This window comes from Haloarcula sp. KBTZ06, from assembly GCF_048595605.1.
Lineage (GTDB): Archaea > Halobacteriota > Halobacteria > Halobacteriales > Haloarculaceae > Haloarcula > Haloarcula hispanica.
Map to the genome: position 1 here is coordinate 220,146 of NZ_CP184337.1, position 54,144 is coordinate 274,289.

Annotated in this window: 64 protein-coding genes (2 of these 64 running past the window's edge); 34 read left to right on the top strand and 30 right to left on the bottom strand. The window is 63.0% G+C overall.

The window, feature by feature from the left end; genetic code table 11:
* Window positions 1–299 carry the 5' end (the start) of a twin-arginine translocation signal domain-containing protein gene (locus ACNO8S_RS01150; RefSeq protein ID WP_050037473.1) on the bottom strand. Its footprint begins 1,024 nt before the window's first position, so the window shows 299 of its 1,323 coding nt (coding positions 1–299); it begins with the start codon at window positions 297–299; its stop codon lies beyond the left edge, outside the window.
* A gap of 213 nt (window positions 300–512) precedes the next feature.
* On the opposite strand from ACNO8S_RS01150, the gene ACNO8S_RS01155 reads away from it, so the two are divergent.
* A complete protein-coding gene (locus ACNO8S_RS01155; protein WP_420182355.1) occupies window positions 513–1,721 on the top strand; it encodes a glycosyltransferase family 4 protein in 1,209 nt (402 codons plus the stop codon).
* Here the strand turns inward: ACNO8S_RS01155 and ACNO8S_RS01160 are convergent.
* The 7 genes from ACNO8S_RS01160 to ACNO8S_RS01190 all read right to left on the bottom strand — a co-directional run bounded on the left by ACNO8S_RS01160 (window position 1,696) and on the right by ACNO8S_RS01190 (window position 9,245).
* Window positions 1,696–3,114, bottom strand: a complete 1,419-nt coding sequence (locus ACNO8S_RS01160) for an oligosaccharide flippase family protein (protein ID WP_023843105.1) — start codon at window positions 3,112–3,114, stop codon at window positions 1,696–1,698. The genes ACNO8S_RS01155 and ACNO8S_RS01160 overlap by 26 nt on opposite strands.
* Window positions 3,115–3,242: 128 nt before the next feature.
* On the bottom strand, window positions 3,243–4,298 hold the full coding sequence (locus ACNO8S_RS01165) for a DUF354 domain-containing protein (RefSeq protein WP_014039365.1): 1,056 nt from the start codon (window positions 4,296–4,298) through the stop codon (window positions 3,243–3,245).
* 151 nt (window positions 4,299–4,449) lie between these two features.
* Window positions 4,450–5,430, bottom strand: coding sequence for a DUF1616 domain-containing protein (locus tag ACNO8S_RS01170; RefSeq protein WP_225308064.1), 981 nt, complete (start codon window positions 5,428–5,430; stop codon window positions 4,450–4,452).
* Between the two features lie 6 nt (window positions 5,431–5,436).
* Window positions 5,437–7,173 (bottom strand): hypothetical protein, encoded by a 1,737-nt coding sequence (locus tag ACNO8S_RS01175; protein ID WP_228841583.1) that lies wholly within the window; start codon window positions 7,171–7,173, stop codon window positions 5,437–5,439.
* 546 nt (window positions 7,174–7,719) lie between these two features.
* Window positions 7,720–8,166 carry a hypothetical protein gene (locus ACNO8S_RS01180; protein WP_420182356.1) on the bottom strand — a complete coding sequence of 149 codons (447 nt, stop codon included), beginning with the start codon at window positions 8,164–8,166 and terminating at the stop codon, window positions 7,720–7,722.
* 63 nt (window positions 8,167–8,229) lie between these two features.
* Window positions 8,230–8,520, bottom strand: a complete 291-nt coding sequence (locus ACNO8S_RS01185) for a DUF424 domain-containing protein (RefSeq protein WP_151144593.1) — start codon at window positions 8,518–8,520, stop codon at window positions 8,230–8,232.
* Window positions 8,517–9,245, bottom strand: coding sequence for a tetratricopeptide repeat protein (locus ACNO8S_RS01190; RefSeq protein ID WP_014039369.1), 729 nt, complete (start codon window positions 9,243–9,245; stop codon window positions 8,517–8,519). The genes ACNO8S_RS01185 and ACNO8S_RS01190 overlap by 4 nt, the downstream gene beginning before the upstream one ends.
* Window positions 9,246–9,329: 84 nt before the next feature.
* Between ACNO8S_RS01190 and ACNO8S_RS01195 the strand changes: the two genes are divergently transcribed.
* From ACNO8S_RS01195 to ACNO8S_RS01205, 3 genes are all read left to right on the top strand, one after another.
* Window positions 9,330–9,728 (top strand): hypothetical protein, encoded by a 399-nt coding sequence (locus ACNO8S_RS01195; RefSeq protein WP_023843107.1) that lies wholly within the window; start codon window positions 9,330–9,332, stop codon window positions 9,726–9,728.
* A gap of 43 nt (window positions 9,729–9,771) precedes the next feature.
* A complete protein-coding gene (thpR, locus tag ACNO8S_RS01200) occupies window positions 9,772–10,335 on the top strand; it encodes an RNA 2',3'-cyclic phosphodiesterase (RefSeq protein WP_151144590.1) in 564 nt (187 codons plus the stop codon).
* A gap of 257 nt (window positions 10,336–10,592) precedes the next feature.
* Window positions 10,593–11,405, top strand: coding sequence for a ZIP family metal transporter (locus ACNO8S_RS01205; protein WP_014039371.1), 813 nt, complete (start codon window positions 10,593–10,595; stop codon window positions 11,403–11,405).
* Here ACNO8S_RS01205 and ACNO8S_RS01210 read toward each other — a convergent pair.
* Window positions 11,402–11,854: a hypothetical protein gene (locus ACNO8S_RS01210; RefSeq protein WP_129756201.1), complete on the bottom strand. Its 453-nt coding sequence runs from the start codon at window positions 11,852–11,854 to the stop codon at window positions 11,402–11,404. The genes ACNO8S_RS01205 and ACNO8S_RS01210 overlap by 4 nt on opposite strands.
* A gap of 186 nt (window positions 11,855–12,040) precedes the next feature.
* Between ACNO8S_RS01210 and ACNO8S_RS01215 the strand changes: the two genes are divergently transcribed.
* Genes ACNO8S_RS01215 through ACNO8S_RS01225 form a run of 3 tightly spaced genes read left to right on the top strand, consistent with a single transcriptional unit; the run spans window position 12,041 to window position 13,139 of the window.
* Complete coding sequence (locus tag ACNO8S_RS01215; protein WP_004518346.1) at window positions 12,041–12,193, top strand: 50S ribosomal protein L39e; 153 nt, start codon at window positions 12,041–12,043, stop codon at window positions 12,191–12,193.
* Window positions 12,193–12,471 (top strand): 50S ribosomal protein L31e, encoded by a 279-nt coding sequence (locus ACNO8S_RS01220; RefSeq protein ID WP_004518347.1) that lies wholly within the window; start codon window positions 12,193–12,195, stop codon window positions 12,469–12,471. The genes ACNO8S_RS01215 and ACNO8S_RS01220 overlap by 1 nt, the downstream gene beginning before the upstream one ends.
* A 2-nt stretch (window positions 12,472–12,473) precedes the next feature.
* A complete protein-coding gene (locus ACNO8S_RS01225; RefSeq protein ID WP_064287345.1) occupies window positions 12,474–13,139 on the top strand; it encodes a translation initiation factor IF-6 in 666 nt (221 codons plus the stop codon).
* A gap of 24 nt (window positions 13,140–13,163) precedes the next feature.
* Here ACNO8S_RS01225 and ACNO8S_RS01230 read toward each other — a convergent pair whose 3' ends face one another.
* Complete coding sequence (locus tag ACNO8S_RS01230; RefSeq protein ID WP_023843110.1) at window positions 13,164–13,328, bottom strand: hypothetical protein; 165 nt, start codon at window positions 13,326–13,328, stop codon at window positions 13,164–13,166.
* Window positions 13,329–13,424: 96 nt separating this feature from the next.
* On the opposite strand from ACNO8S_RS01230, the gene ACNO8S_RS01235 reads away from it, so the two are divergent.
* The 6 genes from ACNO8S_RS01235 (at window position 13,425) to ACNO8S_RS01260 (ending at window position 17,076) form a co-directional block, all read left to right on the top strand.
* Complete coding sequence (locus tag ACNO8S_RS01235) at window positions 13,425–13,562, top strand: hypothetical protein (RefSeq protein ID WP_014039374.1); 138 nt, start codon at window positions 13,425–13,427, stop codon at window positions 13,560–13,562.
* A gap of 122 nt (window positions 13,563–13,684) precedes the next feature.
* On the top strand, window positions 13,685–13,858 hold the full coding sequence (gene rpl18a, locus ACNO8S_RS01240; RefSeq protein WP_004594032.1) for a 50S ribosomal protein L18Ae: 174 nt from the start codon (window positions 13,685–13,687) through the stop codon (window positions 13,856–13,858).
* Window positions 13,855–14,316, top strand: coding sequence for a prefoldin subunit alpha (pfdA, locus tag ACNO8S_RS01245; RefSeq protein ID WP_014039375.1), 462 nt, complete (start codon window positions 13,855–13,857; stop codon window positions 14,314–14,316). Before rpl18a ends, pfdA begins: the two co-directional genes overlap by 4 nt.
* 7 nt (window positions 14,317–14,323) lie before the next feature.
* A complete protein-coding gene (gene ftsY, locus ACNO8S_RS01250) occupies window positions 14,324–15,610 on the top strand; it encodes a signal recognition particle-docking protein FtsY (RefSeq protein WP_050007681.1) in 1,287 nt (428 codons plus the stop codon).
* A 309-nt stretch (window positions 15,611–15,919) separates the two neighbouring features.
* Window positions 15,920–16,159: a hypothetical protein gene (locus ACNO8S_RS01255; RefSeq protein WP_079980820.1), complete on the top strand. Its 240-nt coding sequence runs from the start codon at window positions 15,920–15,922 to the stop codon at window positions 16,157–16,159.
* 350 nt (window positions 16,160–16,509) lie between these two features.
* Window positions 16,510–17,076, top strand: coding sequence for a cell wall anchor protein (locus tag ACNO8S_RS01260; RefSeq protein WP_420182357.1), 567 nt, complete (start codon window positions 16,510–16,512; stop codon window positions 17,074–17,076).
* A gap of 44 nt (window positions 17,077–17,120) precedes the next feature.
* Here ACNO8S_RS01260 and ACNO8S_RS01265 read toward each other — a convergent pair whose 3' ends face one another.
* Genes ACNO8S_RS01265 through ACNO8S_RS01275 form a run of 3 tightly spaced genes read right to left on the bottom strand, consistent with a single transcriptional unit; the run spans window position 17,121 to window position 19,159 of the window.
* A complete protein-coding gene (locus ACNO8S_RS01265) occupies window positions 17,121–17,771 on the bottom strand; it encodes a bifunctional 4-hydroxy-2-oxoglutarate aldolase/2-dehydro-3-deoxy-phosphogluconate aldolase (RefSeq protein WP_420182358.1) in 651 nt (216 codons plus the stop codon).
* Window positions 17,772–17,827: 56 nt separating this feature from the next.
* Entirely contained in the window at window positions 17,828–18,202 is a 375-nt protein-coding gene (locus ACNO8S_RS01270; RefSeq protein ID WP_420182359.1) for a cupin domain-containing protein, read from the bottom strand.
* A 48-nt stretch (window positions 18,203–18,250) separates the two neighbouring features.
* Window positions 18,251–19,159, bottom strand: coding sequence for an AEC family transporter (locus ACNO8S_RS01275; RefSeq protein ID WP_420182360.1), 909 nt, complete (start codon window positions 19,157–19,159; stop codon window positions 18,251–18,253).
* 262 nt (window positions 19,160–19,421) lie between these two features.
* Here ACNO8S_RS01275 and ACNO8S_RS01280 point away from each other — a divergent pair, with 262 nt between their 5' ends.
* Window positions 19,422–20,834: a signal recognition particle protein Srp54 gene (locus tag ACNO8S_RS01280; RefSeq protein ID WP_014039382.1), complete on the top strand. Its 1,413-nt coding sequence runs from the start codon at window positions 19,422–19,424 to the stop codon at window positions 20,832–20,834.
* Between the two features lie 109 nt (window positions 20,835–20,943).
* On the top strand, window positions 20,944–21,342 hold the full coding sequence (locus tag ACNO8S_RS01285; RefSeq protein WP_014039383.1) for a universal stress protein: 399 nt from the start codon (window positions 20,944–20,946) through the stop codon (window positions 21,340–21,342).
* A gap of 8 nt (window positions 21,343–21,350) precedes the next feature.
* Here ACNO8S_RS01285 and ACNO8S_RS01290 read toward each other — a convergent pair whose 3' ends face one another.
* The 6 genes from ACNO8S_RS01290 to ACNO8S_RS01315 all read right to left on the bottom strand — a co-directional run bounded on the left by ACNO8S_RS01290 (window position 21,351) and on the right by ACNO8S_RS01315 (window position 27,080).
* Window positions 21,351–22,034 (bottom strand): thioredoxin family protein, encoded by a 684-nt coding sequence (locus ACNO8S_RS01290; protein WP_050037480.1) that lies wholly within the window; start codon window positions 22,032–22,034, stop codon window positions 21,351–21,353.
* Complete coding sequence (locus ACNO8S_RS01295) at window positions 22,035–22,778, bottom strand: ABC transporter ATP-binding protein (RefSeq protein ID WP_014039385.1); 744 nt, start codon at window positions 22,776–22,778, stop codon at window positions 22,035–22,037. It lies immediately after the preceding gene.
* Window positions 22,775–23,533 carry an ABC transporter ATP-binding protein gene (locus ACNO8S_RS01300; RefSeq protein WP_014039386.1) on the bottom strand — a complete coding sequence of 253 codons (759 nt, stop codon included), beginning with the start codon at window positions 23,531–23,533 and terminating at the stop codon, window positions 22,775–22,777. The genes ACNO8S_RS01295 and ACNO8S_RS01300 overlap by 4 nt, the downstream gene beginning before the upstream one ends.
* A complete protein-coding gene (locus tag ACNO8S_RS01305) occupies window positions 23,530–24,621 on the bottom strand; it encodes a branched-chain amino acid ABC transporter permease (RefSeq protein WP_064287357.1) in 1,092 nt (363 codons plus the stop codon). Before ACNO8S_RS01305 ends, ACNO8S_RS01300 begins: the two co-directional genes overlap by 4 nt.
* Window positions 24,618–25,556, bottom strand: a complete 939-nt coding sequence (locus tag ACNO8S_RS01310; RefSeq protein WP_014039388.1) for a branched-chain amino acid ABC transporter permease — start codon at window positions 25,554–25,556, stop codon at window positions 24,618–24,620. The genes ACNO8S_RS01305 and ACNO8S_RS01310 overlap by 4 nt, the downstream gene beginning before the upstream one ends.
* 132 nt (window positions 25,557–25,688) lie before the next feature.
* Window positions 25,689–27,080, bottom strand: a complete 1,392-nt coding sequence (locus ACNO8S_RS01315; RefSeq protein ID WP_014039389.1) for a substrate-binding protein — start codon at window positions 27,078–27,080, stop codon at window positions 25,689–25,691.
* Between the two features lie 131 nt (window positions 27,081–27,211).
* Between ACNO8S_RS01315 and ACNO8S_RS01320 the strand changes: the two genes are divergently transcribed.
* The 4 genes from ACNO8S_RS01320 (at window position 27,212) to ACNO8S_RS01335 (ending at window position 30,409) form a co-directional block, all read left to right on the top strand.
* The gene (locus ACNO8S_RS01320; RefSeq protein WP_420182361.1) at window positions 27,212–28,060 is read left to right on the top strand and encodes a DUF7537 family lipoprotein; all 849 of its coding nucleotides are present in this window, start codon (window positions 27,212–27,214) and stop codon (window positions 28,058–28,060) included.
* Between the two features lie 55 nt (window positions 28,061–28,115).
* On the top strand, window positions 28,116–28,694 hold the full coding sequence (locus tag ACNO8S_RS01325; RefSeq protein ID WP_014039391.1) for a magnesium transporter: 579 nt from the start codon (window positions 28,116–28,118) through the stop codon (window positions 28,692–28,694).
* Window positions 28,695–29,261, top strand: coding sequence for a magnesium transporter (locus tag ACNO8S_RS01330; protein WP_014039392.1), 567 nt, complete (start codon window positions 28,695–28,697; stop codon window positions 29,259–29,261).
* A gap of 101 nt (window positions 29,262–29,362) precedes the next feature.
* Entirely contained in the window at window positions 29,363–30,409 is a 1,047-nt protein-coding gene (locus ACNO8S_RS01335) for a hypothetical protein (protein WP_064287358.1), read from the top strand.
* 21 nt (window positions 30,410–30,430) lie between these two features.
* Here the strand turns inward: ACNO8S_RS01335 and ACNO8S_RS01340 are convergent, their stop codons facing one another.
* On the bottom strand, window positions 30,431–31,165 hold the full coding sequence (locus ACNO8S_RS01340; protein WP_014039394.1) for a GNAT family N-acetyltransferase: 735 nt from the start codon (window positions 31,163–31,165) through the stop codon (window positions 30,431–30,433).
* 123 nt (window positions 31,166–31,288) lie between these two features.
* A complete protein-coding gene (locus tag ACNO8S_RS01345) occupies window positions 31,289–32,182 on the bottom strand; it encodes a CBS domain-containing protein (protein ID WP_014039395.1) in 894 nt (297 codons plus the stop codon).
* A gap of 87 nt (window positions 32,183–32,269) precedes the next feature.
* Here ACNO8S_RS01345 and ACNO8S_RS01350 point away from each other — a divergent pair, with 87 nt between their 5' ends.
* The 3 genes from ACNO8S_RS01350 (at window position 32,270) to ACNO8S_RS01360 (ending at window position 34,920) form a co-directional block, all read left to right on the top strand.
* Complete coding sequence (locus ACNO8S_RS01350; RefSeq protein ID WP_044952137.1) at window positions 32,270–33,226, top strand: lamin tail domain-containing protein; 957 nt, start codon at window positions 32,270–32,272, stop codon at window positions 33,224–33,226.
* A gap of 51 nt (window positions 33,227–33,277) precedes the next feature.
* On the top strand, window positions 33,278–34,333 hold the full coding sequence (locus ACNO8S_RS01355) for a molybdopterin-dependent oxidoreductase (RefSeq protein WP_146418001.1): 1,056 nt from the start codon (window positions 33,278–33,280) through the stop codon (window positions 34,331–34,333).
* A 242-nt stretch (window positions 34,334–34,575) separates the two neighbouring features.
* Entirely contained in the window at window positions 34,576–34,920 is a 345-nt protein-coding gene (locus ACNO8S_RS01360) for a hypothetical protein (RefSeq protein WP_014039398.1), read from the top strand.
* 57 nt (window positions 34,921–34,977) lie between these two features.
* Here the strand turns inward: ACNO8S_RS01360 and ACNO8S_RS01365 are convergent, their stop codons facing one another.
* From ACNO8S_RS01365 to ACNO8S_RS01395, 7 genes are all read right to left on the bottom strand, one after another.
* The gene (locus ACNO8S_RS01365) at window positions 34,978–35,601 is read right to left on the bottom strand and encodes an HAD family hydrolase (RefSeq protein ID WP_420182362.1); all 624 of its coding nucleotides are present in this window, start codon (window positions 35,599–35,601) and stop codon (window positions 34,978–34,980) included.
* Window positions 35,598–36,020, bottom strand: coding sequence for an RNA-binding domain-containing protein (locus ACNO8S_RS01370; protein ID WP_014039400.1), 423 nt, complete (start codon window positions 36,018–36,020; stop codon window positions 35,598–35,600). Before ACNO8S_RS01370 ends, ACNO8S_RS01365 begins: the two co-directional genes overlap by 4 nt.
* Complete coding sequence (locus ACNO8S_RS01375; RefSeq protein WP_050037486.1) at window positions 36,017–36,580, bottom strand: AAA family ATPase; 564 nt, start codon at window positions 36,578–36,580, stop codon at window positions 36,017–36,019. The genes ACNO8S_RS01370 and ACNO8S_RS01375 overlap by 4 nt, the downstream gene beginning before the upstream one ends.
* A 51-nt stretch (window positions 36,581–36,631) precedes the next feature.
* Window positions 36,632–37,474 (bottom strand): polyprenyl synthetase family protein, encoded by an 843-nt coding sequence (locus tag ACNO8S_RS01380; RefSeq protein WP_004594002.1) that lies wholly within the window; start codon window positions 37,472–37,474, stop codon window positions 36,632–36,634.
* A 61-nt stretch (window positions 37,475–37,535) separates the two neighbouring features.
* Window positions 37,536–38,486, bottom strand: coding sequence for an electron transfer flavoprotein subunit alpha/FixB family protein (locus ACNO8S_RS01385; RefSeq protein ID WP_420182363.1), 951 nt, complete (start codon window positions 38,484–38,486; stop codon window positions 37,536–37,538).
* Window positions 38,486–39,277, bottom strand: coding sequence for an electron transfer flavoprotein subunit beta/FixA family protein (locus tag ACNO8S_RS01390; protein WP_008311121.1), 792 nt, complete (start codon window positions 39,275–39,277; stop codon window positions 38,486–38,488). The genes ACNO8S_RS01385 and ACNO8S_RS01390 overlap by 1 nt, the downstream gene beginning before the upstream one ends.
* Window positions 39,278–39,362: 85 nt before the next feature.
* Window positions 39,363–40,460: a helix-turn-helix transcriptional regulator gene (locus ACNO8S_RS01395; protein ID WP_014039403.1), complete on the bottom strand. Its 1,098-nt coding sequence runs from the start codon at window positions 40,458–40,460 to the stop codon at window positions 39,363–39,365.
* A gap of 154 nt (window positions 40,461–40,614) precedes the next feature.
* On the opposite strand from ACNO8S_RS01395, the gene ACNO8S_RS01400 reads away from it, so the two are divergent.
* Complete coding sequence (locus tag ACNO8S_RS01400; protein WP_023843112.1) at window positions 40,615–41,847, top strand: DUF7096 domain-containing protein; 1,233 nt, start codon at window positions 40,615–40,617, stop codon at window positions 41,845–41,847.
* A 185-nt stretch (window positions 41,848–42,032) separates the two neighbouring features.
* On the opposite strand, the gene ACNO8S_RS01405 is transcribed toward ACNO8S_RS01400, so the two are convergent.
* Window positions 42,033–42,653, bottom strand: a complete 621-nt coding sequence (locus ACNO8S_RS01405) for a methyltransferase domain-containing protein (protein ID WP_008311118.1) — start codon at window positions 42,651–42,653, stop codon at window positions 42,033–42,035.
* A 115-nt stretch (window positions 42,654–42,768) separates the two neighbouring features.
* On the opposite strand from ACNO8S_RS01405, the gene ahaH reads away from it, so the two are divergent.
* The 11 genes from ahaH to ACNO8S_RS01460 all read left to right on the top strand — a co-directional run bounded on the left by ahaH (window position 42,769) and on the right by ACNO8S_RS01460 (window position 53,099).
* Entirely contained in the window at window positions 42,769–43,101 is a 333-nt protein-coding gene (gene ahaH, locus ACNO8S_RS01410) for an ATP synthase archaeal subunit H (protein WP_129755962.1), read from the top strand.
* A complete protein-coding gene (locus ACNO8S_RS01415; protein ID WP_050037489.1) occupies window positions 43,088–45,340 on the top strand; it encodes a V-type ATP synthase subunit I in 2,253 nt (750 codons plus the stop codon). The genes ahaH and ACNO8S_RS01415 overlap by 14 nt, the downstream gene beginning before the upstream one ends.
* A gap of 218 nt (window positions 45,341–45,558) precedes the next feature.
* Window positions 45,559–45,822 carry a F0F1 ATP synthase subunit C gene (locus tag ACNO8S_RS01420; protein ID WP_008311113.1) on the top strand — a complete coding sequence of 88 codons (264 nt, stop codon included), beginning with the start codon at window positions 45,559–45,561 and terminating at the stop codon, window positions 45,820–45,822.
* 22 nt (window positions 45,823–45,844) lie between these two features.
* A complete protein-coding gene (locus ACNO8S_RS01425) occupies window positions 45,845–46,429 on the top strand; it encodes a V-type ATP synthase subunit E (RefSeq protein ID WP_008311110.1) in 585 nt (194 codons plus the stop codon).
* Entirely contained in the window at window positions 46,426–47,499 is a 1,074-nt protein-coding gene (locus ACNO8S_RS01430; protein ID WP_014039407.1) for a V-type ATP synthase subunit C, read from the top strand. Before ACNO8S_RS01425 ends, ACNO8S_RS01430 begins: the two co-directional genes overlap by 4 nt.
* Window positions 47,496–47,819, top strand: a complete 324-nt coding sequence (locus ACNO8S_RS01435; protein WP_014039408.1) for a V-type ATP synthase subunit F — start codon at window positions 47,496–47,498, stop codon at window positions 47,817–47,819. Before ACNO8S_RS01430 ends, ACNO8S_RS01435 begins: the two co-directional genes overlap by 4 nt.
* 2 nt (window positions 47,820–47,821) lie before the next feature.
* Window positions 47,822–49,582, top strand: coding sequence for an ATP synthase subunit A (locus ACNO8S_RS01440; protein WP_050037491.1), 1,761 nt, complete (start codon window positions 47,822–47,824; stop codon window positions 49,580–49,582).
* A 2-nt stretch (window positions 49,583–49,584) separates the two neighbouring features.
* Window positions 49,585–51,003 (top strand): ATP synthase subunit B, encoded by a 1,419-nt coding sequence (locus tag ACNO8S_RS01445; RefSeq protein ID WP_014039410.1) that lies wholly within the window; start codon window positions 49,585–49,587, stop codon window positions 51,001–51,003.
* Window positions 51,004–51,096: 93 nt separating this feature from the next.
* Window positions 51,097–51,849 (top strand): bacteriorhodopsin, encoded by a 753-nt coding sequence (locus ACNO8S_RS01450; protein ID WP_023843114.1) that lies wholly within the window; start codon window positions 51,097–51,099, stop codon window positions 51,847–51,849.
* Window positions 51,850–51,957: 108 nt separating this feature from the next.
* Window positions 51,958–52,650 (top strand): V-type ATP synthase subunit D, encoded by a 693-nt coding sequence (locus tag ACNO8S_RS01455; protein ID WP_004593983.1) that lies wholly within the window; start codon window positions 51,958–51,960, stop codon window positions 52,648–52,650.
* Window positions 52,651–52,706: 56 nt separating this feature from the next.
* Entirely contained in the window at window positions 52,707–53,099 is a 393-nt protein-coding gene (locus ACNO8S_RS01460) for a DUF6276 family protein (RefSeq protein WP_420182364.1), read from the top strand.
* Window positions 53,100–53,126: 27 nt separating this feature from the next.
* On the opposite strand, the gene prf1 is transcribed toward ACNO8S_RS01460, so the two are convergent.
* On the bottom strand, window positions 53,127–54,144 hold the 3' portion of the coding sequence (gene prf1 / locus ACNO8S_RS01465; RefSeq protein ID WP_050037492.1) for a peptide chain release factor aRF-1. Its footprint extends 239 nt past the window's final position; only the last 1,018 of its 1,257 coding nucleotides appear in the window; its start codon lies beyond the right edge, outside the window; it ends in the stop codon at window positions 53,127–53,129.

Consider the following 54,144-nt stretch of genomic DNA (forward strand, 5'->3'; position numbering starts at 1 on the left):
AAGACCTGCGCCTCGGGCTTCGCTCGTAGACCCAAGTTACGAACAGGGCCGACGTCGAGGGAGCCAAGACGGTACCTTCCCGCGGGGAACTCGATGAGTGTATCATCATCGATGTACCCCTCGAGGACGTTGTCGATCCGTTCCGACCCATCGGGGTCTGCACCCGCTGCAATGGCGTTGACGACAGTGTCGAATCGCGACTGGGTCGTGACAGTCCCGGGGTAGCTAATACCGACTGTCAAGGCCGTAGCGGCGATCCCCTTAATAAATCTCCGCCGCGTCCGCTGACCTCCATTCATTGCTGCCTGTAGCCGTCTGAGGTATTATATAATACACCCCTTACCATCGATAGGTCGGGTGGCTCTCGCTGCCTTCCCGTGCGGTCTCCGGGTTGTGTGCGCATAACTCCCCTTTACTTATGACCGTAACCGTAGACTTTCGGTGCAAATGATAGCAGGAACAATCACACGAGGCACTCGACCCGTACCGGTGGGTCTGTAACCCCTGAGCCGATGGCACAGCGTCGCTCTCTCCTATTGATTCATCACCGCGATGTTAGGTCACCGTTCAGCGCGACTGTCCCACACTACATCTCGACAAAGCTTGCAGCTACACACACTGTTCATGTCATCTGTAGCGCCGACAAAGACCACGATGCAGGCGGTACTGGTAACACGTCAGTCGTTTACCATCCGATCCGAACCGGCAATACCCGCCTCTTTTCGACGATAGCGTTCTTCATCATCGCCACACTGTACGCGACCGTACTCGGGGCTCGGCATCGGTTCGATGCCACCTATGGCTTCCAGAGAACCCTCGTTCAGGCATGGGTTGGCGCTATTGCTGGTGACTCGCGCTTTGTCGCTGGTCTTCAGGTGGTTCCGGTCCGACAGAAGCGTGACTTTGTCATGTCTAGACAGGCAGATATGTCGCCCGCGGAGCGCCTCTCCGTCATGATCTGGGCAGGGTACGCCGCCGCAGTCAAAGTGGCTTTGCAGCGGTGTGATCAGGTCACCTGTTTGACTGAGGGGATCCGTCAAGTCACCGAACAGGAGTACGGGCTGGACCTCTCGTCGGCGACAGTCATCGGAATGGGCGTTGATACTGAGACGTTCGAGCCCGCTGACGGACGACAGACTGGTGACTCCTTCTCTAGACCACTGACCGTGACATACGTTGGATCGCTCGGCGCAGCCAGGGGGCTCCCACACGTTATTGAAGCGCTCGCAGAGTGTGGCGAGACGTTTGAGTTCCATATCGCGGGTGATGGCCAATCCGGTTACATCGATGCAATGCAGGCAAAGGCTGCGAAGTTGGGAGTGGCTGACCAGATCGTCTGGTACGGACGAGTGCCCCACAGTGACGTCCCAGGGCTGTTGACCCGGACTGACGTGGCCATTTCTCCGCTAGAGGATATCGAGTCGTATCGAATCAGTTACCCGGCGAAACTGCTCGAATACATGGCAGCCGGCGCAGTCGTCATGGCAACAGATATTCCGCCACACCAGCGCCTGATTACGGACGGAGACAATGGGCTCCTGTACGATGGAACAGCAACGGGGCTTTGCTCGGCGATCGAGCAGTGTCTCGATGACCCGGCTCTTGCCGGTCAAATCGAGCGCACGGCCAGAGAAACTGCTGAGGCGCATGACTGGGACACTGTTGTCGACAAACACGCCGTAGCGCTGTTCCCAACTACGCCCAACCAAGCGACCCCATAGCCTGCCGCAACTGGATTCGGATACCGGAGTTAGCCAACAACAGCCCGGCGTAACTCAACACGCCGACTCCGAGGCCAACGCTGAGACGAAGCCAGCCGGGATCGAAGGGACGAATCACCAGCGCAACCGTACCAGCCATCAGTGTCGCCGCGATAGCGCTCCAAACGATTCGTTTACGGGGGAGTGGAATGCGGACGAACTGCCGCACGTAATAGATTGACACCACGGCGGCCGCCGCCGCGCTCAGAGTCGTTGCGACCGCTGCTCCACGGATACCGAAAGACGGAATGAGCGCGAGATTAAGAACAACGTTCGCACTGATAGCGACGACACTGCCCCGGTAGCCCAGTTGCGGCGCATCCATTGCGTACAGTGCCGGACCGATAACAAGCTGTACTGACCGGAGGATCTTCTCTAGCATAAACACAACCAGCACAGGATAGCCCGCGGCAGCCGCGCTTCCGAAGATAGTAGTCAAAAGATCGGGGCCAAGGACGACTGCACCGGCGAACGCTGGAATAGTCGCGTACAGCGACAGCTGAACCCAGGTTCGGAAGGCGTCTTCAATGCGTTCAAACCGGTCCCGGTCGTGCCATCTTGAGATCTGTGGGAACAACGATGTGCGGATAGCGTTGGTCAACAGCAGCGCGACAGCGGCAACCCGCCAGGCGATTTCGTACACACCGACCAGTGATACCGGGACGAACAGACGGAGGATCGCCACGTCGATCCACTCGTAGACGATTCCGCTGACACTCCCGACGAACAGGTACCGCCCGAATCCAACGAGTGCGTGCGCCCGGTCCAGTCGAGGCCAGCCCACTCTGATATCGAGCCGTGCCATGGCTCCGAGCGCGGCCGCGAGGTCGCCCAGCACGAACCCGAGAACGAGGCCACTTGCACCCATTCCATTTACCACGAAAACGGCACCCGTTCCAACCCAGGTCAGCTTCCCGAATACTTTCACCGCTGCGTTACGCTCAACCTGGAATTCCCCCGCGAGCAGGCGCAGCGAAAGCTCTCGGACCTGTCTGATGACGAGGCCGGTGACCAGAATGGGTACAACGCCCGGAATGCCGATATACTGCTCAACATAGGAGGCAAATGCCACTAGACCGGCCAGCCACGGCAGCACCAGCAGTGTCTTGACGACGAGTGCCGTCCCGAGAACCTCGCCCATCGGGGCAGCAGCCGAAAGCTGTTTTTCAACCGCCTTCGAGATGCCCAGATCAGCGGGGATATTGAGCATCCCAATGACTGCCTGAAAAAGAAAGAACGACCCGATAGCCCCAGTGCCCATGGCTCGAGTGAACCCGGCAACCGCTGCAAACTCGATGATCGCGAGTGCGATATTTCCGGAGAATAACTTCAGGACGGCCGTTCTAACTTCCATATAGCAACACCAGTACCTCGTGGACTGCGCTGGTATCCATTTGTTAGCAGGGGATTATCTAGCTATAGCAAGGCGTACCGCGATTGAAACCGATGCATACCGACGGGATAGACGGTGCCTGTATCGGTTCAATCGTTACCACCAGTTCGGATAAGCTCGACCATGTGCTCCGTTACGTCACGCTGCTGTGCCAGGAGCCGCTTACGTTCGCGCTCCCAGCGCTCCGCGTCGTCGTCAGACAGCAGAGAGTCGGCCCGGTCGATGGCCGCTGTCCCATCTGTATACGAGTACAACAGCTCCCGCTCCTCCAGTTCGAGGAAATTGTGCATATCGTTGTCTCCGACGACGGAATTTATTCGGATAGCTGGTGTCCCCAGCAGGGCAGCCTCAGTTGGCATCGTCTGTGAATCACCGATATAGAGGTCGGCAAAGTAGAGGAGGTCATGGACCAGATGCGGCGGGACAGCGAGCTGATGCCGGTCGTACTCTGTCGGCAAGTCCCCCTCACAGGTAATATACACCTCGCCCCGATCACATAGCTGCTCAACGAGCTGTGACCTGGCGTCCGTGTCGAGTCCCTTTTCACCGATATCGTGGTACGCATCCCAGCCCGCCAGTCTGACCACGGTGTAGGTCGCATCTGGGTTGACACCGTGGGCTCGTAGACGCTCTGGGTCCGGCTTGAACCGGTCGGGGTGGAGGTACGCTAGCTCCTGGAACCCGACCGTGTGTGACTGTCCAAAGGGAACGTGAAAGTCCATCCCCGGTGGCGAACAGATATCGTCGACGAATGGGAGCGTGAGTCCGTGATACAGCAGCCGAACCGTCCGCGGGCGAAGGACTGTGTCCATGTACACAAGGTTCCGACAGCCAAGCGCAGTGGCGACGTGGACCGCTGGCGGGGCCAACCGCGCGACGATTACGGAGGGATCAAACTCACGGGCCAAGTTGTAGAGCCGCCGCTCTCGCTTCGCAAGCTCGGCTGTCAGCTCCACTAGCCCGTCGCTTTCGGTGGTAAGTGTGACGTAGTCCAGTCCCTCGGCCGAGAGCAGGTCAACCGTCATCTCCTTCTCGCGAGCAGCCACGAGCGTCTCGAAGCCCTCTGCTTCGAGCTCCCGGGCGGCATATTTGAAAAGATGGACCTGTGCGGGATGATTGACGCTGAACAGGACTCGTTCACTCATCGGCTGTCTCTCGTCGACGTTGCAGTTTCAGAACTGGGTCCCTCGTGGGCCAGTATCCATCGGTGCATAAGATCTAGTATTCCTGCAAGCGATGGCCAGTAATTTATACTCGAATTAGCTGTCGAGAGTCCGAGGCTATACGCGGATGGGGTCATGGTAATCGTACCTCGACAGGGACAGACACCACTCTGAGTGCATTGTCCCGCGTGGGTGTTTCCGGGGCTTGTCCCTCATACAGGAGCACGACGACGGTGCCGTTGCCCGACGGTCCATCGAGTTGCACGCTCACGTCGTCCGTTACCGGGATCGACGGTCGAGCGGTAACAGACGTCCGCTGCCTGACTGACCAGGAACCGGAGCCGTTCCCCGACTGGCGCTCAAATCCGACAACGTACGTGTACTCTTGGGACGTATCGCCGTGGTGTTCGATTTGGACTGTGTAGTTACCCGTATCACCCGGGAAATAGACGCCCTGGTAGCCTTCGATGGTCACATTTCCTGCAGCGTTCTCAGTTCCGATTGCGAGTTCGGCGTTCGCCGTTGCTCCGTTTCCATCGAGAACCACTACGCCAGCGACGGTGACCAGTACCACTGCAACGACGGCGGCCAAAACCGGTAACACGTCGATACGTGACTCGATGCCGAGCACTTCGCGTCCAATCCCGCCGTCCACCGGCGGCTCCCAGCCTGTAACAGTCCGCCGGCCCACAGCGACGGCACAGCACCCAACTGTCACGGTAGCGGCGACAGCACAGATCAGTGAGAGGCGAATCCGAGTCACCATCGAGAGGCCGTACAACACCATCGGGAGTCCCGATGCGCTTGCGACAACTGCGAGTGTCACACGTTCGACCGGGACAAGCCCGTTTAGTCGGTTACGAGGTCGCGTAGGCGGGGCTCGGCTATCGCTTGTGACTGATTCGACAGTCAAGCTCGGGAAGATCGCAGTGACCAGAGCATATCCCGGCGCGAACAGCAACACTGGCAGGGCAACGGGGATCCGTGCCGTCGGTCCCAGCCATCCCGGAGACTGCAACACCGAAGCCACCACGGTCGTATAGCTGGCGACGAGTAGCAAATCGGCGTACGGCCCCGTCCGGTGTAGCAGCCGGTTACACAGTGAGTGAATCATCGGTAGCTACCCTGACACCTCGAAAGTACGGCAGTACTGGACCGCCCCATTGTTATAAACTACGGCCGAATCGGACGGACAGACGAGTTCCCTGTCAAGCTGTACTTTTTTGAACCGACCGTTAGCAGTGATGATTGGCGACCCAGTGGACTGATAGCGCCGGTACACCCGGTCTCTGCTCTCAAAGCCACCGCTATCGGTGTCGTACTCTAACGGCCGCGACGACTGGTTTTGCCAGAGTGGAAACACCATCCGGTAAGGGTGATCGGTCACGACTGTACTCCGATCCTGTGGCCGGAGCGCTGAGATCGATTCCACCGCGGCCAGCTCAGATTCCGTGTGTGAGTACCGCGGGTATGCTTCCTCAAAGGCAGGGTTCTCGAGCGTCGCCTTACGTGAGACGAAGACTGACCCGGGGAACACAAGCGCGAGAATCAGCATACAGGCGACGACAGTACGGGTCCCAAACTGTTGTGTGACGTATCGCAGGCCAAATACGCCAACGATTGCCATCAGGACATAGAGGAACGCGAACCATCGATCCGGAATGAAGACGTTGATGCCAAACAATGGGAGCCCCAGTGTGAATACAAGCATAATCCCCGCGCCGACAACAAATATCGCGGAGAGTTGGGTGAGGCGGTGTCGCTGAAGCAACACCAGTAGTCCCAGCACTAGCAGACACAGCAGGATCGAGAACCCCATTGCGTCAACGAGAGTCACTGCAGTGGGGACATCTTGCACGATTGAGGCGGGCAGTTTTTCACTGGCGGCGTTACTGCTGCGCAGGTTGAGGAAGCCGGCACCTGAGAGGTCGCTGCTGAGCAGTACAATCATCCGGCCGATGAATGACTGGTCTCCATAGGGCGTAACCGACCAGAACCCCATTGCCAGTACCGTCGTCGTACCGAACAGTCCAATCGTGTTTACCGTTGGAATCTCCGAGGGGACGCGGTCCGCGACGCCACTGAGATAGTCCGTATGGTCTGTGACGAACTTGGCGACGACACCGGCACCAAGCAGTGTAAGCACGATGAACGTCGACACCTGATGGACCAGCACGACCGACAGACAGCAGTACAGCGTAAGCGCATACAGTGGGCGTCGGGTGTCGGTGTAGAACAGCTTCGTTAGTCCGAACAGGACGGCGGCGAAATAAACGAGCCCAAGACTGTTCGGGATAACGTCGATACTCCAGCGCAACATATAATCGCTCATCGTGAACAACGCTGCAGCGAGAAGCGAGCCCCGTACTGCCAGCATATACCGGGCTGTACTGTATACTAGTAGTGGCGTCATCGGAATGACGAGTGCGACGCTCGCAAACATGGCTGTCCGGAGACTGGATCCGAACAGCGCCGCACCGCTGACGACGAGTATGTGATACACCGGCGCCACCGAGTACTTCGACTCGGAGATAGCAGCGGTTGTTCCGGCGGACTGTATGTCCGCGATGAACTGGGTTACGTGAACCCATGTGTCGACGCCAATGAATCCTGGAGTGGTCAGCAGGGCGGTGTACTGGATCACGAGCAGGAGCCCGAGCAGTTCTGCGAGCACGACCCGGGGGCGCAATGCCGATGTCTCAGCGAAAACGATCTGCGCAATGATTGCCGTGCCAATGACGCCGCTCACGAGATGGAACTGAATCGTCCGGCCGTTCTGGAGAGCCCCAAGCAACGCCAGGGATCCAATTCCAACGATGACAGCCGTCTCTACGACCCGTACCGCGTTCTTTCCCACGAACGCTGTCGTGTGCGTGCGTGCTTCGTCGGTTCGTAGCCACCCCGCCAGATATGTCAGGCCAGCAACCCCACCACATAACGGGACTATGAGAACAAATATCTCTGTTGTGAACAGCACCAGTGGCGCGAGCAGTACTGTGGCAACTATTCCGACACAGGCGATAACAACGTCTCTCGGAACGGACTTGCGACTGATTTTCGGGACCGACGGCAGATTCATGTTTGGCCGTCAGCTGTCCTCCACCAGATCATGGTCCCCCCTTGCGTGATACGATACTTTGTTAACCAGATCTTTCGGCGTAACCAGCCTGAAAACGGCTACTTTCCGCGAATGAATGTGTAATAATACCACGGCACACAGGCGTGGTGAGCAAAGTCCGCAATCTCTCGCTAGTCAGACATTTCGGGATATGTTGTGTACCGCCTAAGAGGTGCTCTACTCTCTAAAAAACCGGTAATGAGGCGTTATTAGACTGATGAGGCTTCTTTCGGGGCACCCTGTACACTGGCTGTCGTCCGCTATCGATAGCGGGAACATATGGACCTACTCGGAGTCAGACTCAGCAGCCATCATGTGCTGTTCCCGGTAGGTATCAAGCAGGTAGTTGTCCCAGACGAGGTCTCCGAGGACGTGGGCGTACAGGACGAGGGCGGTAAACAGCGACAGCGGCTCGGAGACGAGACAGAGGCCGACCACGACCACGCCGCCGACGAGGTGATGGCTGAGGAGCCGCTGGAGCGGCCAGAGGTCCTGTGGGCCGAATATTTCGTCCTGGTCGAGCACCACTATCTCGGGGTTCCGGAGACAACGGCGGAGGGCGGCCCAGTCGCCGGTCTCCAGTCTGGCCACGGCGAAGTGGTCGAAGTCGATGGCGACGCCGACGACGACCGCGTAGCCGACGGCGGCCCACCAGGGGAGGGGGAGCGGCAGGACAGCAACGCCGACGGCCCCGACGGCCGCGGAGACGATGGCGTGGTCTCGGGAATACATACGTGTCCCTCTCGATGGGGGAGCGCAAAGACTGTCGGGGTCAGGCTTGCGGGAGCGCCCCAGCTACATCCAGAGCAGTTGCGCGTGGCGTGTCTCGCCGAGGTCGAGGACGTTCTCCTCGTCGACGAAGCCGTGTTCGACGGCGACGGTGACGGCGTCGTCGCCGACGATGTTGGCGACCGAACAGCGTGCGAGACTGTCGACGATTTCGTCTTCGGTAGCCGTTTCGCCGCCGTAGAACTCCTCGTTGACCGTGAGCGATACGGGGCCGTTCTCGAACGTTTCGCCCATGATGTCAGGGTCACAGACGGAGACGAGCAACCCCTCGTCGGTGTCGCGTTCGTTGAGTATCATTCAAGCAACTGCTGTTCGGCCTCCTCGCGCATCTCGTCGACCTCCTCGGCCAGTTCCTCGGCGCGGTCGAACTCGCCGACCTCTTCGAGGGCGCGGGCCTTTTCTTCGAGCACGTCGGCGTTGCGGAAGCCGAGGCGGACCGCGTTATCGAACGCGTCGATGGCCTCGTCGGCCAGGCCGCGTTCCAGCAGGAAGAAGCCGCGGTTGTACCAGCCCTCGCCGAAGCGCGGGTCGATTTCGACGGCGCGCTCGGCGTGTTCGAGTGCCTGCTCGGAGCGGCCGGACTTCCAGAGCGCGTACGCGAGGTTCGTCTCCGCTGTGGCGGCGTGGTCGGACTCCTCGTCGAAGTTGAGTGCTTCCTTGTACGCGCCGATGGCGGCATCCCACTCTTCGAGTTCCGCGTGGGCTGCGCCCTTGTTCGTCCAGGCCTCCTGTTTGAGCCGGTCGTCGTCCGTGTACTGGGCGACGCGCTCGAACGTCTCGGCGGCCTGTTCGTGGCGGTTGATGTGCATGTACTCCAGGCCGACATCGAGCAGTTGCTCTGGGTCGACGGCGTCAGAGGAGACGTTCCGCTGGTCCAGCAGGTCGGTGACGACACGCGAGTCGACGGGGTCGACCTTGTCCGGGTCCACCTCAAACTCCGGCGGTTCGAGATCGAACCCTTCGTAGGGGTCGTCGAACCCCTGGCCCTCGGAGAAGGCGTGGTCGTCGTCGTGGTCTGTCATGCCTCCTGATTGACGGCCAATCCGGTTAAGGGCTACGTCCACGGCTCGTGAAGATTTAGGTGTCCTGCGGTCGGATTCCCGGATATGCGGGACCCACTGGCAGTAGACGCGTTGCTCGTCTTCTTCGGGGGTGTGTTCGCAGTCGTTAGCTGGGCTGCTCTCACCTCAAACCAGACCTCGCTGTCGCTGTCCGCCGCTGGAGCGGGCGTTGCAGGAACGGTCGTTCTGGCGGTTCTCGTCGGACGCTACTACGCGCAGCTACCGGCGTTCGGGCGCTGGGTATCCAGTCCGGCAGAGACGCCCCGGGCACGAGCGCGTGTAGCCCTCCTGATTGTGGCGGCCATTCTCGTCCGGCTATCTCTCGGTCTCCTTCCCGACACCGCCATCCCCGCTCTCTTCGGCGTCGCGGTCGCAATGGTCGCTCTGGGACTCGGACATAGTCTCTGGCGGTGGCATACAGCCCCAGATCACAGCAGTCACTGACCCCGTCGTAGCTTTCTTGCGGACACGACCGGAACCGCTAGCTATGGCCAACCGCCTGTTCGTCAGCGTCGATCTGGACGGGCTCGAAGACGCTATCGAGAGCGTACAGGAACGCTTCGACGGCGTCTCTGGGCTTCGGCTGACCGACCCCGCACAGGCCCACATCACGCTGAAGTTCCTCGGCGACACCGACCCGGACCGCGTTGACGACATCGTCACTGCTCTCGAAGGGGCGGTCGAAGACAGCGGCGTCGAGCCGTTCGAAGCCGAGTTCGGCGGTCTCGGCGTGTTCCCGGCGCTGTCCTACATCAGTGTCGTCTGGGTCGGTGTCCGCGACGGACAGGGTGGCGCGGAACTGACCGCGTTGCACGAAGCCGTCGAGGCCCGGACCGTCGCGATGGGGTTCGACCCGGAGGACCACGAGTTCACGGCGCACGCAACCATCGCCAGGATGGACCACGCCGGCGGCAAAGAGACGGTACAGGACACCGTCAAGAACGAGGACCCGGATGTCGGTCGCCTGCGTGTCGAGGAAATCCGGCTGAAAGAGAGTGAGCTGGGACCTGACGGCCCGACGTACCGGACCGTCGAGTCAGTGTCATTATGAGTGTGTGCCGTCTCGGCCAGCGGGGTTGCTGTCGGTGCGTGTTCTACACGGACACTGTTGGCGTGCATTTGTTGTCATATATCTGTTAGAATGCGTGTTGTGGCGTCGGGACTATCGTAGCACTGGCCTATAACCGAGTGAGGGGCGTCAATTAGCCGCTTGAGAACCTATTTACAGCGTGCCAGCAGACTGTTTAGGCCGACCAAAACAATCAGGTTAGTGACAATTTTTATCGGTCCGAGCGGCGTAGGACCGATATGGTCGCCGTTGAGAACGTTGCTTTCGTGTTCGTTGCGGGGTTGCTTACGGCGCTTGCCACCGGCCTCGGTGCGATCCCGTTCTTTCTCGTTGATGAGTTCTCCGACAGATGGAACGTCCTGCTGTGGGGGCTGGCCTCGGGAATCATGGTCGCCGCATCGCTCTTCGGACTCGTCCGGGAGGGGCTGGCATACGGGTCGCCGCTGCTGATGATTCCCGGCATTCTCGCTGGCGTCCTGCTCGTCGTCGTTGCCCACGAACTTCTGGATGACTTCGACCAGTCACCCGAGCAGTTCGAGCGGGCCGACTTCAAGAAGCTTCTGCTGATTCTGGGCATTCTGACTGTCCATAGCTTCCCAGAGGGCGTCGCCGTCGGCGTCTCCTTCGCGGAACTCGGGCTGGAGTCGGCCACGCCCGAATCCGCTGTGGGTATCCTCGGCGTCTCTGTCCCGCTGCTGGCTGTGTTCATGACTGTCGCCATCTCCATCCACAACGTCCCTGAGGGGACTGCTATCGCCATCCCGCTCCGTTCGCTGGGTGTCAGCGAGTGGAAGATGGTCTGGTGGGCGGTGTTCTCCTCGCTGCCACAGCCGGTCGGGGCCGTTATCGCGTACTACTTCGTCACGCTGGCGAAGGCATTTCTCCCGTTCGGCTTCGGCTTCGCCGCTGGGGCGATGGTGTATCTCGTGCTCACGGAGTTCGTCCCCGAAGCGCTGGAGTACGGCGACGGCTTGCCGGGTGGCGGTAAACGCGAACTAACTGCCGGCGTCGCCGTCGGGGTGCTGGCGATGGTACCGCTGGCGTTCGTTTAGAAGGGCAGTTTGCTTCGGATGACGGTGAGGTCGACGAAGGCCTTCAACGGATCGTCGTAGTCATCGACGCGTGTTTCCATCCGGTAGTTCGAGTGGTCGACGGCGAAGAAGTACGGCCCGGGTTCGTCCAGTGACTCCCGTGCGCCGCCGTCGTCCGTGGACGCCTGATAAATATCCGACCCCGCCGGCTGGACCGCTGTCTGGCTGAACTTGGGGTTCCCCGGCGGTGTCTCGTCGGGCTCCCGACCCTTGATGAACGTGTCGTACTGCTCGAACTGCTCGCGGTCAGTAAAAAAGTACACGTTGAACGGGATGTCCGCTTTGACGATATACCGTAGCTCACCGCCGGGGTCAGACACGTCAGGGATCTCCTCCTTGATCCACGCCTCGTGCGGGTTGACTCTGACGTCCTGTTGCACGCTGACGACGACCTCACCGCCTCCACCCATGCAACCAGAGCCGACGGCTGTCGCACTGACACCCATTGTCTGGAGGAATCTCCGGCGCTTCATCCATTGATAATCAGGGCCACGGACTACTTAGTTCTACGTCCGCAGTTATAGCCGCTGATAACGGGCCGCGACCGGCTCGAAAAGGAAGGAATTTAAACCACGGCGCGGAACAAGCACCATACCATGGGTAAGAAATCGAAGGCTACGAAGAAGCGACTGGCCAAACTCGACAACCAGAACAGTCGAGTCCCGGCCTGGGTCATGCTCAAGACGGACCGCGAGGTCCAGCGCAACCACAAACGACGCCACTGGCGGCGCAACGACACTGACGAATAATGAGCGCCAGTGACTTCGAGGAGCGTGTCGTCACCGTCCCGCTCCGAGACGCGCGAGCCGAACCGAACCACAAGCGCGCAGACAAGGCGATGATCCTCATCCGCGAGCACCTCGCCAAGCACTTCTCTGTCGACGAGGACGCCGTCCGCCTCGACCCCTCGATCAACGAGGCGGCCTGGGCCCGCGGCCGCGCCAACACGCCGAGCAAGATCCGTGTTCGCGCCGCCCGCTTCGAGGAAGAGGGCGAAGCCATCGTCGAAGCAGAGACCGCAGAGTAACGTTGCTCCGCGCGGCTTTCTCCGGGTCGTCGTACGTGGGTGTGTTCGCCCGTGCGACCGACGACTGCGTGCTGGTTCGCCCAGACTTAGACGAATCGCTGCTCGACGACCTGAGCGACGAACTTGATGTGCCGGCCGTGCCGACGACCGTCGGCCGCTCCGGGACCGTCGGCGCGCTCGCGACCGGCAACGAGAACGGGCTGGTCGTCTCCGAACGCGTCCGTGAGACCGAAATCGAACGGATTCAGGATGTCGTCGACGTGCCCATCACCAGAATGCCCGGCCGGATCAACGCCGCCGGCAACGTCGTCTGCTGTAACGACTACGGCGCGTACGTCCACCCCGACCTCTCTCGGGATGCCGTGCAAGCGGTCAAGGATGGGCTGGACGTACCCGTCGAACGCGGCGTCATCGCCGGTGTCACGACCGTCGGGACCGCCGCTGTCGCCACCAACAAGGGCGTGCTCTGTCATCCGAAGGCCACGGACGGCGAACTCGACGCCCTCGAGGACATCCTCGACGTGCCGGCCGACATCGGGACCATCAACTACGGTGGTCCGCTCGTCGGCTCCGGGTTGCTCGCCAACGACCACGGCTACGTCTGTGGCTCGGACACCTCCGGGCCGGAACTGGGCCGTATCGACGCGGCGCTCGGTTACATCGACTGACGCGGTTTTCATTCTGCTGCCCGCTCAGGACGGATGCTGGTGGCTGAGTTTTTCTGCCACCACGCTTGGAACGGGCAGTCCGCAGTCCCCACACGCCCAGGCCCGACTGGTTCCGCCCCGCTCCAGCGTCAGGTCCTGCCTGAATCGCAGGGCCGCACCGCACTCGCACTGGTAAGTCGTCTCGCTCATAGCTGGCTGTACGTATTGCCCCGGGAAATCCATCGGGGCCGGCAACCATGACAGCTCGTGTCAAAGAATAATATAGTGCGTCCCCAAACGTCACGTATGGTCCAGCGAACACCGCCCGCGGAAGACCAGAACCGCCTCGTCTGCCGGAAGTGTGACTACTCGACAGGTGTACTTCGCCCGTCCTGTCCCGAGTGTGGCGGCGATATGGTGTACGCCCCGGCGTCCGAGGAGTAGGCCCGTCGCTCGTTTTCCAGCCGTGTGGCCGTCGCAGTCGCTGGGTAGCGGCGGCTACTCTTGTGGATGGTGGGACGGACGGAAGGGGAAGATACTTCCCTGCCCTGCCCGCACCTGCGTGTATGAGCACGTACACTGTTCGCGGTAGTTTCCCGGCCCGAGACGGCCCACAGCAGTTCGAGAAGGAGGTCGACGCGCCAAACGAGAACGTCGCTGAGGAGCGCGTTTACAGCGACTTCGGCTCCCAGCACAACCTCAAGCGCACGCAGATCACAATCGAGGAGGTGGCAGCATGATGGGCGGTGGCGGCGGTGGCGGCGGCGGTCAGATGCAGCAGGTCGCACAGGAGATCGAGCAGATGGAGCAGGAAGTCGACGCTATCGACGAGGAAATCGAGCGCCTCCGCGACAAGCAGACTGACATCGACGAGGCAATCGAGGCCATCGAGACGCTTGACTCCGGCTCCACGGTGCAGGTCCCGCTCGGCGGCGACGCCTACATCCGCGCGACTATCGAGGACATCGACGAGGTCGTCGTCTCCCTCGGTGGCGGCTACTCCGCGGAGCGCGAGCAGGACGGCGCTGTCAGCACGCTGGAAACCAAGAAGGAGACGCTGGACGACCACATCAGCGACCTGCAGGAAGAGAAGGCCGAAGTCGAGACCGAGATGGAAGAGCTCGAACAGCAGGCCCAGCAGATGCAACAGCAGCAGATGCAGCAGATGATGCAACAGCAAGAGCAGGAAGACGAGTAAGGCCGCCATGTTCGACGGACTGAAGGACAAACTCAGCGGGTTCACGAGTGACGTCGAGGAGGACGTCGACGACGACGCACTCGAAGCGGAGGACGAACCGGACGCCGACGGGGCTGACGGGGAAGCAACTGCCGACCAGGCGGCCGACGCTGAGCCCGCAACGGACTCGCAGCCGTCCGAAGACGACACGCAGGCGGCTGCGGTCGAGAGCGACCAGCCACAGACTGGTTCTGAACCGCCGGCCGCTGACTCCGACGCGATAGACGAGCCAGCCACAGCGTCGTCTACGGCAGTCGAAGACACAGACGCGATCCAGGATGAAGTTTCCCAGTCTGACGACGCCACAGAGGTAGAGGACGACTCGGCATCCGACACCGATTCGGAGTCCGAAGAAGACGACGACGGCGGCCGCGGTCTCGCCGCGAAGGCGAAGCTCATGGCGACCGGGAAGACGGTTATCGAGGAGGAGGACTTACAGAGCCACCTCGACGACCTCGAACTGGCCCTGCTGTCGAGCGACGTGGAGATGAGCGTCGCCAACGAGATCCTCGACGGCGTCAAGGAGAACCTCACGGGTCAGACCCGCCGACGGCTCTCCAGCACGGGGAACCTCGTCCGGGACGCGCTCCGGGAGTCGCTGTACGACGTTATCAACGTCGGCCAGTTCGACTTCGACGAGCGCGTCCAGCAGGCAGACAAGCCGGTAACCATCGTGTTCACCGGGGTCAACGGCGTCGGCAAGACGACCTCGATAGCGAAACTCGCCCAGTACTTCGAGGACCGTGGACTCTCGACGGTGCTCGCCAACGGCGACACCTACCGCGCTGGCGCAAACGAGCAACTGGAGAAACACGCCGAGAACCTCGACAAGAAGATCATCACCCACGAGCAGGGGTCGGACCCGACGGCGGTCGTCTACGACGCCGTCGAGTACGCCAAGGCCAACGACATCGACGTGGTGCTGGGCGATACGGCCGGCCGACTCCACACCTCGGACGACCTGATGGCCCAGTTGGAGAAGATCGACCGCAACATCGACCCGGACATGACGCTGTTCGTGGACGAGGCGGTCGCGGGTCAGGACGCCGTCAACCGGGCGCGCGAGTTCAACGATGCGGCCGAGATCGACGGGGCGATTCTGACGAAAGCCGACGCCGACCCGCAGGGCGGCGCGGCCATCTCCGTCGCGCACGTCACCGGCAAGCCGATCCTCTTCCTGGGGACCGGCCAGGACTACGGCGACCTCGAACCGTTCGACCCCGAGGAAATCGTCGACAGCCTCATCGGCGAGTAGGCCTCGGACTTCGCGGTTACTTTTGCTGCTACCTGCGGCACATGAGCGGCCATTGTCGACCCTGTTTGTGTAGAACCCGGCGAGTTCGCGCTCTTCCGACGGGAACGCACCGCGTGCGATGCGGAAAATACTGCCACTCCATCGCAGGTGTGGTCGTTTTCGCCGACAGGGGCGCGTTGAAGTCGTTTGCTGTTCATGACTGGTCCACACAGTATCGTAGCGTGATACCAATGCAGACAATCGAACGACGCGACGTTTCCGGCGATGTGAGGAATGGGGCTGACAGTGGTCCGGCAGAGGGAGCCACCGATGTCTGATGGACGCTACTGCCGGCAGGTCGCGCCGGCTGATGTCGCACCCGAACTCATCGTGCTGTCGTCGGGTGACCGTGGTCTCCCTGTTGACGAGACACGGCTCGTAACTGACGGAGGCGGACCGATACCCGGTGTTCCAGACGACGGCGGCGACAATTACGGCTACGGGAGTTCCCGCGGGCATGGGGATGCTGCCCACTGCGTCCAGGTTATGACGTTGCTAAACGGCGACTGAGCGATTTTGACAGCTAAAACGGCTGTCTGACTAACAACGCAGGGCCTGATATCGTGACCCGGGGACGAAGATACCTATGCGCTCGATAACCGCTCGGGAACAGTACGGATAGTTGTAACTCGGGTCTCGAACCACACCGCAACAGGCCGATGTTCGGCTATCGAGGTGTAGAACCACCCGTGAACTGGCCGAAATACCGGACTCGAACCATTCATGATCTGAAACAGATCGTTTATGTTTGCTTTGCGAACCGGCCCACCTTCGGGTGTTGCTAAGCCGTTCTGTCGGCTCTCCGTCAGACGCTTAGCAGGTCATTCATAAACTGTCCGGCTTCTCTTCGGGCAAACGCTATGGGACGACCCACATCTCGACGGAACGTTATCAAAATCGCAGGCGGCGCACTCGTGGCGCTGGCTGGCTGTAGTGACACTGGCGGCAGCGGTACGGAGACTGGCGGTGGCGGCGGTGCCGAAGCTCCGGGCACATCTACGGCAGCAGAGACTGACGCGATGACGGAAGCCGGTACGGAATCGCAGACGGAAACTGAAGCCCAGACCGAAGAAGGAACTGGGATGGATACCGAGACGGAACTCGGCGAGAACGAAACCGATGCCCTCGGGAACGAGACCGAGATTCCGGATGCTGAAACCGAACTGCCCGGCAATGAGACCGAAGTATCGGGCAACGAAACCGAACTGCCCGGGAACGGGACCGAGGCTCCGGGCAACGAAACTGAAATTCCTGGAAACGAGACAGATATTCCGGGCAACGAAACAGATATTCCGGGCAACGAAACAGATATACCCGGTAACGAAACCGAAATACCTAGCAACGAAACCGAACTGCCCGGCAATGAGACCGGCACAGCCGGGAACGAGACAGGCAACGAAACGACCGCGAACGAAACCGAAGCGTAAGCCGCCCGCGCCGTACCAGATCTTTTTCCCACCGGTCGGGTGAGCTACTCTCGGGCGGCCTCGACGGCGGCGACGAACTCTGCGGCCTGTTCGCGGACGCCGTCCATGTCGTCATTCTCGATTGCCTCGTAGTTGACCAGCGCCGAGCCCGCGCCGACAGCGACCGCGCCGGCATCAAAGAACTCGTCGACGTTGTCGGTCGAGACGCCGCCGGTCGGCATAATCGGGACGTCGCCGAGCGGACCCTGCAGCGCGCCGATGTGTGCCGGGCCGACCGTTTTCGCCGGGAACATCTTCAGGATGTCCGCACCCGCCTCCATCGCGTCGGCGGCCTCCGTCGGCGTCATGACGCCGGGGATGGCGAGGACGCCCTCGCGATTGCACACGTCGATGACGTCCTCGTTGAGGTTCGGCGCGAGGACGAACTCCGCGCCGGCCTCGATGACGTTGCGGGCGGCGGCGGCGTCCATGACTGTGCCGGCCCCGATGATGGCGTCGGTGTCGTCCAGAGCCTTGTCGACCGCGGCGATCATGTCCGAGCAGCGCTTCGCGTCGGCCGTCAGTTCCAGCGCTGTGACTCCGCCTTCGTGGACGGCTGTCGCCACGTCGACCATCTTTTCCTCGGGAATCCCGCGCAGGACTGCCGTGACGCCGCTGTCGACCAGTTCCTGTTGTACCGCCTGTTTGCTCGTCATGGGCGCAACTGTGATGGGGTGGCTGAAAAGCGTGTCTGAACCGCCGAGCCCCCTCGCTACGTGTCGGGGTCGTACGGCAGCGCGATGTCGGTCGGCGGCGCGCCGACGCCGAGGACCGTGACTGGCTCGTCGGCGTCGGCGGGGTTGTGCGCGCGGTGTGGGCTTTCCGGCTCGGCGACGAACACCTCGTCAGCGGCGACCACGAACTCCCCGTCGGGCGTTTCGACGTGGAGCGTGCCGTTGAGCACGTAAAACAGCTCCTCGCGGGTCTCGTGGTAGTGATAGGCCCGCGAGAGGTCTTCGCCGGGTGCCATCTCGTAGGTGGCCGCGTGGAGCGCGTGGAGTTCGGCGGCGTCGGAGACGCCGCGCCGGTCACAGGGGTAGTCCGCAGTTTCCGACAGGTCCTCGGGGTTGATCTGGTGATAGCCCATATCGTCGGTGGGGGCGTCGGCGGGCAAAAGTGTGACCACGGCGGGGCGTCAGGCGAACAGCCAGATCAGCACGGAGAGCGTTCCGATTGAGGCCACCGTCGAGGTGAAGACGTTCAGCGAGGCGAACGCGGCGTCGCCACCGAGTTCCGTCGTGTAGACGTACGTCGACACCGCTGTCGGGGTGCCGAGCATCACGACCGCTGCGCCCAGCGCCGTCGCGTCCATCGATAGCGAGGAGTACACCAGCCACGCCAGCGCCGGCATCCACAGCACCTTCAGCCCGACGACGCTGACGGTCTTCTGCAGGTCCGCCACCGGGAGGTCCGTGTCGAGCGTCGCACCGATACACAGCAGGGCGACCGGGAGCGCCAGTTCGGCCGGCGGACCGAGCGCACCGACGAGTGGCTCCGGAACGGACAGCGACAGGACCGAGGCCGTGATGCCGGCCGCCAGCGCGATGAGCACCGGGTTCGTCACGAGTTTCCTGCACTCGCCCAGCAGCGAGGCGTCGCTGCCGTTGATGCGGACCAGCAGGAACACCGTCACCGGGACGTGGGTCACCGCGCCGATACCGAGGATGACGCTGGCGACGGCCGTCGCTTCGCTGCCCATCGTCGCTGCCACGAGCGGCAGCCCGAGAAACCCCATGTTGCTGTGATACGACTGGACGACGGAGACGCTGCGGCGGTCGGGGGATTCCAGCCGCCGGTGGACGAGCCAGCCCAGCGTTATCGTCAGCGCGATGACGGCCCAGAAGCCCCCGAGCAACGCCGGCGAGATAATCTCCCGTAGCGGGCGGTTGTACGTGGACCGGAATATGAGCGCCGGCAGGGCGACAGTAAAGACGAGTGTGGTGAGGATATCCGTCCGCCGGTCGGTCAACAGCCCGAAGTGGCCGGCGGCGACGCCGGCCGAAAGAAAGGCGACCATGAATCCGAGCTGCCCGAGAACGCCCATATTGTCGACCAGTCGGTTCGACCTCTTCACCCTTTCGCCACCGGTAGACGTGGAATTAATCATGCAGATGCTGTCGCACACAGATAACACGTCTCGCCCGAAGATGGCCGGAAACGTGAGATGGACCTGCCGGTCGGCCTCGCTCCGATAGCAATGAGCGAATCAGCCTCAGCCGAACGGATACGGCAGTCATCCCAGCGGTTAGCGGGCGACAGCATGACAACAAGCCTTTACCCGCGCCGTCGCGTATCTCGCGCTAACAATGGTACTCGACGATCTTGGGAGTTCGCTCCGGGGGACACTTGATGACCTCCGGGGGAAGTCCCGGCTCTCCGAGGAGGACATTGAGGACATCGTCAAGGAGATTCAGCGGTCGCTGTTGCAGGCCGACGTGGACGTCGGGCTCGTACAGGACCTCTCTGACAGCATCGAGACGCGCGCGCTGGAGGAGGAACCGCCGGCGGGGACGACCCCACGCGATTGGGTCCTTCGGATCGTCTACGAGGAACTGGTCGACCTCGTTGGCGAGTCGACCGAACTACCGCTAGAAGAGCAGACCATCATGCTCGCCGGCCTGTACGGGTCGGGGAAGACGACCACGGCCGCGAAGATGGCGTGGTGGTTCTCGACGAAAGGGCTCCGGCCGGCTATCATCCAGACCGACACGGACCGGCCCGGCGCGTACGACCAGTCCAAGGAGATGGCCGAGCGCGCCGAGGTCGACTTCTACGGCGACCCCGACGAGGACGACCCCGTGAAGATCGCCCGGGACGGGCTGGAAGCGACGGCGAACGCGGACGTTCGCATCGTGGACACGGCGGGCCGTGACGGCCTGAACGAGGAGCTTATCGAACAGATCGAGCGCATCGAGCAGGAGGTCCAGCCCGACCGGGACCTGCTCGTGCTGGACGCGGCGATGGGCCAGAGCGCCAAGAGCCAGGCCGCCGACTTCGAGGCGGCGATTGGCATCGACGGCGTCGTCATAACGAAACTCGACGGGACGGCGAAAGGTGGCGGCGCGCTCGCCGCCGTCAACGAGACTGACTCCACCATCGCCTTCCTCGGCTCTGGGGAGACGGTCAAGGACATCGAGCGGTTCGAGCCCTCCGGGTTCATCTCGCGCCTGCTCGGGATGGGCGACCTCAAACAGCTCACCGAGCGCGTCGAGCGCGCGATGGAGGAAACCCAGGAAGGCGACGAGGAGGACTGGGACCCCGAGGACATGCTGGAGGGGCAGTTCACCCTCAAGGACATGCGCAAGCAGATGCAGACGATGAACAACATGGGGCCGCTGGACCAGGTGATGGACATGATTCCCGGGCTGGGCGGCGGGCTGATGGACCAGCTCCCCGACGACGCGATGGACGTGACCCAGGAGCGGATGCGGGACTTCGACGTCATCATGGACTCGATGACCGAGGAGGAACTGGAGAACCCCCGCGTCGTCGGCCAGTCCCGGACCAGGCGCATCTGCCGTGGGTCCGGTAAGCCCGAGGAGCGGGTGCGTGAACTCCTCCAGCAGCACAAGCAGATGGAGCAGATGCTCAAGCAGTTCCAGGGCATGGGCGACGGCGACATGGAGCGGATGATGAAACAGATGCAACAGGGCGGCGGAGGCGGCGGTGGCGGCATGGGTGGCATGGGTGGCGGCGGTATGGGGCCGTTCGGCGACTGACGCCACTTTCTCGGTCCGCGCGACGTGAGACGCGACGGTATTTTTGATGATCTATGCTCGAAATCCGGGCCAGAACTAAGGGTTGGCCCGTCCTACGGATGAAGCGAGCATGTACGAAATTGTCGCTGGGATAGACAAAAGTGAGGCTCGTGGGACCGCCATCGCGGAAGCGATAACCGAAGTTCCGATGGACACCAGCCAGGTCCGTGTTACGCTGCTACACGACTTCGAGGAGAACCCCGAAGGCGCGTCCGTCGATCAGGTGGCCTCTGTGCGCCGGGCCCGGGAAGTCCTCGAGGAGGCAGGCGTCGAGGTGGCGCTGGAAGAGTCAAGCGGCGAACCGGCCGACGCGATCCTCCGCCTGGCTGACGAGCAGGACGCCGACATGATTGTCGTCGCCGGACGCAAGCGGACGCCGACGGGCAAGGTGCTGTTCGGCAGTGTCACGCAGAGCGTGATTCTCGGCACGGATCGCTCCGTGCTGGTCTGCAGCGGCGAAGAGGAGTAACGCCGCAGTCAGACGCCGTACACTTCCTCGACCCGTTCAGCGAGCGGCGACGGGTCCGTCCGGCCAGTGATCCGCTCGACGGGCTCGCCGTCCTCGAACAGCACGACGGCGGGTGCCGCGTTGACACCGACCGACCGACAGAACTCCGGGGACCGCTCGCCGGCGACGCCGCCGACCGGGACGCCGTCCGGGAACGCGGCCAGCACGTCGTCTAACTGTTCTTTCATGGCTTCACAGGGGTCACAGAACAGTTTCCACACTGTAACGACACACCGGTCGTGGGCGTCGACGAAGGCCGCGTAGCTGTCGTCGTCGAGGTGTTCGACCGCGTCGGGGACCGGCGTCTCCGGACCTAGCTCGGTCGCCATCTGTGCCATCGTCGTCAGCTCCACGGTGGTGTACGAGTCGTCGACGTTCGACCGCAGGGTCAGGAACGTGGCGAACTCCTCGCGCGACACGTCGAGTTCGTCGACCCGCTCGGCCGCTTCGGCGGCCGAATCGAGGCCGAACACGTCGGCGACGGACTCGTGGAACTCCGTGTCGCCCATCGTCACGTAGGTGTCGTAGTACACCTCGCGGTCGGCCTCGAACGCTTCCGTCGTGCTGACTTCGTCCGTTTCCTCGTCGATGACGACGACACCTTCCGATTGCAGTGCGTCGAGTAACGCTTCGGGGGACTGTGTTTGGGACATTTAGACACCTAGGTACTTGTCGCGGGTCTCTTGGTCGTTCTGCAGTTCCTCGGCCGGTCCCTCGAAGACCACTTGCCCGCGGTCCAGCACGTAACACCGGTCGGCGATTTTCATCGCCGCCACGGCGTTTTGTTCGACCAGCAGTATCGTCGTACCGTCTTCGCTGATGCGTTCGATGGCATTCTCGACGGACTGGATGATCTGCGGAGCAAGCCCCTCATATGGCTCATCGAGCATCAACAGGTCGGTGCTCTGATGGAGCGCGCGGGCGATTGCGAGCATCTGCTGTTCGCCGCCCGAGAGTGTTCCGGCTTTCTGGGAGCGTCGTTCGTCGAGTCTCGGGAAGTACTCGTAGATTTCCGCCGTCGACATCCCTTCGTCGCGGAAATCGAGCTTCCGCCGCCAGGTGTTCGTCTTGTTGCGGACGGTGTCCGCGAGGTGCAGGTTCTCCGCGACAGTGAGATCGGTGAACACGCGCCGTTCTTCCGGGACCAGCGAGATGCCGCGGACGGCGATGTCCTCTGGCGGGTCGTTGGTGATGTTCGTTCCGTCGAACTGGATCGTGCCGCTCCGGACGTCGGGCGGCGTCGCCCCGGAGATACACCGGAGCGTCGAGGTCTTCCCCGCTCCGTTGCGGCCCAGCAGGGCCGTGATCTCGCCGTCGTCGACGTTCATCGATACGTCCTGAATGATGTGGCTCTCGCCGTAGTAGCCGTTGATGTTGTCCACGTCGAGCAGCGTCATTCTTCGACACCTCCGAGGTACGCTTCCTGCACAGCGGGGTCGTCCTGCACTTGGTCGGGGGTCCCCTTCGCGATGACTGACCCGCGGTTGAGGACGATGATACGGTCGGAGATGTCGAAGACGATCTCCATGTCGTGTTCGACCAGCAGGAAGGTCAGGTCGAGTTCATCCTTGACTCGCTTGATCAGGTCGACGGTCGATTTCGTCTCCTCGGGGCTCATCCCGGCGGTCGGCTCGTCCATCAGCAGCATATCCGGTTCGGCGGCCAGCGCAATGCCGAGTTCGAGCCGGCGCTTGTTCCCGTAGTCGAGGCTATCAGCTTGGTTCTCGCGCTCGTCGTACAGCCCGACTGATTCGAGGACCTCGTTCGCCAGTTCGTCGACCGCCGGATAGCTGTTCTGGTTCCGGAAGAAGTTGAACCGGAACGAGCCGTGCTCGGCCGCCAGCGCCGCGATAGTCGCGTTCTCCTTGACGGTCAGTTCGGGGAAGATAGAGGCCGTCTGGAAGGACTTGCTCATCCCCCGCTGGACGACCTCGTGTGGGTCCATTCCGATGATGGAATCCCCTTGGAACGCGATCTCGCCGTAGCTCGGTTCGAGCCGTCTGGTGACGAGGTTGATGAACGTCGATTTCCCCGCGCCGTTGGGTCCGATGAGGCTCACGCCTTCACCCTGTTCTATTTCCAGGTCCACTTCGTCGACGGCCGTGAGGCCGCCGAACTGCTTGGTGAGCCGCTCCGTTTTGAGGACTGTCATTCGTCCTCACCTCCGACGACCATGTCACGAACGTAGTCGATACCGCCCCAGATTCCGTTCGGGAAGAGGACGACGGCGACGACGAACACGATGCCGAGAATGAGGTGCCAGAACGGGCCGAGCGTCTCGAACCCGCTGACGATATTCTCGATGTACAGGTACAGGCCAGCACCGAACAGCGGCCCGAACAGTGACCCGACGCCGCCGAGCACAGTCATGATGACGATGCGCCCGGACTCGGTCCAGTACAGCGACTGCAGGGGGACGTAGTTCCCCTCGATGGTGAACAGGCTCCCGGCGATGCCGGCGAAGGCCGCCGAGATGATGAACGCCATGAGCTTGTACCGCCAGACGTCCAGCCCGACGAACTCCGCTCGGCGCTCGTTCTCCCGAATCGCGCGGAACACGGTCCCGTACGGCGAGTGCAGGATGCGGTTTGCCATCGCGACCGACAGCACAGTCATGACGGCGACGAACACGTACAGCATGTTGTCGACCAGCATCGACAGCGGGAACGGCACCCCGCCGTGGATGTCGATGACGCCCAGCAGGTGGCCGATATCCACGGAGGTGAACCCGTTCTCACCGTTCGTGAGGAACGCCAGCGGCGACGCCGCCAGATAGAAGGACATTTGGCCGAACGTCAGCGTCAGGATGGCGAAGTAAATCCCGCCGCGGCGCAGCGACAGGAAACCGACGATCCACGCTACCAACACTGCAAACACCGTGCCGGCGAGCAACACTAGCAGCGGCGAGCTGCTCACGCTCGCGCTGAAGATACCGGCGGCGTAGGCCGCGCCGCCGAAGAAGACGGCGTGGCCGAACGACAGCAGGCCGGTGTACCCCAGCAAGATGTCGAATCCGACGGCGAAGATGCCGTAGATGAGTATTAGCGTCGCCAGCTGCGTGTAGCCGTTGAGGAAGTTGTTGAACAGGAACGGGAAGACGGCCACACCCACGACCGTGAGCAGCACCGTCGATATCTCCCGGTCGCGGAAGCTGGCCCAGCGGTCACCGAGACCGCCGGTGACCTCCGCCTCGGCGTCGGCCGCCGCCGTGGCAGTCGCGTCGCGCGGTTCGTCGCTCACGAGACATCAACCTCCGAGCCCAGCAGCCCCTGTGGACGCACCAGCAGGATTATCGCCGCGAGCGCGTAGATGCCGACCTGGCTCCAGGCGGCGTAGCCGGTCTGGATTAAGAGTACCTGCAGCGTCCCGAGCATCAGCCCGGCCACGACGGCCCCTTCTATCTTCCCGACGCCGCCGATGACGACGGTCAGGAACGCCGGCACCAACTGTTCAGTGCCGATGTTGGGGTTGACGTTGGCGAGCGGGCCGCCGACGACGCCGGCCACGCCGGCGAGGGCGGCACCGATGCCGAAGACGACGAGGTACGGCCGGCTCAGTTTAATTCCCAGGAGGCGAACCATCTCGTCGTCGAGGGTACCGGCCTGAACGATGAGGCCGAAGTCAGTGTACTCGACGAGGGCGTACACGCCCAGAACGAGGACTGCCGTAATCGCGATGACGCCGAGTCGCCAGCGCGGGAAGTTCCCGACGACAGGCAGCGCGATGGGACCGGATGCCCACGAGGGCTGTGGGAACGGCTGGCTGTTCCCGCCGAGCATCGCTCTGAGCAGTTCCTGGACGATGATTGCGAGTCCGAACGTGACGAGAATCTGGTCGGTGTCGGGGCGGTCGTAGAACGCCTGTGCAAGGAAGCGCTCCATCAGGAGGCCGATAACGAACACGACAATCGGCACGATGACCAGTGCAGCAATGAATCCCAGTCCGATGCCGTATGACTGGATGCCCCATTCTACCAGTTGGCCGTCATTCAATGGAACACTTCCAGTTATGAACAGCCCCAGATACGCACCGACGAGGTACAGTGCCCCGTGCGCGAAGTTAACGAATTTTAGCGTCCCGAGGATAATCGACAGTCCGACCGCGAGCAGGACGTAAATCGCGCCCTGTTGCAACCCATTCAATAAGATGGTGAGGATGTCCGCGAGTAGCGTCACGCCGGATCCCCCCCACCGCACTCTTCTCGTACTCTCTGCGTATTCTTAATCATGCTAGTTTTTGTGTATCAAGTAAGGCAACCTCATGCACTATAAATCATGAGGGGTACGGTCCCCTGCCCGGATTCTGCCCTATTCGTCGCCGTACTCGCCGAGTTCACACTCCGCGGCCGGTCCGGAATCGCACCCGTATCCGACGTCGTCTCGGGACGTGATCTCGACAATCTCGATGAAGTTCCCGTCGCCCTGCTCGCTCTCCGGCAGCCCTTGTGCGACCGGAATGTCACGCTGGGCCTGGTGGTCGCAGGCACGCATCGTCTCCTGACCCATGCCGATGTTGCTGTACTCGTAGTCCTCCAGTTGGCGGATGACCTCCGGCGGGTAGAACGTGCCCGCTCGTTCGGCGGCGGCCGCGTACTGGAGCGTCTGGGCGTAGGCGAGCTGGGCCGGACCGGACGGGACGCGGTCGTACTCGTCCTGGAAGGCCTGCGTGAACGCGTTCGACGCCTCGTTGTCGATCTGGGAGTCCCAGGCGATCGTTCCGTAGATGCCTTCGATGGAGCCACCGGCGGCCTGTGCCATCGGGCGGTTGTACAACGGGACGACGAGCTCCATGTCCTCGTCGATACCGGCATCGACGGCCTGCGAGACGGAGTTCGCGCCGTCCAGCCCGTAGTGGTTCAGGACGAGCACGTCCGCGCCGCTGTTTGCGGCCTCCGAGAGATACGAGGAGAAGTCGCTGGTCCCGAGCGGCGTCGGCACGCTGTCGACCTCTTCCCAGCCGATCTCCGAGAGGAACTGGTTCATCGAGTCCTGTTGGGTCTGGCCCCAGGAGTAGTCGGCGTACAGCTGGTAGAACTCGTTGTCCGAGCCGTACTCGCTTTCAAGCACCGGCGCGAGTGCCTGCCCGGTCATGTACGCGTTGAACATCTCTCGGAACCCGTACCGGGCGCAGTCTTTGCCGGTCGTGTCGTTCGAGTGCGTCAGACAGGCCATGAACATGACGTTCTGCGACTGACAGAGGCCCTGCACGGCGATGGCCACTGCGCTGGAAGAGCCGCCCGAGATCATCACCACGTCGTCCCGGTTTATCATCCGCGAGGCGGCCTGTCGAGCGGTATCGGCGTCGGTCGCCGTGTCGCCGTTCACCGAATCGACCGTGTACCCGAGGACGCCGTCGCCGCTGAGGTCCTCGAAGCTGTCCACCCAGCCACCCCCGTTGTTGAGGTGCTTCTGGGCGAGCTCGTACGCCCGTAGTTCGTCCTGGCCCTCTGAGGAGTAGGGCCCGGACTGTGGAACGTTGAACCCGAACGTGACCGTGTCGCCCTCGACCGGGAAGTTCCCGAGCGACGGGTAGTCGTCGCCACCGTCGCCGCCACCGTCGCCACCATCGCCGCCATCGCCGCCACCATCGCCACCGTCGCCACCGGAACAACCGGCCAGTCCCGTCAGCCCCGCCACACCTGCAACGCCCGTACTCTTCAGCAACTGTCGTCGGTTGACCGTACTGCCATTAGTTGGCATGTTCCATACGGTGGTTCAATCTATCATAATAGTTTCGGTAGGTTAACCAACGGTTTCACATCCATGCACTGACAGATATCGGCTAAATGGCGATCCGTAGACTTATTCCGATCTGGTTGGTTTGCTAGAGCATGGCGAGGAATCTGCGTCGGCAGTTACTCGTCTTCATCGTCGTCGTTACCGCGGGCTGTGGGGGGTTCGGGTTCAGCGGCGGCGACGACTCGGCGACGCCGGTGACGCCCGCCCCGGTGCCGACCGACTCCGCGACCACGTATCCGGCCGGCGTCGGGGCGACGGGCGTCACCAGCCCATCTCTGCTCGGTTCCGCACACGGTGACCGTCTCAACGGAACCGGGTACACGCTGACGATGAACCGGACCGTCAGATATGCAAACGGGTCGTTGCGGTCCCACCTCCGAGTCCAGGTCGTGCTGGACGCGAACCGGACACACCTCGCCAACGTCACTGTCCGCGGCCCTGCCGCCCCGGTGCTCCTCGGTCGGCCGCCGGCGACCGCGTCGTTCTGGTCCGACGGCGATACGTATCTCCGCCGACTCGTGCGCGACAACCAGACGATCTACAACGAGTACGACCCGCCGGACAGCTACGCCGGAACGTGGCGGTACTGGGTTCACGCCGCCGCGTTGAACGGCCGTCCGGCCGCCGACGTCACTCGGACCGTTGCCCCGTTCCACACCCGGACCTTGCAGCCCCAGCAGTCAGACGGGACCACCTACGTCATCAGAGGGGACCGGCTACGGGAGAACACCTCGTCGACAGCGTGGGCGTCCCGGGAGAACGCGACGCTCGTCGCCCACGTCACGCAGTCGGGCCTTGTCCGGCACTACCGGACCGAGTATACGACGCTCACGGACGGCGACGAACCAGTCACTGTAACCAGAACTGTCAGGTTTACCGCGGTCGGCAACACGACGGTCGGACCGCCGCCGTGGCGTGACAGGGTGCAGTCGACCGGTTGAGGGCGCGCCAGCGCTATCAGGGGGCTTTTTTTCGCTCGCCGCCCTTCGCCCTGCAATGACTGTCCGCGAGGTGGCACTCGAAGCCTACCGGGAATCGCTCCCGGTGCTGGCGCTCAGTGCGGTCGGTGGCCTCTTCGCGGGCGTCGTCCTCGGCGGTATGGACGCGGAGCTACAGGACGTCGCCGGGCTGCTCGTGCTCGTGCCGGCGCTGCTCGCCACTCGGGGGAACGTATACGGCTCGCTCGGCGCACGCCTGGGGTCGGCACTCCATCAGGGGCTTATCGACCCTCGGTTTTCCTTCGACGACGACCGCATCAACGCCGCCGTCGCGGCGGCACTGGCAAACGGCGTGCTCATCAGCGGCGTCGCTGCGGTGATGGCTGTCGCCCTGCTCGCGCTGGTCGGTCGACCGTCGGCCCCGCTCACGACCCTCGTCGCCATCGCGCTCATCGCGGGCTTCGTCTCCGGACTGCTGTTGACCATCGCCGTCGTCTCGGTCGTGTTCGTCGGTTACCGCCACGGACTCAATCCCGACACGCTGGCCGGCCCGGTCGTGACGACGACGGGCGATGTGGTCGGTATCGCGACGCTGCTGGGCGCGACCCGCCTCGTCCTCGCACTGGGGGGTGGCTGAGTGGCGGAGTTCGCGTCCCAGTGGTCGGTTTCAGGTATCGTCCGGACGATGTTCCCCATCCTTGTCGTGCTCACTGCTATCGAACTCGGGAGCGGCCTCGTGCTCGATACCTTCGAGGGAACGCTGCTGCAGTACCCGTCGTTGCTCGTGCTCGTCCCGGTGACCATCGGGATGGCGGGCAACCTCGGCAGCATCCTCGCGGCGCGGTTTTCGACGGCGTTTCACCTCGGCCTCCTGTCGTTCGCGGCGACTGACGACCGGCTCGCCGGCAACGCAATCGCCACCGTTGCCCTCGCGGTGACGCTGTTCCCGCTCGTCGGTGCCGGTGCGTGGCTCCTCCAGGCCGTCATCGGCGGCACTGCGCTCCCGCTCCGGACGGTCGTTTTGGTCGCGCTCGTCAGCGGGAGTCTGCTGGCGGTGCTTGCTATCGTCGTGACGACGGTGACGACCTACGCCGCCTACCGGTTCGAACTGGACCCCGACGACGTGGTCATCCCCGTCGTCACGAACGTCTGTGACGTGCTGGGCGTGGTGGTGCTGTTCGGTGCTGTCCGCGTGCTCGTGTGATTTGGTGAAGTGGCTGTGCTAAGCCACATACGCGATTGCTCGCTCGACGCGATTCTGTCGCTACCGATGGGCATTTGCCGGCCAGACTCCTACTTTCGGGCGTGCAGTCGCTCGTCGCCGCGGTACTTGGCCATCCGGTCGTCGGTGTCCTCGGAGAGGTCGCTATCAGGGTCCTCCGCATCACGCTCTTCCTCTCCTTTGGCGTGTTCCTCGCGGAACTGGCGGTCGCGTTCGGCTTGGTCGAGAAAATCGCCGTCGTCTCGCGCTATCTCACGTCGCCGGCGAACCTCCCGGACGAGGTCGGCACCGCTATCCTGACGACGACGGCGTCGACGACCGCCGGCTACGGGATGCTCGCCGACTTCCGCGAGTCGGGCGTGCTGTCCGACCGTGCGACGATAATCGCCGTCACCATCAACACGTTCTTCGGCTTCGCCCAGCACATCATCACGTTCTACGCCCCGATACTCATCCCGATTCTTGGCTTTCGGGTCGGGGTGCTGTACGTCGCCACGCGGGGGCTCATCGCGCTGGCGATTACGCTGACCGGCATCGCCGCCGGCGCGGTCCTGCTGGACGCGTCCAACGTCGGCCGGTCGGCCGCCGGTGCCGGCCCAGCCCCCGACGGCGGGACGGCCGACGACGCGGGCGACGTGTTCGACGAGCGTCCGGAGAGCCGCCGGGCGGCCGTCAGGACGGCGTTCGACGCGACAGCCGAGAAGGTCCGCGATATCCTGCCGCGGCTGGCGGCCATCTACGCTGTCGTCTCACTGCTCGTCGCCTACGGCGACGAACTACTGGCGCTGGCTGGCAGCGACGGGGCCTCCGTCACCGCCGCTGCCGACGGGTTCGCTGGGCTGCTCGGCTTGCCCGGCGCGGCCATCCCAGTCATCGCCGCCTATGCTCTCGATACGACCTCGGGGGCGACGGTCATCGCGCCGCTCATCAGAAACGGAACCTTCACTGCCCGGACCGCCGTGGCGACGATGCTCGTCGGCGGTATCATCTCCTTTGCCGTCTCGACGTTCAAGCGCTCGATTCCCTTCCAGTTCGGCATCTGGGGCCGGGAGTTCGGCTCGAAAGTCATCGTCGTCAACACGGGGCTGAAAATCGTCTGGATCGCGCTGGCGCTGGCCGTCCTGCTGTAGTGAGAAACCGGTGGTCCGCCGTCAGTCGAACGTGTAGGCCATCATCACCTCGTCGACCTGCTCGCCGTCGATGCTGTAGTGGTTCCGGCGGATACCCTCGGTGTTCCAGCCGTGGTCTTCGAGGAACACCATCGCGTTCTCCGTGATCGCCGGCACGCTGTTGTACAGCTTCCGGTAGCCGTTGGCCTTCGCCCAGTCCAGCCCGCGTTGCATGAGCTGGCTGCCGATGCCCTGGCCACGCTGCTCTTCCCTGACGCCGACGGTGAGCTGGGCCGTCTCGCGGAGCTTGTCCAGTTGCGGGATATCGAGGTGACACCAGCCGACGACCTCCCCGTCGACTGTGGCGACGAAGAACACCCGCGATTCGACCGTGTTGTGTCGCGTGACGGCGTCCTCGTACAGCAACTGCTCGGCGACGCTCTCGGCGACGACGTACGTGCCGTCGCTGGAGACGTTCCGAATGGTCTGGACGAGCCCCTCGAAGTCGTCGTTGTGGGCCGGCCGAATCGTGTACGTCAGCCCGTCTGTGGTGTGTTGCTCGACCGAGCCGACATCGAGCGCCAGCGTCAGGGTCCCGCCGTCGTCCTCGATGTACCCCTTCGACAGGAGGTGTGTCAGTGCCTCCTCGAACGCCTCCGGCGAGAGGTCAACCATCTCACGGACTCTGTGCCGTGCCGCCGTCCCGTGTCGCTCGACGTGCTGATACACCTCCATCGCCGCGCTGGTCTCGAAAGTCGGCCGTTCGACAGCGTCCATAACAGACACATCTACTAGCAGATTATTAACAATTGTTATTTGGTAACACAAAACATGAAACGCGGTGGGAGTTCTGTCCGAGCAGCCCTGTTCGAACGTGACAGGATGCGCCCGACTGTCGGCTCAGGCTGTGTCCGGAATCGGGTCGGAGATGACGACGGCGTCGCCCTCGATGACGCAGTTCCCCTCTGAATCGTCAACGGCCGTGGCCAGGCGGAACCGGTTGTCCTTGATGCGCTCGACGACTTCGCAGTGGGCCGTGACTTCCTCGTCGATGTCGACGGGCCCCTGATAGCTCAGTTCCTGGGAGAGGTAGATTGTCAGCCCGGGGAGTCGTGCCAGGGCTGCACTGATAATTCCGGAAACGAGCGTTCCGTGGGCGATCCGGCGGCCGAAGCGCGTCCCCTCGGCGAACGCCGCGTCGAGGTGGAGTCTGTTCGTGTCGCCGCTCGCCTCGGCGAAGGCCTCCACATCGGCCTTGGATATCGTCTTGCTGAACTGGACGTGGTCACCCACGTCGATACCGTCGGCGGTCCCGTAGCTCTCGAACGTCCAGTCCTCGTTCTCGTACAGCGTGTCCGGCCGGGTGAACCGCTTTCGCTGGGTCTGGTCGTCGAACGCTCCCCTTGCCCGCGAGAGGTGCGGGATATAGTCCGAGAGGTCGGTCGTCGTGACGATGCCGACGAGAGACCCGTCCTCGACGACGGGCAGTTTCTTGATGTTGTTCGTCCGCAGCCGATCCACGGCCGTTTCGATGTCCGCGTCGGGCGTGACCGTCAACAGCGTCTCGGTCATTACGTCGCTGACCGACAGCGCTCTGGTATCTCCCTCGGCTGCGGTGACGGCGACGATGTCGCTCTCCGTGATGATGCCGACACAGCCGCCATCGTCCTCGACGACGAGCGAGCCGATATCCTCGTCGCGGAGGCGTTGAGCCGCCTCGATGACCGGAGCGTCGGGGCTGATCGTTTTGACCGGCGTCCGCATGATATCTCTGACTGGTAGCGGGACGAGCATCCTACCGGAACCCAGACATGGCAGACGTATAACAGTCCGCCCGACGACACCGGCACCCTTGTGTCGCCGGCCACCGACATCTCGACAATGCGTCGGCTCGCGTTCGGTCTCGTCGTCGTCCTCGTGGTCGCTGCCGGCTGCAGCGGCTTCACTACTTCTCCGTCTCAGCCCGCGGGGACCGCCGTTGACAGCCAGTCAGCAGTCGACGTTCCGGAGCCCGCTGTCACCGTGACCGTCACGGCTGTCGTCGACGGCGATACGATACAGGTCGCCTACGAGAACGGGACTGGTGACACGGTCCGACTGGTCGGTGTCGACACGCCCGAAGTCCACACAGAGAACGACCCCGCGGAGTTCGAGGGCGTCCCCGAGACCGACGCCGGTGCGTCCTGCCTCCGCAGGGCCGGCACAAACGCGTCGTCGCTCGCCAAGCAACAACTGCTGGGCGAGACAGTCGGGCTCGCGTTCGACCAGAATCTGGACCGCCGCGGCTACTACGACCGACTGCTGGCCTACGTCGTCCTCGACGGGACGCTGTTCAACTACCGACTCGTCGAGACTGGTCATGCGAGGGTATACGACAGTGAATTCTCCCGCACCGACCGATTCTACGTGGCCGAGGACGCTGCCCGCTCCGACCGACGCGGGCTCTGGCGCTGTACGGACCCGGACGCAGTGACCCACACGGCTATCGCCGACGGCGGGACCGAGAGTGCCAGCGGCGTCGAAATCGCGGAAATCCATCCCGATGCGACGGGCAACGACAACGAGAACCTGAACGACGAGTACGTCACGCTCACGAACACCGGTGACGCGGCTCTCGACCTTTCCGGGTGGACAGTCAGCGACGAAGCCGGCCACCAGTACGCGTTCACGGACCTGACCCTCGACCCGAACGCGTCGGTGACCCTCTACACCGGAAGCGGAACCGACACTGACACGGAACGGTACTGGGGCCGGAACGGGGCGGTCTGGAACAACGACGGCGACACTGTCGTCGTCCGGAACGCCAGCGGCGAGACGGTCCTGCGGCAGTCGTACTGACGCCGCTACGCAGGGATGGCAGTATAAACCGTTCCAGTGCTAACCGATAGCATGGCCATCCGCCGGCTGACGCCCACGCCACGGGCGGTCGACTGGGGGCTGTTCGCGGCGGTGGCGACGCTGCTTGCCACCGGTGTCGCCACCATCTTCGCAGGCATCCCCAGCAGCGCGTGGATAATCGACATCCACGCACTCTCCGGCGTCGTGCTGATCCTCCTCCTGCCGGTGAAGCTCCACCGCGTTTCCCACCGCGTCGCTCCGTCGCGGCTGACCGGGACTCGCGTCCTCTCGGTCGTCCTGGCGGCAGTCGCGCTGGGCGCGCTCGGCACCGGCGTCTGGTGGATATTCGGCGGCACGCTCGACCTCGGGCCGTGGGGGCTGTTTCACCTGCACGTCGCGCTCGGCCTGCTGGTCCCGCCACTGCTACTGGTGCATCTCCGTGCTCGGTTCTACTCTCCAAGACAGGCCACCCGTGGCGGCCGCCGGGACGTCCTCCGGTACGCCGGGCTGGTGACTGCCGGCGCGCTCCTCTGGCGAGTTCAGGGGCCAGTCAACGACGCGCTCGACTCGGCCGGCGCGGACCGCCGGTACACCGGTTCGCGGGAGGAAGGGACTGACGACGGCAACCGGTACCCCGTCACCAGTTGGGTCGCCGACGACCCGGACCCGGTCGACGCGGCCGACTGGTCGCTGTCGGTTGCCGGCCGAGTCGCTCAGGAGACCAGCTACGCCGCCGACGAACTCTCGCCGGACGCGACCGAATCGGCGATACTTGACTGTACGAGCGGCTGGTACTCCGGCCACGAGTGGCAGGGCGTTCGGGTCGGTGACCTGCTCGACGCCGTTGACCCCGACGACGCGGCGGCGTGGGTCCAGTTCCGCTCGGTGACCGGCTACCGGTGGAGCCTCCCGCTGTCGGAGGCCCGCGATGCCGTGCTGGCCACCCACGTCGACGGCGAGCGCCTGGCCCACGGGCACGGCTACCCGCTCCGACTCGTCGCACCGGGCCGCCGTGGCTTCCAGTGGGTGAAGTGGGTCGAGTCGGTCCGGGTCAGCAAGCGCCGCGAACTCGGTGAGTGGCTCGCGATATTCGTGAGCGGGCTCTGAATTTGTCCATGTGCTCCCAGCGGTAGCGCGGTCGCTGTTCCTTCAGGAAATCCCGTTTGGAAAGAGGAGATTACCCGCAGTATCTGCTCACTTCGGACGGGAACACCCCGACGCACTGTCTCTCTACGCTGACTCGGCGCTCAGCACAGTACGACAGGCCCAGCGGTCGAAAGAGCAGCTTACCACTGCAGTTGTCATTGAAGCTACCACTAACGAAGTGCTGTGGAGCAGTAGCGGGGGCTATGAACTGGCGGCAGCCCGCCCGACTCACCGGCCCGTCGAACACCGCCGTCGCCCTGTGGGTGGTTGCCGTCGCCTTCTTCGGCGTCGGCGACCTCGTCACGACGCTCGTCGGCTACAGCATTACCGGCGTGACAGAGCTCAGTCCGGTCGTCAAGCTACTGCTGGAACAGCACGCACTGCTGGTGCTGACTGGCCTGAAAGCCGCCGTGTTCGTGGGCTTTTTCGCCATCTGGAAGTACGTCTCCTGGCCGTACTCCATCGGTGTCCCGCTCGGACTGGCGCTGCTGGGCGTCGTGGTGACGGCGTGGAACACCGGCATCATCCTCACCGCCCTTCTGGCCTGAAACCGCCGGCTGACCGCCTCTGATACCCACGGCGTTCTGTGCCGGCAGTTGTATGTGCTACACCAGCGCGTCGATAGAATCCCAGAGGTCCGGCCCGCCGTCGTCGCCCGACTCGTAGTGAATCGGCACGAAGCCGGCGTTGCGGGCCCCTTCCACGTCGGTTTCGTACTCGTTGCCGACCATCACGTACTCGTCGGCCGGCAGTTCCTCTCGGACCCGGTCGAACGGTGCGCTGTCCGGCTTGTGTGCGCCAACCTCGTAGGAGGCGACGAAGCGGTCGAACAGGTCGGTTAGCCCGTGGTGGTCGAGCTTGCCGAGCTGGCGCTCCCGGATGCCGTTGGTGACAATCGCGAGCTGGTTGTCGGCAGCGAGTGCGGTCAGGCTATCCCGGGCCGCCTCGGGCACGGTCGTCGATGCGTATTCGGTCTCTCTGAGCGTCTCGACCAGTGCATCGAGGTCCACGTCTGCCCCGGCCGCTTCGACGACGGCGGCCATCGACTGCCGGTACGGCTCCGGCTCCAGCGCCTCAAAGGCCGTGTAAAACACGTCCTTGCTAACGGCCCGTAGCTCGTCCGTGTACTCGATACCGTGGGCCTCGAACGTCCGGCGGATGATGTTCTTGTACGGCTCCGGGTAGTGGACGACCGTGTCGTCGAGGTCGAAACAGATGGTCGTCGTCATGTCTCCTCGTCGTAGACCGGCTGGCCGTCCTCGGTCGGCGGCGCGACGTAGTCGATGTACTCCTCGGCCGTCGGTTCGTGGACGGTCACGTTCACATGGATGTCGCCCAGTTCAGAGGGGTCACCGACCGCGAAGTTGATTCGGCCTTCGAACGCCGCTTGCTTCTTCACGTCGAACGCGAAGGTGTCGCCCTCTAGATTATCGAAGAAGACCGACCGGGCTGTATCCAGGATTTCCCGCCGGTGGAGCAGCTCGGAAAACCCGTCCATCGTGTGGACTTCGGCGACGAGTGCACCCTGCTGGTGAGTCGGGTCAGCCTCAGGGAAGAGATTCCGGACCGCGTCAGCGACCCGGTCGGTCACTTCAGTGTCGTTGACGGGGACTTCGATTCGGATGTCGACGGAGTAGACGGCGCTCATTGGTCGAGTGCCTCCGGACCGTCCCGAATCAGTGTACGAACAGTCCGCTGGAACGCGGCCAGCGTCTCCGTGTTTTCGATGGTCAGGTCGGCCATCTCCATGGCCTCGCCCATTCCGAAGCCGAGTTCGCGAGCGTCGCGGTCCTCGAGCGATTCGCCGCCGTCCTCCGCCGAGGTGTCCCGTCCACGGAGGTCGAGGCGGTCGGCCCGCAGTTCGAACGGAGCGTCTACCTCGACGAGTAGGAACGTGTCGCCGAACGCCGATTCGAACGCTTCGACCTCTACGTCCGACCGGATACCGTCGACGAGGACGGTGTCGTTCGATTCGAGTTCTGCCTCGATCATCGGTAGCGAGCGCTCGGCGATAGCGGCGGGGCCGTTCTCCTCTCGGAGCGCCTTCGCGACCGTCCCGTGGTCTGTCGCGGGGTCAAGCCCGCGGTCGCGGCACTCCTCGCGGATGACGTCGCCCATCGTCACGACCGGCACGCCCATCTCGGCGGCGACGTTCGCTGCCTCGCTTTTCCCGCTGCCCGGCAGCCCGACGATACCGATAACTGTCATTGCCGGGCGTAATCGAGCAGCGGGCAAAAGCCCTCCCGTTCGGATCGGTCCTCACCGTTCGCGGACAACGACGAACTCCGCGAGGTCCCGCAGGTACTCCATCGACTGGGACTCCGGGGCGTCGATGGTCGACAGCGACTCCAGCGCGGCGTCGGACTCGGCCCGCGCTCGCTCGTTTGCCTCCTCGGTCGTCAGTTCCGTCACTTCCACCAGCGACGGCCGCTCCATCTCCGCGTCGGTCCCGGCCGGCTTGCCCAGCGTTTCGGCGTCGGCCGTCGCATCGAGTACGTCGTCGCGCATCTGGAAGGCGACGCCAACCCGTTCAGCGTACTGACCGACCGCCTCAACCGTGTACGGGTCCGAGTCGGCGGCGATAGCTCCAAGTTCCGCCGCAGCGCGGAACAGCGCCCCGGTCTTTCGGCGGGCCAGTTCCATGTACTCCTTCTCGTTGGAGGGCTCCGCAACCAGTTCCATCGCCTCGCCCTCGCCCAGTTCGACCATCGACTCGGAGACGGTCTGCATGGCGCGCTCGTCCGTCGAAAAGAGATTGAACGCTTCGCCGAGTAGGCCATCGGAGGCGATGATGGCCGGGCCGTGGCCGAAGGCTTCCCAGGCAGCCGGGGACCCCCGCCGGAGTTCTGACTCGTCGATGATGTCGTCGATGACCAGCGAGGCGTTGTGGACGAGCTCGATGCCGACCGCGAAATCGACGGCATCGGCCGGCTCCCCGCCCAGCGCCTCACACACCAGCACTGTCACCGTCGGCCGCACCCGCTTCCCCCCGGAAAGCGCCACATGACGCACTTCGTCTGCGAGTTCGTCCGGCTCCACGCTGTCGAGGACAGCCTCCAACCGCTCCTCGACCCGGTCCCGCCGGCGCTCGAGATACTCCATTACCGCTCCCTTAGGACTACCATAAAAAGTACCTTGTCACCCGCGATTCAGTGTATCGTGGCTACTGGAACTGCTCGATAAGTGCCGGGACGACCTCGAATAAGTCGTCCTGAATGCCGTAGTCGGCGATATCGAAGATCGGTGCGTTCGGGTCGGTGTTGATGGCGACAATCGTGTCCGAGCCCTTCATCCCGGCGACGTGCTGGACGGCTCCGGAGATGCCGATAGCGATGTACACGTCTGGTGTGACGACCTTCCCGCTCTGGCCGACCTGGCGGTCCTTCGCCAGCCAGCCGTTATCGATGAGCGGCCGCGAACCCGACACCGTCGCGTCCAGCGCCTCAGCGAGGTCGTGGATGATATCCAGGTTCTCTTCTTCTTCGATACCGCGGCCGACGGACACCAGCACGTCCGCGTCCGTGATGTCGATATCGCCACCGCCGACCTCCTCGAAGCCTTTCACGGTCGACCTGATGGCACTCTCGTCGATGGTCGCGTCGAACGCCTCGATGGCAGCATCCCCGTCCGCTTCGATGGTCGGCCACTCAGCCGGACGGATGGTCACGGCCGCCTGGTCGGCGTGGACGTCGATTGTCGTTTCGGCTTTCGAGCCGTACAGTTCTCTGGTTGCAGTGAGGCCGTCCTCGGCGTCGATGTCGACTACGTCGGTCACGAGCGGCCGGTCCAGCCGGTTGGCGACTGCCGGCGCGTAATCGAGGCCGTTGACGCTGTTGGGCATCAGGAGGACGGTCGGGTCCAGCTCCGTGGCCAGTTGGGTGACGACCTGCGTGTACACGTCGTGGTTGAACTCCTCGCCGATATCGACGGTGTGGACGGTGTCGACGCCCTCGCGGTTCAGCTCTGCCCCGAACGCCTCGACGTCACCGCCGATGACGGCGGTGTGTAGCTTGCCGCCGAGTTCGTCGGCGAGATCGCGACCGGCTGCTAACTGTTCTAAGCTCACCGGTCGGAGCTCCCCACGCCGGTGTTCGGCGATAGCGAGGACCGACATTAGCTGGTCACCCCCTTCTCCGCGAGCAGTTCAGCCAACTCGGTCGCCGTCTCTTCGGGACTCCCCTCGAACACCGTCGCCTCGCCCTCGGTTTCGGGCTCGTATAGCGAGGTCTGTTCCAGCGGGCTCTCGATCCCGGCCGCGTCGAGGCCGATATCCGCCAGGCTGTACTCCGCGAGCTCCTTGCTCTGGGCCTGCCGGATGCCCCGAAGGCTCGCGTAGCGTGGGTCGTTGATCCCGGTCTGTATCGTCAGGACGGCCGGAATCTCGATGTCGGTGAGTTCCTCGACGCCGCCTTCCAGTTCCCGGTGGACGCTCGCGACTCCTGCCTCCAGATCGAGGTCGAGGTCGTTGACGACAGCGCCCCACTCCATGTCGAGTTTGTCGGCCAGCGTGACGCCGGTCGCCCCGAACCCGTCGTCGGCGGACTGGACACCGGTCAGCACCAGATCGGGGTCTTCCTCGGCAGCGACGGCGGCCAGCACTTGGGCCTTCGTTTCGGGGTCCAGCAGGCCGGCGTCATCGAGTGCGTCGTCCCAGACACGGATCGCTCGGTCGGCCCCTTTCGCCAGCGCTTGCCGGATCGTTTCGTCCGTCTCGGACGGGCCGATAGTGGCGGTGACGACCTCGACGTCGTCGTGGGCCTCCTTTATCTGGACGGCCGCTTCGACAGCGTACTCGTCCCACTCGTTGAGGTCGGCTGTGACGTACCGGTCGTCGATAGCGAGTCCGTCGATCTCGAACTCGTCGTCGACGGCTGCCACCTCCTTCACCGTGACAAGGATTTTCATGCTGAGACGTCCGACCGGACAGCGAATAAACGTTTTCGAACCAGAAACCACGCCCGGCTCGTTTACAGTCAAATAGTCCGGACAGTTACTCGTCGAAGTCGGTGATCTCTTCGTCCGGGAACGAAATGAGGTTCTCCCGACCGATACGGAGTTTGTCGATGCGGCCCTCCTCGTCCATCGCTGAGAGCAACTGCGACACCTTCGCGTTCGACCACCCGGTCTCGGAGACGATGCGAGCCTGCTTCATCCGTCCGCCGTTTTCTTCCAGGAGCCGTTCGACGCGTTCCTCGTCGCTCAGCAGTTCGACGTCGACGTCGTCCGAGGCTGTGGTGTCGCTCACCGGGGCTGCCGTCCCGGTACTGTCGTCTCCGTCGTCGTCGGTCCCGGCAGCAACCGATGGCAGCGCGTCAGTGTATCCGGTCTTGAACATGTAACCGACGGCCCCGACGAGCAGCACCATCAGCACGACCCCGCCGATCCAGGTCGAGTCGACGCCGCCGAACATCGATCCAGGGGTTTCTGCCGGCGTCTGGGTATCCGGTTGTTCGCCAGTGTACACGACGGACAGGTACCCCGGCTCGAACGTCCGCCGTCCTTCGAAAACCAGCTTTCCGTCGTCGACGGCGCTCGGGGCGCTCTCCACCCCGTACTCAGGCGGTGGCGAGATAACGAGTCGCTGGTCCGCAGTTAGCGTCCCGAACCACGTACCGTCCGTTGAATTGAACGCGTCCCCGACGACGATGTTCTCGCCGGTGACGACTGCGAAGTTCGTCCACGTAAACTCGAGGATCAGTTGCCCCTTGCGGTCTGACACCTCGTACCGACGGTCGACGTCGGTAATCTCCATCTCGCGGCCGGTGACGGCACTGGCCTCGTCGCTCGCTTCCCGGAACGACGGCAGCCACACTGCCTCGGTGTCCTCGCTGGCGAACTGCTCACCGGTGTTCCTAAACCACTCAGTTTCGGATTCGTCGAGCGCGTAGGTGTCTGTTATCGTCCACTTGGCATCGCCGTTCGATTGGATCTGGAGAGCGAACGTCGTGTTCTCCGCGACCGGTGTCGGCGTCCCGGTCGTCTGCTGGGCGGGGACGGTATCTGTTGCCGCCGCTGTCGCAAGCGGCGGGGTCGCCAACAGGGCAAACAGGACAAGGAGGAGGAGGGCACCTGATACCCGCGGGGTCATTCTCGTTCACCGATGAACGTTCTGGGGGCAAAACCCTTTCCATCCGAGAATAAAACGTCAGCGGACGCTTTGAAAGGTCTCGTGGCTTCTCAGGTCATTATTGATACATGGAGAATGGGGAGATTTTTGTACGGTGGGCGAGTATTCGATGCTGATGCGTCCCCTCCCCGCAGTCGGTGTGATCCTCCTCATGGTCGTCTCCGTGGCTGCCCCAGTGACTGGGTTCGCCTCGCCGGCCCAGACCGCTGACGGCAGCGATCAGTTGCCACAGATCACGGTTGTCGACAACACGACGAACCATCTCACTATCCCGGCCAGCGACGTCAGGTCGACGACGTACAACCAATCGTCGATCGATGTCGGCGTCGCGGTTGCAGCCGGATCCAGTGACCTGCGGAGCGACTACGCGACGACGACGTTCGAACGGAAGTTCTTCCAGCAGGACAGCGAGGCCGCCCGCGACCGCCTCGTCGACGAGACATTGACCAACATCGAAAGCAAGCGAACGAGTCTGGAACAACGGAATCAGATCGCGATCCAGCAGTACGCAAACGGTGCGATAACCGCTAGGGAGTTCCTGCGACAGCGGGCGCTGCTCGACGCAGAGTCACGTCAACTGGCCACCCGACTCGACCGGATTCGGGCGACCGCTGGTACCGCACCGGACTACTCACTGTCACCGAACCAGCGCTTCCGGCTGGAAAACAACAGGGGCGTGCTCAAGACGTCCCGTGGCCCGATTAGTCAGCGTATCAGCGCTGAAACCGCCGGTAATACCGAGCCGAACACGGTATACGTCGAGGTTTCGTCCGAGGGGTACATGCTGTCGACGGTCGCAGACGGTCGGTACACGCGTGAGACGTATCTCGGACAGGACCGCGAACAGACGGCAATCGACCAGTTCGCCCGGACCAACGACTCCCTCCGTGCGGTCAACACGCGGGCGGAGACTCTCTACCCGTGGCTCTACAGCGAACAGTACCCGTCCGTCCAGACGTACGGCCGGAGTGCCATCTACCAGATTCAGGCCGATCACTCGAACGGACAGCTAACGGCCTATCTCGACGGCGGCACGACGAATGTCTTCTACGAAACCCAGCACCTCGAACTGACGACAGTCGACCGGTCGGAAGTAGCGACGAACGTGAACCAGTCAGTTCGCGTCCGAGTCGAGCAGTCCTTCGAGTCCGGACCGCTGCTCGTCACGGTCAGCGACAACAGTACGGGATCCACGGCGGATGCGACTGTCAGGATAAACGGTAAACGGATCGGGACGACCGGTACAGACGGCTCTCTCTGGACTGTCGAACCCCGTGGAGAGTACACGGTTACCGTCACCACACAGGACGGCGACCGAGTACGGGTTCCCGTCAGTGGATCGGCGTAGCACGGAAGAAAGCGGCTCTATGGTCGCTGTTACTCTGGTACTTCTGCAATCGTCGTAATCGCTCGCGGACTACCTGGTCGGGACTGCCGGACCACCTTTTTCCGGCTCGGGTAACCTCCGGTTACCGCTCACCGCAAAAACGTGGGCGAAAAAGCGGCTACTCGCTTTGCTCGTGGCTGAAGGGCTTACTCGGGTACTTCTGCAATCGTCGTAATCGCTCGCGGACTACCTGGTCGGGACTGCTGGATGTGGTGTTCGAACTCCTCGAATCCGGCCTCAGTGAACATCCGGTCGGCTTCCTCTTCGTCGTAAAACAGCATGATGGCGTCGGCCATCTTCTGGAAGACAGTCGAGTTCGGGTAGTCGGGGCCGACGATGAGGACCTTGCCACCGGGTTTGGTCAGTCGGCGACACTCCGCAAGCGCGTCGACGGGGTTGGGCCAGTACTCGATGGACCCCGAGGACCACACCGCATCGAAACTGTCGTCCTTGAACGGGAGTCGCTCGGCGTCACCGAGATGATAGCGCACGTCGCCGAACTTGCCGAACTTCTCGAACGCTTTCGAGAGCTGGTGGGGGCTCTGGTCGAGCCCGTACACCGTATCGACGTGTTCGAGCAGCCCCTCGGTGGCGAAGCCGGTGCCACAGCCGACATCGAGGACCTTGTCGTCGGGCGAAAGATCGAGCATCGCAATCGCCTCGTCGCGCATCCGCTCGTCCCAGATGAAGGGGTTGATCTGGTCGTACACCTTCGAGAGATACTTGTAGAACGTCCGCGCGCGGGCCTTGTTCTCGAGGACTCCCATTACTGCCAGCTTAGGACTTGGCGGTCATAATTCCCCGGATTTTGGCCGCTCTATCACACGGGGAAACTTCGCAACTACCAAATAGCCGCTCTGGCAACGCTCACATGATTAGAGAATGCCACGGCCAGAAGTTCTTGACAGGATACAGGAGGCCGAGCAGGAGGCCGACGAGATCGTCGCAGAGGCCGAACAAGACCGCGAAGACCGCATCGCGGAGGCTCGCGATGAGGCCGAGGAGATCCGCGAATCCGCGCGGGAAGAGGCCGAGGCGGCCGCCGAAGACCGTCTCGAAGCGGCTCGCGAAGAGATCGAGGCCGAGCGCGAGCAGATCATCGAAGACGGTGAGAGCGCTCGCGACGACCTCGAACAGCAGGCCAGTGAACAGATCGACGAGGTAGTCGAATACGTCACAGACCTGTTCGAGGAGGCGGTGCATGCTCAGACCTGAGAAGATGTGCCGCGTCTCGGTGACGGGGTCGAAACGCGCGATGGAGCAGACTATTGAGGCCGTCCACGACCTCGATATGCTCCACGTCACCGAGTATGACGGCTCCTGGGACGGATTCGAACCCGGGAACTCGCTCGACGGAACCAACGAGGTCTCGGACAAGCTCGTCACGGTTCGCTCGCTGCAGTCCATTCTGGGTGTCAGCGAGGAGGACGCCGGTCCGACGCGGGTCGTCACAGACGACGCGATCGAGGACCAACTCGAAACAGTCCGAACCGAGGTCAACGAACTCGACGACCGACGCGACGAGGTCCGTGACGAACTCCGGGCCGTCGAGGACCGTATCAACACGATGGCGCCGTTCGTCACGCTCGGCATCGACCTCGACCTGCTCCGTGGCTACGACTCGCTGTCCGTCGTTGTCGGCGAGGGCGACAGCGACGAGATCGAGGCTGTCCTCGCAGACAGCGACGTCGGGACGTTCGAACTGTTCACCGAGGACGGCATCGTCGCCGTGTTCGCACAGGCCGAAGAAGACGCCCTGCAGGACGCGCTCGTCGGGGCGACGTTCTCCCGACTCGAAATCCCCGACGGCGACGGCGACCCGACGGCGTATCTCGAAGAGCTGGAACACGAGAAACAGCAGCTCGAATCGAAGCTCTCGACCGTCGAGGACGAACTCAACGAACTCCGACTCGACCACGCCGGGTTCCTGCTCGCGGCCGAGGAGAAACTGGCTATCGAGGCCCAGAAGGGCGAAGCGCCGCTCACCTTCGCAACGACGGAAAACGCCTTCATCGCCGAGGGCTGGATTCCGAACGAGCGCTACGAGGAGTTCGAGCGGGCCCTTTCGAGTACTGTCGGCGACGCTGTCGACATCGACAGGATCGAAATCGCCGAGTACGACAGCGAGGGGCACGCAGAGTCCCACGAAGAAGTCGAGCGGGAAGGCGGCAACGGCGGCGAACCCGTCGGAAGCTCCGTCGATGCTCCCGAACCGGAGAGCGAGCGCCAACCGCAGGAAACCGTCGCTGACGGTGGCGTCATCACGATGGGTGACGACGCGCCGCCAGTCATTCAGGACAACCCGAAAGGCGTCAAGCCGTTCGAGGACCTCGTCGAGGTCGTCAACCGGCCGAAGTACGGCGAGTTCGACCCGACGGTCGCCTTCTTCCTGACGTTCCCGGCCTTCTTCGGGTTCATGATCGGTGACGTCGGGTATGGACTGCTGTACCTCGCGCTCGGCTACGGGCTGTACTCAGCGGTTGACAGCGATGTGCTGAAAAGCCTCGGGGGTGTCGGAATGTGGGCCGGTGGATTCACGATGCTGTTTGGCCTGCTGTACGGCGAGATCTTCGGCCTGCACACAATCTCGAACGTCGTGTGGCCTGCCCTCGGGTTCGAAGGGGCGCCGTTCCACAAGGGACTGCAGCCGGCGTACGGCGAGTACGCGATCGGGTGGCTGACGCTGAGTCTGCTGGCCGGGATGCTCCACCTCGCTGTGGGGTGGACGTTCGACTTCATCGAGAACCTGAACCACGGCCTCTGGGACGCCGTCACCGAGAGCGGCTCCTGGCTCCTGATGCTGTTTGGCCTCTGGGCCTGGGTGTTCTCCGGCGCAGCGGGCTCGGCACCGGACTTCCTCTACACCGCTGAGGAAGGCATCTTTGCCGGGAACCCGTTCCCGCTCGGCTTCGCCGGGCTCCCGGCTATCGACCTGTTCAGTGTCGGTGGGTTCCCGATATCAGCGTGGTTGCTGGTGTTTTTCGCTGGCCTCGTGTTGCTGGCGCTCGCTGACCCCATCGAAGTCGTCGAGTTCCTCAACGTGTTCGTGAACGTGCTGTCGTACACGCGACTGGCAGCAGTACTCCTGGCGAAGGCCGGGATGGCCTTCGTGGTCAATCTGCTGTTCTTCGGTGTGTTCGTCACGGACGACGGAGCGTGGCACTTCGGTATCAGTCACGCACCGAGCTACTACCTCGAGGAAGGCGTCTACCACGGCCACGAAGTCACAGAGGTCATGTTCGGAGGCCTGATGCACTCGGGCATCGCTGGTCTCGTCGGTGGACTGCTCGTCCTTGTGCTGGGGCACCTCCTCGTCCTCGTACTGGGTATCACCAGTGCCGGACTACAGGGTGTGCGTCTCGAATACGTGGAGTTCTTCGGCAAGTTCTTCGAGGGCGGCGGCAAGCGGTACAACCCGTTCGGCTACGAGCGGACCTACACCACTGACGACTGACCGCTATCGACCTTACTTCCGATATTTGTCGGTACTCCGGTAGCTACTGCCCTACCGTCGCGTACTCGGGGGCTGGTACCAGATGACAACCGTGGTTGAGAGCGCGGCTAAACCCACGGAACAGCATCTTGACGAAGTGTTTTGGGAAGCTTTATGAAGTCCGTGGAGTCACATACGCCTGTTCGGACACGAGCAACCTCAGAGAGGATCTCAACAACATGATAGAAACTATCGCACTCGTTGTCAACGCTGTACTGCAAGAAGGTGGCGCCGCTGCTCCGGCTATCCCGGGAGAAGCTGCTGCAGCCCTCGCTGTCGGGCTGGCTGCGCTCGGTTCGGGATACGCGGAACGTGGGATCGGGGCCGCCGCCGTCGGCGCAATCGCAGAAGACGAGAGCATGTTCGGCCGTGGGCTCATCCTGACAGTCCTGCCGGAAACGCTCGTCATTCTCGCGCTGGTCGTCGTCTTCATCCTCGGTTAACCACTCTCTCCCTTTTCCAATAATGAGCCTTCAAACAGTCGTAGAGGACATCCGCGACGAGGCCCGCGCGCGTGCTCAGGAGATTAGCGACGCGGCCGACGAACGTGCCGAGGAGATTATCGCCGACGCCGAGGCCGACGCCGAGCAGATCCACGAGGAACGCGAGGCCGAGGTCGAGCGGACCATCGAGCAGGAGCGAGAGCAGCGACTCTCCTCCGCGAAGCTCGAGGCCAAACAGGCTCGACTCAACGCCCGGCGTGACATCCTCGAAGACGTTCACGGCGACGTAGAGGACGCGCTTGCGGCCCTCGAAGGGGACCGACGAGAGGAACTGACACGCGCACTGCTTGACGCCGCCGTCGATGAATTCGACGACAGCGACGAGCTGTCGGTGTACGGCCGTGCGTCGGACCAGTCGCTTCTCGAGGATGTACTCGATGACTACGACGGCGCGACGTACGCCGGTGAGCGGGACTGCCTCGGCGGCGTCGTCGTCGAGAGCGGTGAGTCGCGAGTCCGTGTGAACAACACGTTCGATTCCATCCTGGAGGACGTCTGGGAGGACAACCTGAAAGCAATCAGCGACCGCCTGTTCGAAGACCAATGAGTTCGCGAACGGGAACGAGCGGCCAGGGAAGCAACTACGAGTACGTCATCGCACGGGTTCGTGCCCGAAGCGCGTCCCTGTTCGACGATGACGATTACCGGAAGCTGGTCCGCATGGGGACGGGCGAGATAGCCCGCTTCATGGAGGAAACGGAGTACGAGACCGAAATGAACGCGCTCGGCTCCCGGTACGACGGCGTCGACCTCGTCGAGTACGCGCTGAACCGCAACCTCGCGAAACACTTCGACGACCTGCTTCGCTGGTCCGAGGGGGCGCTGTACGACTACATCGCCCGCTACCTGCGGAAGTTCGACGTGTGGAACGTCAAGACCGTCATCCGCGGGCTTTACTCGGACGCGGAGCGGACCGAGGTCGAGGACGACCTCATCCGGGCCGGCGAGTTCACCGACCGGCGTATCGAGGACCTGCTGAACGCCGGTTCTATCGAGGAGGTCGTCGAGCAGCTCGACGACACTATCTTCGGTGACACGATGGCCGAGGCGTTCGACGTGTACGAGGAAAGCGGCGTCCTCGTGCCCCTGGAGAACGCGCTCGACCGCGCCTTCTACGAAACACTGCTGTCCGGCTTGCCGGATAATCCGGAGATCGACAGCCCGACCGGGCTGTACGTCGAGTTCCTGGAGACGGAAGTCGACTTCCGCAACCTCCGGAACGCGCTCCGGCTGGCCCGCAGTGGCGCGGACCTCGACCCCTCGGAGTACTTCATCGAGGGCGGCCAGCTGTTCGACGCACAGGAGGTCGCACAGCTGTCGACGAATCTCGACCAACTGGTCAGTGCCGTTCGCGAGAGCAAGTACGGCGACGACCTCGATCAGGCGCTGTCGGCGCTTGAGGAGGCCGACAACCTCATCGACTTCGAGCGGGCGCTGGACGCGGCGCTGCTCGAATACGCCGACCGGCTCTCGAACCGCTATCCGCTGTCGGTCTGTCCGGTGTTGTCGTACATCCTCAAAAAGGAGCGCGAGGTCGACAACATCCGGGCCATCGCCCGCGGTCGCGAGGCCGGCCTCGGCCCCGACGAGATCGAACAGGAGCTGGTGATACTATGAGCCAGGAGATAGCTGTCATCGGAAGCCCGGAGTTCACGACGGGCTTTCGGCTGGCTGGCGTCCGCAAGTTCGCGGACGTGCCTGCTGACGAGAAAGACGAGCAGCTCGACGACGCCGTCGAGGAGATGCTCGACGACGACGACGTCGGTATCGTCGTGATGCACGACGACGACCTGTCGCATCTCTCACGCGGTGTCAGGCAGGACGCGGAGACGAGTGTCGAGCCGGTGATGGTCACGCTCGGCGGCGGCACTGGGAGCGGCGGACTGCGTGAACAGATCAAGCGAGCCATCGGTATCGACCTGATGGACGAGGACTAACCATGAGTCAAGCAACAGACACAGACGTCCGCGAGGACGGCATTATCGAAAGCGTCTCGGGACCGGTCGTAACGGCTCGGGACCTCGACGCCCGGATGAACGACGTCGTTTACGTCGGCTCGGAAGGGCTGATGGGCGAGGTCATCGAGATCGAAGGAAACATCACCACGATTCAGGTGTACGAGGAGACCTCCGGTGTCTCCCCCGGCGAACCCGTCGAAGGGACGGGCTCGCCCCTCTCCGTGGACCTCGGGCCGGGCATGCTCGACGCCATCTACGATGGTGTCCAGCGCCCGCTCGACGTGCTCGAAGAGAAGATGGGGTCGGCGTTCCTCGACCGCGGTGTCGACGCGCCGGGTATCGACCTGGAGAAGACCTGGGAGTTCACCCCTGAAGTCGAGGAAGGCGACGAGGTCGAGGCCGGCGACATCGTCGGCACCGTCCCCGAGACGCCGAGTATCGACCACAAGGTGATGGTCCCGCCCGACTCCGAGGGTGGCGAGGTCGTCGCCATCGAATCGGGCAACTTCAACGTCGAAGAGACGGTCGTCGAACTGGACAGCGGCGAGGAGATCCAGATGCACCAGGAGTGGCCGGTGCGCCAGCAGCGCCCGACCGTCGACAAGGAGACCCCGACGGAACCGCTCATCTCGGGCCAGCGCGTACTCGACGGCCTGTTCCCGATTGCGAAGGGCGGAACGGCCGCCATTCCCGGTCCGTTCGGGTCCGGGAAGACGGTCACCCAGCACCAGCTCGCCAAGTGGGCCGACGCGGACATCGTCGTCTACGTCGGCTGTGGTGAGCGTGGCAACGAGATGACCGAGGTCATCGAGGACTTCCCGGAACTGGAGGACCCGACCACCGGCAACGCGCTGATGGACCGGACCTGCCTCATCGCCAACACGTCGAACATGCCCGTCGCGGCACGCGAATCCTGCGTGTACACGGGGATTACCATCGCGGAGTACTTCCGCGACATGGGGTACGACGTGGCGCTGATGGCCGACTCCACCTCCCGGTGGGCCGAGGCCATGCGCGAAATCTCCTCCCGACTCGAGGAGATGCCGGGCGAGGAGGGGTACCCCGCGTACCTTTCCGCTCGCCTGAGCGAGTTCTACGAACGTGCCGGGTACTTCGAGAACATCAACGGGACCGAGGGCTCTGTCTCAGTCATCGGGGCCGTCTCGCCGCCTGGCGGGGACTTCTCCGAGCCGGTCACCCAGAACACGCTGCGTATCGTCAAGACGTTCTGGGCGCTGGACGCGGACCTGGCCGAACGCCGGCACTTCCCCTCTATCAACTGGAACGAGTCGTATTCGCTGTATCGCGACCAGCTCGACCCGTGGTTCGAGGACAACGTCCGGGCCGACTGGCCGGAGACGCGCCAGTGGGCCATCGACACGCTGGACGAGGAAGCGGAACTGCAGGAGATCGTCCAGCTCGTCGGGAAGGACGCGCTGCCCGAGGACCAGCAGCTGACGCTCGAGATCGCCCGCTACCTGCGCGAGGCGTGGCTCCAGCAGAACGCCTTCCACGACGTGGACACGTTCTGTGAGCCCGAGAAGACCTACCGCATCATGGACGCCGCCAAGACGTACAACGATGCGGCCTTCGAGGCGCTGGATGCCGGTGTCCCCGTCGAGGAGATCACCGACATCGACGCCGCGCCGCGGCTCAACCGTATCGGCGTGCAGGAAGACTACAACGAGTACATCGACGACCTCGAAGACGACATCGAGTCTCAACTGCGGGAGCTGTACTAACAATGAAAGAGTATCAGACAATCACGGAGATCAGCGGACCGCTGGTGTTCGTCGAAACCGACGAACCGGTCGGCTACGACGACATCGTCGAAATCGAGCTCAGCGACGGCGAGACCCGCCGTGGCCAGGTGCTCGAATCCGCGAGCGACTACGTTGCCATTCAGGTGTTCGAGGGGACCGAGGGTATCGACCGCGATGCCTCGGTTCGCTTCCTCGGCGAGACGATGAAGATGCCCGTCACCGAGGACCTCCTCGGGCGGGTCATGGACGGGACCGGTCAGCCGATCGACGGTGGGCCCGAGATCGTCCCCGACGAACGCCGCGACATCGTCGGCGAGGCGATCAACCCCTACTCCCGGGAGTACCCCGAAGAGTTCATTCAGACGGGTGTTTCGGCCATCGACGGCATGAACACGCTCGTCCGCGGCCAGAAGCTGCCGATCTTCTCCGCCTCCGGCCTGCCACACAACGACCTGGCACTCCAGATCGCGCGACAGGCGACGGTGCCGGAAGAGGAGGACGGCGAAGACGACGAAGGGTCAGAGTTCGCTGTCATCTTCGGCGCGATGGGTATCACGGCCGAAGAGGCAAACGAGTTCATGGACGACTTCGAGCGCACCGGCGCGCTGGAACGCTCCGTCGTCTTCATGAACCTCGCGGACGACCCGGCCGTCGAGCGGACGATTACGCCGCGGCTGGCGCTGACCACCGCCGAGTACCTTGCCTTCGAGAAGGACTACCACGTCCTGGTCATCCTGACGGACATGACCAACTACTGCGAGGCACTGCGCGAGATCGGTGCCGCGCGTGAGGAGGTCCCGGGCCGGCGTGGCTACCCCGGATACATGTACACTGACCTGGCACAGCTCTACGAGCGTGCCGGTCGGATCGAGGGTCGCGAGGGGTCCGTGACTCAACTCCCGATCCTGACGATGCCGGGCGACGACGATACGCACCCGATTCCGGACCTGACCGGGTACATTACCGAAGGCCAGATCTACATCGACCGCGACCTCAACAGCCAGGGCATCCAGCCGCCGATCAACGTTCTGCCCAGCCTGTCGCGGCTGATGGACGACGGTATCGGCGAGGGGCTGACTCGCGCCGACCACGCCGACGTGAAAGACCAGATCTTCGCCGCGTACGCGGAAGGTGAGGACCTGCGCGACCTCGTGAACATCGTCGGTCGCGAGGCGCTGTCGGAACTGGACAACAAGTACCTGGACTTCGCCGACCGCTTCGAGGAGGAGTTCGTCGATCAGGGGACCGACACGGCCCGCAGTATCGACGAGACGCTCGAACTCGGCTGGGACCTGCTCTCGATGCTCCCGAAGGATGCGCTGAACCGCATCGACGAGGACCTCATCGAGGAGCACTACCGCGAGGACGAGACCGCCGAAACTGTCGAAGCCGAAGCCTGACAACGGCCCTATATCTCACGGTTCTTCGCAATTTTTACCATATATTTTGGGTACGCGACTGTTTAGCGTTGACCTCCTATACTAGAGTGCACTATGCCAGAACCAGGGAGTGAAGCGATATGGCTGTGGTTAGGTACAGCGGGCATGTTCCTCGGCATGCTATACTTCATCGCGCGTGGCTGGGGTGAAACCGACAGCAGGCGTCAGAAGTTCTACATCGCGACAATACTGATCACGGCAATCGCGTTCGTGAATTACCTCGCGATGGCACTCGGGTTCGGCCTGACGTTCATCGAGTTCGGCGGGTCGGAACACCCCATCTACTGGGCGCGATACACCGACTGGCTGTTCACGACGCCGTTACTGCTGTATGACCTCGGACTGCTTGCAGGGGCAGACCGCAACACCATCGCCTCGCTCGTCAGCCTCGACGTGCTGATGATCGGTACCGGTGTGGTCGCGACGCTAAGCGCAGGGAGCGGCGTGCTGTCGGCCGGCGCGGAACGGCTGGTCTGGTGGGGTATCAGCACCGCCTTCCTGCTGGTCCTGCTGTACTTCCTGTTCGCCTCGCTGTCCGGTCGGGTCGCAGACCTGCCCAGCGACACGCGGAGCACGTTCAAGACGCTGCGAAACCTCGTGACGGTCGTGTGGCTGGTCTACCCGGTCTGGTGGCTCGTCGGCAGTGAAGGACTCGGCCTCGTCGGTATCGGGATCGAGACGGCCGGCTTCATGGTCATCGACCTCGTCGCCAAGGTCGGCTTCGGTATCATCCTGCTCCGTAGCCACGGCGTGCTTGACGGTGCTGCGGAGTCGACCAGCACCGGCGCAACGCCTGCAGACGACTAACGACTGCCGTTCGCCGACTTCGTTTTTTGGGTGTCGATCCGGAAGCGGCGGCGCTCGAACCGAAATAACTGGAAACCGTTAACTGCCTACGTCGAAAAAAGACCCGTAATGGCTAAGGACGTCAAACCCACGCGCAAGAATCTGATGCAGATCGAGGACCGCATCGAGCTGTCCGAGCGTGGGCACGACACGCTGGAGAAGAAGCGTGACGGCCTCATCATGGAGTTCATGGACATTCTGGACCAGGCTCAGGACGTCCGTGAAGACCTCGACGGTTCCTACGAACGGGCCCAGCGCGCGATCAACATGGCCCGGGCGATGGAAGGCGACGTGGCCGTCCGCGGGGCCGCCGCAGCACTGAAAGAACACCCGGAACTGACGACCCAGTCGAAAAACATCATGGGCGTCGTCGTCCCGCAGATCGAGTCCAGCAAGGTCCGGAAGTCACTGGACGAACGCGGCTACGGCGTCATGGGAACCTCGGCCCGCATCGACGAGGCCGCCGAGGCCTACGAGGAACTGCTCGAGAACATCATCCTCGCCGCCGAAGTCGAGACGGCGATGAAGAAGATGCTCGAAGAGATCGAGACCACGAAACGCCGTGTCAATGCCCTCGAATTCAAGCTCCTGCCCGACCTCTATGACAATCAGGAGTACATCGAGCAGAAACTCGAAGAGCAGGAGCGTGAGGAGATCTTCCGCATGAAGAAAATCAAAGCCAAAAAGGAAGAAGAAGAGGACGCGCTTGCGGCCGAAGAGGAAGCACAAGAAGAGCCCGAAGCAGTCACTGCTGACGACTGAACAGGGAGTCTGTCCTGATCGGTATCGTTTTTGCGCTTTCAGGTTCGTGCTTGAGTATGTCCTGTCCCGACTGCGGTGGCGACCTCGTTTCGTTCCCAGTCCCGTCTGATCTCCAGCAATATCTCCCCGGAGACGCACCGGGTGCCAGCGTCTGTCAGTCCTGTTTAGCTCTCCAACCGGAGACGGAGCCACCCACTGCTGTCCCGGACTTTCCTGGTCTCGATAGTTCCATCCCCGATAACGACGGCGCAGCGGTCCCGCTGGTGTTGCTCGTCGGGCTGCTCGATTCGCTCGCGATGCACCGGGCGGAGATCACTGCGTTGCTGGAACGAATCGAGCGTGAGGGCGTCGACCCGCTACTGGTACTGGACCGCCTCGACGCCAGCTACGGGGAGGCGGCCCACGTCGACCTCGGTCGCCGTCGTCGGCAACTCGAACAACTGTTATAATAGAGATAAGAGAACGACTGGCGCGCGTTAGACGCCCGTCGAATAGCGCAGCAGGCCGGCGACGCCGCCGAAAGCAGTCAGCAGCTGTTCGCCCTTCTCGAAGTCCGTCGAGATGAACACCGTCTCGGTGCCGCGCTGGTCGGCCAGTTCCATCAGGTGGTCGATGGCGTCGTCGCGCTCGCCGTCCTCGGCGTCGACGGTGGCGCCACAGCGGGAACAGTCGTGGTCGTCGGTGCTCGCGTTGCTGTTGATGAGTTCGTATTCGTCGTGGCCGTTCTCGCAGGTGTAGGCGACCACGTCCTTCCGGAGGTCCTCGGAGATGAGCAGCTGTTCGACCGCGCCCATGTTGAGGTTCTGGCGCGTCTGGTCGAAGCCGTAGGTGGCTTTGTCCCCGTTGTGGAGCTGCTTGAAGAAGTCCTCCATGAGCTCCTTGTCCCGGAGCATCTCGTGTTCGGCCAGCACCTCGTCGGCCGCGTCAACGAGATCGTACAGCCCTGACTCGTCCGTGTAGGCCACGTCGAACTTCCCGAGCACCATGTCCTGCAGTTCGTGGTGGAGGTAGTCGCCGTCGAGGAACTCGTCTTTCGTCGGTGAGGGGCCGCCGACGAGGATGCCGTCCAGTTCGTGGCGGTCGGCGACGAACAGGTCGTTGGCCATGCCGGCGACTTCCTGATAGAAGTTGTCGATGGCTTCCAGCCGGAGGCGGGCGAACCGCTGGGCGGACTGGCCACCTTTCCGCTGCTTGCCCGGCACCAGCGAAGAGGCTGACTTGACGGGCTCGACGCGCTTGCCCTTCAGCCAGCCGACGTTGGCCTCGCGTCGGTCGAGCACGATGAGGCCGAACAGCCCTTTGTCGGCCAGCATGTGCTCCAGGGGCTCGGTGAGGAACTCCGAGTCACAGTGATAACGGAACGACTCGATGGGGTCCGGCGGGGATTCGAGTACTTTCGTTACCATGTCGGTCCGACCGCCGCCGGTGTCGAATGCACCCGAGAACACGACCAGCCCGTTGTCAGGAGGTCGCACGTCGTAGTACCGGAGGCGG

Coding starts and splice junctions, on each gene's coding strand:
- ACNO8S_RS01155 (WP_420182355.1), top strand. CDS start 513: ATGGCACAGCGTCGCTCTCTCCTATTGATTCATCACCGCGATGTTAGG.
- ACNO8S_RS01160 (WP_023843105.1), bottom strand. CDS start 3,114: ATGGAAGTTAGAACGGCCGTCCTGAAGTTATTCTCCGGAAATATCGCA.
- ACNO8S_RS01165 (WP_014039365.1), bottom strand. CDS start 4,298: ATGAGTGAACGAGTCCTGTTCAGCGTCAATCATCCCGCACAGGTCCAT.
- ACNO8S_RS01170 (WP_225308064.1), bottom strand. CDS start 5,430: ATGATTCACTCACTGTGTAACCGGCTGCTACACCGGACGGGGCCGTAC.
- ACNO8S_RS01180 (WP_420182356.1), bottom strand. CDS start 8,166: ATGTATTCCCGAGACCACGCCATCGTCTCCGCGGCCGTCGGGGCCGTC.
- ACNO8S_RS01185 (WP_151144593.1), bottom strand. CDS start 8,520: ATGATACTCAACGAACGCGACACCGACGAGGGGTTGCTCGTCTCCGTC.
- ACNO8S_RS01190 (WP_014039369.1), bottom strand. CDS start 9,245: ATGACAGACCACGACGACGACCACGCCTTCTCCGAGGGCCAGGGGTTC.
- ACNO8S_RS01195 (WP_023843107.1), top strand. CDS start 9,330: ATGCGGGACCCACTGGCAGTAGACGCGTTGCTCGTCTTCTTCGGGGGT.
- thpR (WP_151144590.1), top strand. CDS start 9,772: ATGGCCAACCGCCTGTTCGTCAGCGTCGATCTGGACGGGCTCGAAGAC.
- ACNO8S_RS01205 (WP_014039371.1), top strand. CDS start 10,593: ATGGTCGCCGTTGAGAACGTTGCTTTCGTGTTCGTTGCGGGGTTGCTT.
- ACNO8S_RS01210 (WP_129756201.1), bottom strand. CDS start 11,854: ATGGGTGGAGGCGGTGAGGTCGTCGTCAGCGTGCAACAGGACGTCAGA.
- ACNO8S_RS01215 (WP_004518346.1), top strand. CDS start 12,041: ATGGGTAAGAAATCGAAGGCTACGAAGAAGCGACTGGCCAAACTCGAC.
- ACNO8S_RS01220 (WP_004518347.1), top strand. CDS start 12,193: ATGAGCGCCAGTGACTTCGAGGAGCGTGTCGTCACCGTCCCGCTCCGA.
- ACNO8S_RS01230 (WP_023843110.1), bottom strand. CDS start 13,328: ATGAGCGAGACGACTTACCAGTGCGAGTGCGGTGCGGCCCTGCGATTC.
- ACNO8S_RS01235 (WP_014039374.1), top strand. CDS start 13,425: ATGGTCCAGCGAACACCGCCCGCGGAAGACCAGAACCGCCTCGTCTGC.
- rpl18a (WP_004594032.1), top strand. CDS start 13,685: ATGAGCACGTACACTGTTCGCGGTAGTTTCCCGGCCCGAGACGGCCCA.
- pfdA (WP_014039375.1), top strand. CDS start 13,855: ATGATGGGCGGTGGCGGCGGTGGCGGCGGCGGTCAGATGCAGCAGGTC.
- ftsY (WP_050007681.1), top strand. CDS start 14,324: ATGTTCGACGGACTGAAGGACAAACTCAGCGGGTTCACGAGTGACGTC.
- ACNO8S_RS01255 (WP_079980820.1), top strand. CDS start 15,920: ATGTCTGATGGACGCTACTGCCGGCAGGTCGCGCCGGCTGATGTCGCA.
- ACNO8S_RS01260 (WP_420182357.1), top strand. CDS start 16,510: ATGGGACGACCCACATCTCGACGGAACGTTATCAAAATCGCAGGCGGC.
- ACNO8S_RS01265 (WP_420182358.1), bottom strand. CDS start 17,771: ATGACGAGCAAACAGGCGGTACAACAGGAACTGGTCGACAGCGGCGTC.
- ACNO8S_RS01270 (WP_420182359.1), bottom strand. CDS start 18,202: ATGGGCTATCACCAGATCAACCCCGAGGACCTGTCGGAAACTGCGGAC.
- ACNO8S_RS01275 (WP_420182360.1), bottom strand. CDS start 19,159: ATGGGCGTTCTCGGGCAGCTCGGATTCATGGTCGCCTTTCTTTCGGCC.
- ACNO8S_RS01280 (WP_014039382.1), top strand. CDS start 19,422: ATGGTACTCGACGATCTTGGGAGTTCGCTCCGGGGGACACTTGATGAC.
- ACNO8S_RS01285 (WP_014039383.1), top strand. CDS start 20,944: ATGTACGAAATTGTCGCTGGGATAGACAAAAGTGAGGCTCGTGGGACC.
- ACNO8S_RS01290 (WP_050037480.1), bottom strand. CDS start 22,034: ATGTCCCAAACACAGTCCCCCGAAGCGTTACTCGACGCACTGCAATCG.
- ACNO8S_RS01295 (WP_014039385.1), bottom strand. CDS start 22,778: ATGACGCTGCTCGACGTGGACAACATCAACGGCTACTACGGCGAGAGC.
- ACNO8S_RS01300 (WP_014039386.1), bottom strand. CDS start 23,533: ATGACAGTCCTCAAAACGGAGCGGCTCACCAAGCAGTTCGGCGGCCTC.
- ACNO8S_RS01315 (WP_014039389.1), bottom strand. CDS start 27,080: ATGCCAACTAATGGCAGTACGGTCAACCGACGACAGTTGCTGAAGAGT.
- ACNO8S_RS01320 (WP_420182361.1), top strand. CDS start 27,212: ATGGCGAGGAATCTGCGTCGGCAGTTACTCGTCTTCATCGTCGTCGTT.
- ACNO8S_RS01325 (WP_014039391.1), top strand. CDS start 28,116: ATGACTGTCCGCGAGGTGGCACTCGAAGCCTACCGGGAATCGCTCCCG.
- ACNO8S_RS01340 (WP_014039394.1), bottom strand. CDS start 31,165: ATGGACGCTGTCGAACGGCCGACTTTCGAGACCAGCGCGGCGATGGAG.
- ACNO8S_RS01345 (WP_014039395.1), bottom strand. CDS start 32,182: ATGCTCGTCCCGCTACCAGTCAGAGATATCATGCGGACGCCGGTCAAA.
- ACNO8S_RS01350 (WP_044952137.1), top strand. CDS start 32,270: ATGCGTCGGCTCGCGTTCGGTCTCGTCGTCGTCCTCGTGGTCGCTGCC.
- ACNO8S_RS01355 (WP_146418001.1), top strand. CDS start 33,278: ATGGCCATCCGCCGGCTGACGCCCACGCCACGGGCGGTCGACTGGGGG.
- ACNO8S_RS01360 (WP_014039398.1), top strand. CDS start 34,576: ATGAACTGGCGGCAGCCCGCCCGACTCACCGGCCCGTCGAACACCGCC.
- ACNO8S_RS01365 (WP_420182362.1), bottom strand. CDS start 35,601: ATGACGACGACCATCTGTTTCGACCTCGACGACACGGTCGTCCACTAC.
- ACNO8S_RS01370 (WP_014039400.1), bottom strand. CDS start 36,020: ATGAGCGCCGTCTACTCCGTCGACATCCGAATCGAAGTCCCCGTCAAC.
- ACNO8S_RS01375 (WP_050037486.1), bottom strand. CDS start 36,580: ATGACAGTTATCGGTATCGTCGGGCTGCCGGGCAGCGGGAAAAGCGAG.
- ACNO8S_RS01380 (WP_004594002.1), bottom strand. CDS start 37,474: ATGGAGTATCTCGAGCGCCGGCGGGACCGGGTCGAGGAGCGGTTGGAG.
- ACNO8S_RS01385 (WP_420182363.1), bottom strand. CDS start 38,486: ATGTCGGTCCTCGCTATCGCCGAACACCGGCGTGGGGAGCTCCGACCG.
- ACNO8S_RS01390 (WP_008311121.1), bottom strand. CDS start 39,277: ATGAAAATCCTTGTCACGGTGAAGGAGGTGGCAGCCGTCGACGACGAG.
- ACNO8S_RS01395 (WP_014039403.1), bottom strand. CDS start 40,460: ATGACCCCGCGGGTATCAGGTGCCCTCCTCCTCCTTGTCCTGTTTGCC.
- ACNO8S_RS01400 (WP_023843112.1), top strand. CDS start 40,615: ATGCGTCCCCTCCCCGCAGTCGGTGTGATCCTCCTCATGGTCGTCTCC.
- ACNO8S_RS01405 (WP_008311118.1), bottom strand. CDS start 42,653: ATGGGAGTCCTCGAGAACAAGGCCCGCGCGCGGACGTTCTACAAGTAT.
- ahaH (WP_129755962.1), top strand. CDS start 42,769: ATGCCACGGCCAGAAGTTCTTGACAGGATACAGGAGGCCGAGCAGGAG.
- ACNO8S_RS01415 (WP_050037489.1), top strand. CDS start 43,088: ATGCTCAGACCTGAGAAGATGTGCCGCGTCTCGGTGACGGGGTCGAAA.
- ACNO8S_RS01420 (WP_008311113.1), top strand. CDS start 45,559: ATGATAGAAACTATCGCACTCGTTGTCAACGCTGTACTGCAAGAAGGT.
- ACNO8S_RS01425 (WP_008311110.1), top strand. CDS start 45,845: ATGAGCCTTCAAACAGTCGTAGAGGACATCCGCGACGAGGCCCGCGCG.
- ACNO8S_RS01430 (WP_014039407.1), top strand. CDS start 46,426: ATGAGTTCGCGAACGGGAACGAGCGGCCAGGGAAGCAACTACGAGTAC.
- ACNO8S_RS01435 (WP_014039408.1), top strand. CDS start 47,496: ATGAGCCAGGAGATAGCTGTCATCGGAAGCCCGGAGTTCACGACGGGC.
- ACNO8S_RS01440 (WP_050037491.1), top strand. CDS start 47,822: ATGAGTCAAGCAACAGACACAGACGTCCGCGAGGACGGCATTATCGAA.
- ACNO8S_RS01445 (WP_014039410.1), top strand. CDS start 49,585: ATGAAAGAGTATCAGACAATCACGGAGATCAGCGGACCGCTGGTGTTC.
- ACNO8S_RS01450 (WP_023843114.1), top strand. CDS start 51,097: ATGCCAGAACCAGGGAGTGAAGCGATATGGCTGTGGTTAGGTACAGCG.
- ACNO8S_RS01455 (WP_004593983.1), top strand. CDS start 51,958: ATGGCTAAGGACGTCAAACCCACGCGCAAGAATCTGATGCAGATCGAG.
- ACNO8S_RS01460 (WP_420182364.1), top strand. CDS start 52,707: ATGTCCTGTCCCGACTGCGGTGGCGACCTCGTTTCGTTCCCAGTCCCG.